50 protein-coding genes, 1 tRNA gene and 2 pseudogenes (2 of these 53 only partly in view) are annotated in these 57,671 nt (G+C 49.5%); 15 read left to right on the top strand and 38 right to left on the bottom strand.

Going from position 1 to position 57,671, the window contains the following annotated elements:
• Positions 1 to 643, top strand: the 3' portion of a protein-coding gene (locus tag A3193_RS06475) for a hypothetical protein (RefSeq protein ID WP_141694766.1). Its footprint begins 32 nt before the window's first position; the window shows 643 of its 675 coding nt (coding positions 33-675); the start codon falls outside the window, past its left edge; its stop codon occupies positions 641 to 643.
• A gap of 312 nt (positions 644 to 955) precedes the next feature.
• Here the strand turns inward: A3193_RS06475 and A3193_RS06470 are convergent, their stop codons facing one another.
• Both A3193_RS06470 and A3193_RS20010 read right to left on the bottom strand, forming a co-directional pair.
• Entirely contained in the window at positions 956 to 1,987 is a 1,032-nt protein-coding gene (locus A3193_RS06470; protein ID WP_069005682.1) for a GGDEF domain-containing protein, read from the bottom strand.
• A gap of 784 nt (positions 1,988 to 2,771) precedes the next feature.
• Positions 2,772 to 3,449 (bottom strand): PEP-CTERM sorting domain-containing protein, encoded by a 678-nt coding sequence (locus A3193_RS20010; protein WP_071938088.1) that lies wholly within the window; start codon positions 3,447 to 3,449, stop codon positions 2,772 to 2,774.
• A gap of 472 nt (positions 3,450 to 3,921) precedes the next feature.
• Here A3193_RS20010 and A3193_RS06460 point away from each other — a divergent pair, with 472 nt between their 5' ends.
• Positions 3,922 to 4,869, top strand: coding sequence for an IS110 family RNA-guided transposase (locus A3193_RS06460; RefSeq protein WP_069014357.1), 948 nt, complete (start codon positions 3,922 to 3,924; stop codon positions 4,867 to 4,869).
• 36 nt (positions 4,870 to 4,905) lie between these two features.
• On the opposite strand, the gene A3193_RS06455 is transcribed toward A3193_RS06460, so the two are convergent.
• The 3 genes from A3193_RS06455 to A3193_RS06445 are packed head-to-tail and all read right to left on the bottom strand — an operon-like array spanning position 4,906 to position 6,215.
• Positions 4,906 to 5,400, bottom strand: coding sequence for a hypothetical protein (locus A3193_RS06455; RefSeq protein ID WP_069014356.1), 495 nt, complete (start codon positions 5,398 to 5,400; stop codon positions 4,906 to 4,908).
• A gap of 21 nt (positions 5,401 to 5,421) precedes the next feature.
• Positions 5,422 to 5,916, bottom strand: a complete 495-nt coding sequence (locus tag A3193_RS06450) for a toxin-antitoxin system HicB family antitoxin (RefSeq protein WP_069014355.1) — start codon at positions 5,914 to 5,916, stop codon at positions 5,422 to 5,424.
• Entirely contained in the window at positions 5,913 to 6,215 is a 303-nt protein-coding gene (locus A3193_RS06445; RefSeq protein ID WP_083218595.1) for a hypothetical protein, read from the bottom strand. Before A3193_RS06445 ends, A3193_RS06450 begins: the two co-directional genes overlap by 4 nt.
• A 923-nt stretch (positions 6,216 to 7,138) precedes the next feature.
• Between A3193_RS06445 and A3193_RS06440 the strand changes: the two genes are divergently transcribed.
• Entirely contained in the window at positions 7,139 to 7,642 is a 504-nt protein-coding gene (locus A3193_RS06440; protein ID WP_069014354.1) for a hypothetical protein, read from the top strand.
• Positions 7,635 to 8,258 (top strand): hypothetical protein, encoded by a 624-nt coding sequence (locus tag A3193_RS06435; RefSeq protein ID WP_069014353.1) that lies wholly within the window; start codon positions 7,635 to 7,637, stop codon positions 8,256 to 8,258. Before A3193_RS06440 ends, A3193_RS06435 begins: the two co-directional genes overlap by 8 nt.
• A 19-nt stretch (positions 8,259 to 8,277) precedes the next feature.
• On the opposite strand, the gene A3193_RS06430 is transcribed toward A3193_RS06435, so the two are convergent.
• On the bottom strand, positions 8,278 to 9,057 hold the full coding sequence (locus tag A3193_RS06430; protein WP_069014352.1) for a hypothetical protein: 780 nt from the start codon (positions 9,055 to 9,057) through the stop codon (positions 8,278 to 8,280).
• 307 nt (positions 9,058 to 9,364) lie between these two features.
• Here A3193_RS06430 and A3193_RS20365 point away from each other — a divergent pair, with 307 nt between their 5' ends.
• Positions 9,365 to 10,327 (top strand): hypothetical protein, encoded by a 963-nt coding sequence (locus A3193_RS20365; RefSeq protein ID WP_141694595.1) that lies wholly within the window; start codon positions 9,365 to 9,367, stop codon positions 10,325 to 10,327.
• 539 nt (positions 10,328 to 10,866) lie between these two features.
• Here the strand turns inward: A3193_RS20365 and A3193_RS06420 are convergent.
• The 3 genes from A3193_RS06420 to A3193_RS06410 are packed head-to-tail and all read right to left on the bottom strand — an operon-like array spanning position 10,867 to position 11,752.
• Positions 10,867 to 11,121, bottom strand: coding sequence for a hypothetical protein (locus tag A3193_RS06420; RefSeq protein WP_069014350.1), 255 nt, complete (start codon positions 11,119 to 11,121; stop codon positions 10,867 to 10,869).
• Positions 11,118 to 11,438 (bottom strand): hypothetical protein, encoded by a 321-nt coding sequence (locus A3193_RS06415; protein WP_069014349.1) that lies wholly within the window; start codon positions 11,436 to 11,438, stop codon positions 11,118 to 11,120. The genes A3193_RS06420 and A3193_RS06415 overlap by 4 nt, the downstream gene beginning before the upstream one ends.
• Complete coding sequence (locus A3193_RS06410; protein ID WP_069014348.1) at positions 11,435 to 11,752, bottom strand: hypothetical protein; 318 nt, start codon at positions 11,750 to 11,752, stop codon at positions 11,435 to 11,437. The genes A3193_RS06415 and A3193_RS06410 overlap by 4 nt, the downstream gene beginning before the upstream one ends.
• Before the next feature lie 82 nt (positions 11,753 to 11,834).
• Here A3193_RS06410 and A3193_RS21070 point away from each other — a divergent pair, with 82 nt between their 5' ends.
• Both A3193_RS21070 and A3193_RS06400 read left to right on the top strand, forming a co-directional pair.
• Positions 11,835 to 11,984: a YlcI/YnfO family protein gene (locus A3193_RS21070; protein WP_414630415.1), complete on the top strand. Its 150-nt coding sequence runs from the start codon at positions 11,835 to 11,837 to the stop codon at positions 11,982 to 11,984.
• Between the two features lie 768 nt (positions 11,985 to 12,752).
• Entirely contained in the window at positions 12,753 to 13,523 is a 771-nt protein-coding gene (locus tag A3193_RS06400) for an AAA family ATPase (RefSeq protein ID WP_305782007.1), read from the top strand.
• Here A3193_RS06400 and A3193_RS06395 read toward each other — a convergent pair.
• The 13 genes from A3193_RS06395 to A3193_RS06340 all read right to left on the bottom strand — a co-directional run bounded on the left by A3193_RS06395 (position 13,516) and on the right by A3193_RS06340 (position 29,779).
• A complete protein-coding gene (locus A3193_RS06395; RefSeq protein ID WP_069014346.1) occupies positions 13,516 to 13,752 on the bottom strand; it encodes a hypothetical protein in 237 nt (78 codons plus the stop codon). The genes A3193_RS06400 and A3193_RS06395 overlap by 8 nt on opposite strands.
• Positions 13,753 to 13,776: 24 nt before the next feature.
• Entirely contained in the window at positions 13,777 to 16,386 is a 2,610-nt protein-coding gene (locus tag A3193_RS06390; RefSeq protein WP_162272472.1) for an RHS repeat protein, read from the bottom strand.
• A 47-nt stretch (positions 16,387 to 16,433) separates the two neighbouring features.
• The gene (locus tag A3193_RS20255) at positions 16,434 to 18,620 is read right to left on the bottom strand and encodes a DUF6531 domain-containing protein (protein WP_083218594.1); all 2,187 of its coding nucleotides are present in this window, start codon (positions 18,618 to 18,620) and stop codon (positions 16,434 to 16,436) included.
• 363 nt (positions 18,621 to 18,983) lie between these two features.
• Complete coding sequence (locus tag A3193_RS06380) at positions 18,984 to 22,841, bottom strand: hypothetical protein (RefSeq protein WP_069014343.1); 3,858 nt, start codon at positions 22,839 to 22,841, stop codon at positions 18,984 to 18,986.
• 50 nt (positions 22,842 to 22,891) lie between these two features.
• A complete protein-coding gene (locus A3193_RS06375) occupies positions 22,892 to 23,482 on the bottom strand; it encodes a terminase small subunit (protein ID WP_069014342.1) in 591 nt (196 codons plus the stop codon).
• A gap of 24 nt (positions 23,483 to 23,506) precedes the next feature.
• Positions 23,507 to 23,842: a TubC N-terminal docking domain-related protein gene (locus A3193_RS06370; protein ID WP_069014341.1), complete on the bottom strand. Its 336-nt coding sequence runs from the start codon at positions 23,840 to 23,842 to the stop codon at positions 23,507 to 23,509.
• A 2-nt stretch (positions 23,843 to 23,844) separates the two neighbouring features.
• Entirely contained in the window at positions 23,845 to 25,896 is a 2,052-nt protein-coding gene (locus A3193_RS20625) for an AAA family ATPase (RefSeq protein WP_069014340.1), read from the bottom strand.
• Positions 25,893 to 26,057 (bottom strand): hypothetical protein, encoded by a 165-nt coding sequence (locus tag A3193_RS20530; RefSeq protein ID WP_155523029.1) that lies wholly within the window; start codon positions 26,055 to 26,057, stop codon positions 25,893 to 25,895. The genes A3193_RS20625 and A3193_RS20530 overlap by 4 nt, the downstream gene beginning before the upstream one ends.
• A gap of 275 nt (positions 26,058 to 26,332) precedes the next feature.
• On the bottom strand, positions 26,333 to 26,608 hold the full coding sequence (locus tag A3193_RS06360) for a helix-turn-helix transcriptional regulator (RefSeq protein ID WP_069014339.1): 276 nt from the start codon (positions 26,606 to 26,608) through the stop codon (positions 26,333 to 26,335).
• 87 nt (positions 26,609 to 26,695) lie between these two features.
• On the bottom strand, positions 26,696 to 27,196 hold the full coding sequence (locus A3193_RS06355) for a hypothetical protein (RefSeq protein ID WP_069014338.1): 501 nt from the start codon (positions 27,194 to 27,196) through the stop codon (positions 26,696 to 26,698).
• A complete protein-coding gene (locus tag A3193_RS06350; RefSeq protein ID WP_069014337.1) occupies positions 27,193 to 28,404 on the bottom strand; it encodes a tyrosine-type recombinase/integrase in 1,212 nt (403 codons plus the stop codon). The genes A3193_RS06355 and A3193_RS06350 overlap by 4 nt, the downstream gene beginning before the upstream one ends.
• Positions 28,405 to 28,579: 175 nt before the next feature.
• Positions 28,580 to 28,655, bottom strand: a tRNA-Lys gene (locus tag A3193_RS06345).
• 86 nt (positions 28,656 to 28,741) lie between these two features.
• The gene (locus A3193_RS06340) at positions 28,742 to 29,779 is read right to left on the bottom strand and encodes a thioredoxin family protein (RefSeq protein WP_069014336.1); all 1,038 of its coding nucleotides are present in this window, start codon (positions 29,777 to 29,779) and stop codon (positions 28,742 to 28,744) included.
• A 310-nt stretch (positions 29,780 to 30,089) separates the two neighbouring features.
• Here A3193_RS06340 and A3193_RS06335 point away from each other — a divergent pair, with 310 nt between their 5' ends.
• Positions 30,090 to 31,019, top strand: a complete 930-nt coding sequence (locus A3193_RS06335; RefSeq protein ID WP_235614912.1) for a GGDEF domain-containing protein — start codon at positions 30,090 to 30,092, stop codon at positions 31,017 to 31,019.
• Between the two features lie 5 nt (positions 31,020 to 31,024).
• Here A3193_RS06335 and A3193_RS06330 read toward each other — a convergent pair whose 3' ends face one another.
• From A3193_RS06330 to A3193_RS06295, 8 genes and pseudogenes are all read right to left on the bottom strand, one after another.
• Positions 31,025 to 31,681 (bottom strand): endonuclease III domain-containing protein, encoded by a 657-nt coding sequence (locus A3193_RS06330; RefSeq protein WP_069005685.1) that lies wholly within the window; start codon positions 31,679 to 31,681, stop codon positions 31,025 to 31,027.
• Positions 31,678 to 32,610, bottom strand: coding sequence for a 23S rRNA pseudouridine(2605) synthase RluB (gene rluB / locus A3193_RS06325; RefSeq protein ID WP_069005686.1), 933 nt, complete (start codon positions 32,608 to 32,610; stop codon positions 31,678 to 31,680). The genes A3193_RS06330 and rluB overlap by 4 nt, the downstream gene beginning before the upstream one ends.
• A 396-nt stretch (positions 32,611 to 33,006) precedes the next feature.
• Positions 33,007 to 33,565, bottom strand: a pseudogene (gene scpB / locus A3193_RS21150) (SMC-Scp complex subunit ScpB); the annotation flags it as partial.
• Position 33,566: 1 nt separating this feature from the next.
• Positions 33,567 to 34,385, bottom strand: coding sequence for a segregation and condensation protein A (locus A3193_RS06315; RefSeq protein ID WP_069005688.1), 819 nt, complete (start codon positions 34,383 to 34,385; stop codon positions 33,567 to 33,569).
• 43 nt (positions 34,386 to 34,428) lie between these two features.
• Positions 34,429 to 35,646, bottom strand: coding sequence for a tryptophan--tRNA ligase (locus tag A3193_RS06310; protein WP_071932422.1), 1,218 nt, complete (start codon positions 35,644 to 35,646; stop codon positions 34,429 to 34,431).
• 2 nt (positions 35,647 to 35,648) lie between these two features.
• Positions 35,649 to 36,341, bottom strand: a complete 693-nt coding sequence (locus A3193_RS06305) for a site-2 protease family protein (RefSeq protein ID WP_069005689.1) — start codon at positions 36,339 to 36,341, stop codon at positions 35,649 to 35,651.
• Positions 36,342 to 36,348: 7 nt separating this feature from the next.
• A complete protein-coding gene (locus tag A3193_RS06300) occupies positions 36,349 to 36,972 on the bottom strand; it encodes an L-threonylcarbamoyladenylate synthase (protein WP_069005690.1) in 624 nt (207 codons plus the stop codon).
• A 12-nt stretch (positions 36,973 to 36,984) separates the two neighbouring features.
• Positions 36,985 to 37,854 (bottom strand): PHP domain-containing protein, encoded by an 870-nt coding sequence (locus A3193_RS06295; RefSeq protein WP_069005691.1) that lies wholly within the window; start codon positions 37,852 to 37,854, stop codon positions 36,985 to 36,987.
• A gap of 148 nt (positions 37,855 to 38,002) precedes the next feature.
• On the opposite strand from A3193_RS06295, the gene A3193_RS06290 reads away from it, so the two are divergent.
• Genes A3193_RS06290 through A3193_RS06275 form a run of 4 tightly spaced genes read left to right on the top strand, consistent with a single transcriptional unit; the run spans position 38,003 to position 40,846 of the window.
• Positions 38,003 to 38,755 (top strand): hypothetical protein, encoded by a 753-nt coding sequence (locus A3193_RS06290; protein WP_141694594.1) that lies wholly within the window; start codon positions 38,003 to 38,005, stop codon positions 38,753 to 38,755.
• Positions 38,756 to 38,813: 58 nt separating this feature from the next.
• The gene (locus A3193_RS06285; RefSeq protein ID WP_069005693.1) at positions 38,814 to 39,479 is read left to right on the top strand and encodes a septation protein A; all 666 of its coding nucleotides are present in this window, start codon (positions 38,814 to 38,816) and stop codon (positions 39,477 to 39,479) included.
• Positions 39,480 to 39,782 (top strand): YciI family protein, encoded by a 303-nt coding sequence (locus A3193_RS06280; protein ID WP_069005694.1) that lies wholly within the window; start codon positions 39,480 to 39,482, stop codon positions 39,780 to 39,782.
• A 47-nt stretch (positions 39,783 to 39,829) separates the two neighbouring features.
• Entirely contained in the window at positions 39,830 to 40,846 is a 1,017-nt protein-coding gene (locus A3193_RS06275) for a peptidylprolyl isomerase (protein WP_069005695.1), read from the top strand.
• A gap of 58 nt (positions 40,847 to 40,904) precedes the next feature.
• Here A3193_RS06275 and A3193_RS06270 read toward each other — a convergent pair whose 3' ends face one another.
• The 4 genes from A3193_RS06270 to smc all read right to left on the bottom strand — a co-directional run bounded on the left by A3193_RS06270 (position 40,905) and on the right by smc (position 47,741).
• Positions 40,905 to 41,201 carry a segregation and condensation protein A gene (locus A3193_RS06270; protein WP_069005696.1) on the bottom strand — a complete coding sequence of 99 codons (297 nt, stop codon included), beginning with the start codon at positions 41,199 to 41,201 and terminating at the stop codon, positions 40,905 to 40,907.
• A gap of 162 nt (positions 41,202 to 41,363) precedes the next feature.
• A complete protein-coding gene (gene ligA / locus A3193_RS06265) occupies positions 41,364 to 43,391 on the bottom strand; it encodes an NAD-dependent DNA ligase LigA (RefSeq protein WP_069014335.1) in 2,028 nt (675 codons plus the stop codon).
• Entirely contained in the window at positions 43,388 to 44,233 is an 846-nt protein-coding gene (zipA, locus tag A3193_RS06260) for a cell division protein ZipA (protein WP_069014334.1), read from the bottom strand. The genes ligA and zipA overlap by 4 nt, the downstream gene beginning before the upstream one ends.
• Positions 44,234 to 44,237: 4 nt before the next feature.
• On the bottom strand, positions 44,238 to 47,741 hold the full coding sequence (gene smc / locus A3193_RS06255) for a chromosome segregation protein SMC (RefSeq protein WP_069014333.1): 3,504 nt from the start codon (positions 47,739 to 47,741) through the stop codon (positions 44,238 to 44,240).
• A 174-nt stretch (positions 47,742 to 47,915) separates the two neighbouring features.
• Here smc and queF point away from each other — a divergent pair, with 174 nt between their 5' ends.
• On the top strand, positions 47,916 to 48,305 hold the full coding sequence (gene queF, locus A3193_RS06250) for a preQ(1) synthase (protein ID WP_069005700.1): 390 nt from the start codon (positions 47,916 to 47,918) through the stop codon (positions 48,303 to 48,305).
• A gap of 27 nt (positions 48,306 to 48,332) precedes the next feature.
• On the top strand, positions 48,333 to 49,616 hold the full coding sequence (locus A3193_RS06245) for an FGGY-family carbohydrate kinase (RefSeq protein WP_069005701.1): 1,284 nt from the start codon (positions 48,333 to 48,335) through the stop codon (positions 49,614 to 49,616).
• A 189-nt stretch (positions 49,617 to 49,805) separates the two neighbouring features.
• Here the strand turns inward: A3193_RS06245 and A3193_RS06240 are convergent, their stop codons facing one another.
• From A3193_RS06240 to A3193_RS06225, 4 genes are all read right to left on the bottom strand, one after another.
• Positions 49,806 to 52,496, bottom strand: coding sequence for an MGH1-like glycoside hydrolase domain-containing protein (locus A3193_RS06240; protein ID WP_069005702.1), 2,691 nt, complete (start codon positions 52,494 to 52,496; stop codon positions 49,806 to 49,808).
• A 28-nt stretch (positions 52,497 to 52,524) separates the two neighbouring features.
• Positions 52,525 to 54,516: an amylo-alpha-1,6-glucosidase gene (locus A3193_RS06235; RefSeq protein WP_069014332.1), complete on the bottom strand. Its 1,992-nt coding sequence runs from the start codon at positions 54,514 to 54,516 to the stop codon at positions 52,525 to 52,527.
• Between the two features lies 1 nt (position 54,517).
• Positions 54,518 to 55,333, bottom strand: a complete 816-nt coding sequence (locus A3193_RS06230) for an SDR family oxidoreductase (RefSeq protein WP_069005704.1) — start codon at positions 55,331 to 55,333, stop codon at positions 54,518 to 54,520.
• A 330-nt stretch (positions 55,334 to 55,663) separates the two neighbouring features.
• A complete protein-coding gene (locus A3193_RS06225; RefSeq protein WP_069005705.1) occupies positions 55,664 to 55,999 on the bottom strand; it encodes a nitrous oxide-stimulated promoter family protein in 336 nt (111 codons plus the stop codon).
• A 928-nt stretch (positions 56,000 to 56,927) separates the two neighbouring features.
• On the opposite strand from A3193_RS06225, the pseudogene A3193_RS20765 reads away from it, so the two are divergent.
• A pseudogene (locus A3193_RS20765) lies at positions 56,928 to 57,671 on the top strand (S8 family serine peptidase); its annotated part runs 543 nt beyond the window's last position; the annotation flags it as partial.

Genomic DNA, 57,671 nt, shown 5'->3' with positions numbered 1-57,671 from the left:
AGGATTGTTTTTTTTAGGTCTGATCACTATCAGTGGTTATTCAACCGCAGCTTCAGTTTACACATTCACTGGCGAAATCATCGCAAACAATTTCTCCGATAACACAGGAGCAATAAGCGATTCCGGCCTCGCTATCGGTAGCACAATCTCCTACTCGTTTTTAGTCGATACCACGAGACAGGGAATCAGGACAACGAATAATGGAACTATCACAACATATGATGATTCCACAACGGCTAACCATACAATCGACTATTTCTATGTGGATCTGATCAGCGGTGGACTCGGTGAAGTGGATGGCGGTTACTACAACGGGCCTGGCTATGTAGACGAGTACAATCGTGGTCTTGATATCACATCTTCAACCAATCCATCTGATGACTGGGTATCCTTTCTTGGTGGATCTGCAAATAATCTTGTTCAGATCTATTCAGGTGGAATGTCCTTTGTTGACTGGATAATCGGCACCTCCCCGATCAGCGCACTGGAGTCGACCTATGACTCAACCGGGGCCTCTTCGGTGTTTAGCTCACTTCTTACACTCGAATCCGTTGCGCCTGTACCGATTCCCCCTGCACTCCTGCTGTTTGGATCGGGTCTATTGGGACTGCTTGGTTTCAGTTACCGGAAAAGAATCGATTGAAGATGGGGCTTCGGCCCCATTTTTTAGTCCACAAAAAACACTTATCCCATCAAACATGTAAAGTGAAAACGGGAAGGAGATCTATGCAGGTTCAGAGCGACGGACTGGAAATCAGCGGCTCCTGAAAGGTCACAAACTGATCTGCGGCATGAGTTCTGAAGATACATTGAGTAAAACGTGTGCGCTATGAAGTGGCTTTATACAACCTTACAAATCTATTCAATACGCCTGATTGATCAGTCCTATTAGAGCCTGTTAACACTAATCCAATAGGCCCTAGCAAAATCTCACTATACTGTTAAAAACAACTGATCATGCCGCTTTCTCAACCCGGTTCCTGCCCTGACCTTTGGCACGATAGAGTGCCTCATCAACCCGTTGAATCAGCTGGTCCGAGCGTTCATTCATGTCACACTGGGCGATACCGATAGAGACCGTCACATTGCCATAATTCTCACTATTGACCCTGTCTTTCAGTTCAATAGAGGCGATAGATTGTCGAATCTGTTCTGCTATGGCATCCGCGTCACTCAGTCTAGTCTGTGGCAGTATCACAGCGAACTCCTCACCGCCGAATCGGGATGCAATTCCCTTCTCTTTAAGACAGTGTTTGAGGGTTGCGGACAAGAAACGAAGCACTTTATCCCCCACCAGATGGCCATAGGTGTCATTGAAGATTTTAAAATGGTCGATATCGATCAACATGATCGATAACGGTATTTTCTGTTCCTGAGCTAAAACCATATGATGTTCGATCTCTGCATCGAATGCTCTCCGGTTGGAGAGACCAGTCAATGGATCCGTCAGAGACTCTTCTTTCACTTGTTGTAACTCTTTACGCAGTGACTCCACTTCAGACAGGACATTGGACATCTGAGCTTCCATCTTTTGCTGGGACTGCTCCATAGTGCGGGTATCGTCTATCACCTTTTGAACTTCGATCGACATTGCCTCAGGGGAGATCGGGCTGTTCAGAATTGTTGAAAAGTGACTGAGCTTATTGACATAACTGGTAAGATTCCCGCCGGAGTTTTCAAATTCACTCTGAATATTGACAATAATATTTTGCAGTTCCTGCCGTATATTCTCCAATGCTGCATCATCCTGAATGAAGAACTCTCGATAGGCTTCCCAAAGCAACTCGGTTGATAGTACCGGTTCTGCTTCCAACAAAGCATCGATCGATGCCTTCAACTTCTGGTTTCTGCCCGTGACATAGTCATATCCAATCCGAAAATTAAGGGGTGATGGGGGGACGGTTTGTTTGGAGAGGAAGGCAATCACCAAACGTAAATATTCTGATGCCTTGGTATAGTCATCTTCTCTATAGGGAATTGTATTCATTATTATCTACACCTTGCTATGACGGATAACCTCCATATTGACAGTTGCAATAAATCCCAGTTATTGCCGTGATATTCGACGTTATCTTGATAGCGGATGATAGGCGATTTTCTTGATACCTAATGTGTGTTTGCAGTCGTAATCTGATATCAAGCAGTTAACTCTGTGACTTCATACTGATGAGCAAGAATGGCCCAATGAGAACATCAGACTGAAATGATGGCTAAATGGGTAATCCCATGCCAGAACATCGATGCAAAGCAGTTTGATTTGTACGTTATACAATCAAGGTACCCATGGGCAGATGGGAAGTTTCCTGACAGCAAAGCACAAGAAGTAGTGGGTTATTACACCCGTCATGTCGAGTTGAATGCAGTTGTTGTTCTGGGCTTCCTCTAAAGCAGCATCAGGTTAGCCCAGCTAAGTTTTTGATAAGATGGTGGGTCGTGCAGGAATCGAATTTACTTGTATCCATTTGTTTTTATTATATTTATTATCAACATAATTATATTATACCCCCAAATATACCCCCTCACGCCCATTCTCAGTCATCTAAACACAACTCAAAATACTGTGTCCCAATTAGCGTAAGTACCTCATTCGTCATAGAAGAGCCTAGCTGTATTAGTTTTACATGACAACTAGCTCTCTTCTGAATACGATTGCGTTAAGCTAGTGTAGGTCGTCACTAATTATGTAACAGTAGAATCTCCCTATTTTACTGGGTTTCGGCAATATAATAGTCAAAAACACTGCGTTTATAAGTTACATACTGTTAGGCGACCTACACTAGTTGTTTGTTCCTTCTAATGACATTGAATACCAATAATCCTAGTCCAAACAATAAATAGGTTTCAGGCTCTGGTACAGAAGTAGGTGATTTTTCAGAAATTGATGTAAGAACAATAGGTTGCCCAGTAACTTGGTAATCATCTCTACCTTGTACACTATCTGGATTCTCGATACTGAGGCGATGATCGTATGCATATAGATTAGTAACCGCCCATTCTGTAAAGGCCTCGTAAGAAGTCAAAATTTCACTTGGTATAGAAGAATTAAAGATATGCGGATGAAGAGTAAGTACAGCATTTGCTCCATATGCATATAAACCTAAAGAAAGCTCAAAATAGCCTCTTCCAGGATTGTAAGAAGCATACCCACCGAAAGTAGTATCACGCTGGTCTTTACTGATTTCTAAGCCTGTACCACTTAATAAGGTCGCATCAAAGTCCATTCTATAAGTCTGATAGCCAGTCTCACTAACTCTAGATAAAGTGGAATTGTGAGTACCATCTACCCGAAAAATATACTGGACTGGTTCATTTATGGGATTACCATTTCCTAGACTATCGAACGTTCCAGTGCTTTCGAATGTGTAATATAGAGCTGTTGCCTGAGCTAAGTTGAAGAAAGAGGAAACTAGAAGTAAGGATAATATGTTGAGGATATACTGTGTTTTCATTACAACTCCATGTTTGCACTTTTATTAATTCCATTTAGCCTCTAGCAAAAAAGACGCCAGATTATATTTTCTTTATATTTCAGTTTGATATCATTTACTACGAATTCGATGTGTTAATTATTTCGACACTGCTTCATTCGCACAATGTTTTGTTATGGGAGTATTTTAATATGATCACCAACAGTGCTATTCGCACCGTCAAGTTTAAATAATAATCATTCAGAATAATAATCGCCGAAGAGAACTTGATTACACTTGTATGGTTGAATTTGAGTACTGATAGCCGATCCCTGCCTCTAAATGGAGAGTTGATAAAATGAAGCCCGTAACTTGTAGCAGCAAGTTACCGGTTCAGTAGCCCGATGATGCACAGGTCTATAAGACCGTTAACAAGCGGGGGCACTGAACCGACCCGATTTATCTCGAACAGTCGAATGGGCTTCAAGCCCGAATTTAGCAAGGGTGAGTACAAATGACAAACCTTAGAAAGAGAAAATCCCGTGTGAATGTCGGTGTCGATGTAGGCAAATGGATGCTAGATATTCATATATACGAAAAAGATCTCCACTGGCAGGAAGAGAATTCGCCTGAAGGTATCAAACAAATCCTAAAGCGCCTGGCCCACTACCGGGTACAACGCCTGGTTATGGAGGCCACAGGCCGCTACCAACTGGCCCTGGCAACTGCCGCCTACCAAAAGTCTCTACCCGTCTGTATCGTCAAGCCCATGTCGGTTCGTCGCTATGCCGGTGCCATTGAGCAACTGGCCAAAACCGACAAGATTGATGCCCGGGTGATTGCCGAATTCGCTGCTGTCATCCAGCCTGATCCAACCCCAAAGGTCAGCCGTAACCTTCAGATAATAAAAGACTTAATAACCCGCCGTAGACAAGTTATGGAAATACGTACCCAAGAGCTCAACCGGCTGCAGATTATGGGCAAGACCTTTGAAGCCTCCTGCCGCCGAATACTACGGACACTGGATGCTGAAATTCAGCGAATCGAGAAGAAGCTTACAGGGGTCATCGAAAAACAGGCTGAATGGTCCGAACGGAAATCGATCTTAATGTCAGCCCCAGGTGTCGGTGAAACGCTGGCCTATACTCTGCTAGCCGATTTACCAGAGATGGGATCAATGAGCAACAAGCAGGTAGCCGCCCTAGTTGGCGTGGCACCGATCAATCGAGATAGTGGTAAATCACGAGGCAAGCGGCGAATCAAAGGTGGTCGAGCGGGTGTTCGCACAACACTTTATATGGCCACCTTGAGCGCTACCCAATGCAATCCAATAATCCGCGCTTTCTACAGACAGCTGGTGGCGCAGGGTAAACATAAAAAAGTTGCATTAACGGCCTGCATGCGAAAGTTTATTACTATGTTGAATGCCATGGTAAGAGATCAAGTTACTTGGGCTTATTGATCTTTTTATTAGTCGGGTTGACGCCACAGTCGCTTGTTATATTTGTAATGTTGGCATAACGACCCTAGGAAGTCTGGAACGCTGCATCATGTCCATGACAAATTCCCTCCAAAACGGCCAAATATGGTAAGTCACATTACGATCAGCAAATAATTTAAGCGCTTCAGATTCAATATCATCTATATCAATAATATACTCTGCAATAAAATTCCCTGTCAGTTCTGCCTTTATACAGTCTAGTGCTTTTTCTGAGTCTTGATCTTCAATAGAGGAAATTTGTGGGTCGACTATCCGTACACCTAGTTCCATTTCTGCCCTAAATAGCCGAATACTTACTTCTTTTTCACCCTGCTTTTCAGTGATTGTAGCTGTCTGAGTGCCTTTAGATTGGAACTTAAGTTGGGAAGCTAGTTGACCAATATAATACTTGGGTTCAAAGTTCTTATTAAAATGCAGTTTAGAGTCTCTTAAGTAAATATCTCTTGGGATCAAATGATCCTTAGCTTTTTGGAAATACTCTTCTTCTGACATATCATTTCTTTGTAAAGAGACTTAGTTATAGGTACCACTTAGCCTAGTGCAAACATCAATAGGAACCACGTTAGTCATTCCAGAACTTGCACTAGGCACCTCACTTTCAACAGGAAAGACTTTTTCTCCATAGCCACTGCCTGGCCGTTCACCAAGTCGACGTCCAGTATGGTAGGCGAGCACAGTGCAAATATAGGAGTTAATACTAACTCCTTCATATTCTGCAGATTTTGCAACCCTAGCATGTAGACTTTTGCCCATGCGAAGAGTCACTCTTCCACTAAAATCCCAGAAATCATTTGATTTCTGTGGTTGAGGGAAAGCCCTACCCTCTTCTCTATACATCTCATATGCTGTCGCAATAGAATCAATAGCGAGTTCATATGCACCATCAGAACTATCACTATAATCTCTCAAATCTGGGAGTTCACGCACTGTTGCTTCGTAGAAATTATCCCCATCAATCTCAATGTTCTGAATGGTGATTGCATATTGGCGCGGATCAAAAACGCTCATTTTTTACTCTCCAAGTAATTACGAATCTCTTCTTCGTAGCGTTTTACTATATGATTTAAAATCTTAGTAATATACGGCTTTTTCACAGGCTTGTTTGTTCCATGTCCACAATCGAAGCTACCTGTTGTAAAACCATCAATCTGCGGGTGAGTTATGACAAAATGATTACCTTTTCCTTGCTTTAAATTGAATCCAGCATCTTCAAGCCAAGCTTTTAGGTCGTTACATCTTGTGTTATTGCCTGATTGCTCCAATCGCGCAACAAGTTCATCATAGTCCATAAACACACCACGCACCATATATGGTGTCATAATTCATAATTTACAATCTCTTTCGAGCGAGGTCCATCATTTTCTTACTTAAAATACTTATCCTATTGTTTTTTATTGTTTTTTTATTTTTCTGATTTTCACAAAAATATAACTATAACATTTTGTGGGGTAAGGATAAAAAATAGACACATAGTTCTATGTTATTGTTTTTCTGCTTTTTTTTATGAATTCTAACAAAATAACCACTTTAATTACTATTAAACCAACCTAGCAGTTTTAACTACTCTAACTCTCTTGGAAGCCTGCCTCCCTCCATATCGCTCAAACTGACTATGACTCTAAAAACTTAGTTCTCGAATCAGATGTATATGCAAAGGCATATTATTACTCTATTTCTACTTTGCTGAGTTGTCATCTTATTTTGTATCGTTTAGATCATAAAACGCCTCTTGTTAATCTCCATAGAAATTCGAGGGCTAACTATGGTCAAAAATCGAAACATGCCCATTGGAAGTTACACTATTTGTGGAGTAGCGACCTTTAATTCTTGCAAAATCAATGAAAGATGTAGTGCCACATATAATGGGATACGCTGTAAAGGCGTTTACGTTAGTGCTCTTATGGAACGGGACTGGGCGTCGAGCGATCAGACGTTGCAGTCAATTTGATGAAGCTGGGCGGGTTTTCGTAAGGAGACGGTTCTATTGAAATTCAGTATAAAGCCATCTCAGTACAATGATCAGGATTACCACAATCAATTATAATTCTGCTATTCTATCTTCCCAAAGAGAGTAAGCCTCTACCCGAGGGACTAGCTTCTCTCATAGTTCATCTCTACTATTCTAAAATCAATATCAATTTTCAAGTAATGGAATTTGTTATAAGCATCATCAATATAACGCCATAATGTAAAGAAGAATAAAAAAGCCAAGTTATAATGGAGAACAAAAATGGAGGTAATAAGTAGTGTCGTTTTAGTAGTATCAGTGATTTTGTTATTTGGATATCTAATCCAATCAATCGCAGCCTTCGTTCAAGCAGCTAATCATAGACTTGTACAGAAAGTATTTTCGCCACAACACTTCCTAGATACTTGGGGTGTAGTTGCAATGATATTTTTTATTCCTTTCGTTGTTTCAATTACGGCAAGTTTAATAGAACTCATCAATTCTCCTCTTGCTGGCCTGAGCGCTACTCTTGTCGTATCGATGTTACTTATTTTTATAACTTTAGAATTCTCTCAACTTGGATCACTAAATGATTCTAATCGTATATGGAACAAACTGCTACTTGTAGCTATTTCCCTAGATGTATCGTCCATAATTCTAATTACTGCAGTTAAAGTAAAGGGTGTTGAGGCCTTAGCATTTGTTTTTTCGATTGCGATATTTGCTTTCCTTTCAAGTTTTATGATCATACTCTTTTCATATGTCTCTGGAAAATCTTATGAATAGCCCAGAAGAAAAACTAAAATTTTACAAGTTGTCATTGTTTTCTACAATCGCTTTCCTTTTCATTATGACTATTGCGTTCTCTTATACAATTTATGACTTTCAGGTAGGAATAAAGCGTACAGTTGAGAAAGACCTAAATCTACTAAGAAGCGAAGTAACAAAAGCTATCGAACTTAGCTCACCGGATAATAATACAGGGTTGTCTGATTTCCTCACACAACAGTTTATAGGTGCGATTATTGCGTTCAATGGAACAAGATGTCCATCTGGATGGCAAGAATATAAGCCAGCTTATGGCCGGTTTATCAGAGGCATAGACAATGGGATCAAGAAAGTAGACCCTGACGGGATTAGAAAACCTGGTAGCATCCAAGATTCAGCAACGGCTTTGCCACAAAAAGGTTTCTCTGGATTTACAACTACGAATGGCCGTCATATACATAATAATGCTGGGCAGACGGGGATTAGAACCAAATATGGGAACAACGATAATCGTGAGTCTCGCGGCCCCACAGAGCCAGCTGGCGAACATAATCACAGTGTTACTATAGATGGTGGTGGTGATATTGAAACTCGCCCTACGAATGTTGCACTCCTGTACTGTGAGAAGCTTTAATTGTATGGCCGTAACAATGTTACTGCGTTAATTCTAACCAATGATCGTTAATAAACTTACACAATCTAAGTAATAGTGCTAAAGATGTATAAGCCTCATTATCTTGGACACTGGATTGTGTTCCATGGGCTGATTCATCTCGCCAGTAACGAAGTAATACAGAATACCCTGCATATTCATCTTTAAGTTGCGTCCTCGCCTTGCCGACTAAAAGATTTTCAATTCTTTTACGCCCACTAGCTGCTTTATACTGTGATAACACCCTGTCTTCATCAGTTTTATGAATAGCAGCAGCCAAAATAACCGATTCGGCAGCAGCTCCACACATAGCCGCACATGCAACATATGCATGAGCACCATAACATTTAATGGCTTCCTGGCTTCTCTGATGAAACCCAACACCAAAAAGATCTCGATATTCGGCCAACATCTCAGCGAAGCGACCGGGCTCTGTTGGAACCCAATTATCATGGTCAGCCTCTTCTAACCATTGCGCTCCGAATGGAGTTATTGAATAACCAGCGCCAGCACTCCCTTCTTCTGTAGCTTGTGCCTGGTGCTTGTTTACACCAGGCCGTAGAATTCCTCGGCGACACAATTCCCACCCTACGGCATAGAATACTGGAATGAGTTCGCGTATCCTCATTTCCAATGCTTGCTGATCATTTCTATACTCTTGAATTAGAAATCCGCGCAGAAGGTTAGGAATATATATGTCATATCCATAAGAACCGTAACCACCATGATTCGGATCTCGGAGCCATTGAATCAATAGATTCATTGCATCTTCTTGGTTCATTGTTATTTCACAAACTCATATTAATTAATAGATTGTTTTAGTTAAACTAATAATATTATCTCATCTCTATATACATAGAGGTACTTAACCGGCCTTTTAAAGTACTTAATAAAAAAACTAAAAACTTATATGACGACAGATAGATTGTTAATCAAACCTCCTCTCAGTCTCCATACTCTTTCCTCATGCGCGTGCTATACATAACTTGTACATAGCGAAACTGACAAGCATACACTAGTCTTATAGAGGCATTACTTAAAAATCCTAAAATTTTATAGCAGTTTATAATGGAAGGGAGTTAGGTGTTATGAATATTAAGAAATATAGTAGTATGACTCTATTACTTTGTACATTTTTTATACAGGATGTAGTTGCTGAAAATAATAAGGAAGAAGCTGATACAGAAGTTAACAACAAGTCAGATGCAAACTCATCTTCATCAGACCTAATGCTCACAGGTGATGAACCTATAGATGACCTTACTGATCTTTCTAATCGTCCGTATAAAATTGTACATGGAAAAACTTTTTCAAACGATCCGACCAAACCACTTAATCAGTTACTATTAGAAAGAAGTCATGATGGTTGGATTAAATGGCAAAGTACATCTGGACATATCTATTCTTTAGATCCCTCTTCAGTTAGACCCGGACGATGGGGCATTGTTCGAGATATTACAAGTATGCCTATCATGGGATATTATCAGGACTCACGTAATAGATTTGATAGTATTATAGTGATTTCTGTTGATGGTTTAAATTCGAGAAATGTATCACTATTTAACTTGTCAAAGATTCCCAACAAATTGCACTATTTAGGAGTGGACGATGGGACCGCTTTTTATAACCCATTAAAACGGCCTGCTGTATATGTTCGAGCAGTCGGATATAGTAATAAGCCTCCTTTAGATTTTGGTGAAAGTCTTTCAATAGTATCAGTATCCGCTAATTTACAAGATCAATATGTTGACACCCAAATATCTATCGTAAAAAATGAAATAACAAACGCTATCGCATTAACAAATTCACTTGCAAATAGAGCACAATCTTTTGTTAACAACTTACGCGTCCAAACATTTAAAGTAATGAGAGGAGAGCATGCACAATTTGCACATCCTAATTGGTTATTTGTAGGGTGTGGTGACCCAGATGCTTATGCACGAAGTCAATGCCCAAATGGTTTTCTAACTAGAACTGATGTATATGGAAGAAGAGGTAATCAATGTGGTTATGGTTATTATGTTTACACCTGCACATACAAACCATACTAACATATAGAAACATGATAAATAGATAGATCATTTCTGGGTCTATCTATTCATACTTAGAGGAATATACCGGATTGCTCTATATTCTTGGTCAATTTGATACTGAGCCTTCCTTGGCCAATACTTCTGGATTTAAAGTTACTCAACAACCCGATCTATAAACCGGTCGATATCAAAGTCACAATCGATGAAAACAGTTTCGAGATTGCTGTCGTTCTAGGAGGATAAGACATAGCGCAAGCGGGCAAACACATAAGCCTTCTACTCTTTGCTATCCAGCTCTTCTATATAGCTGGTCATTTGACTTGGCGTTATGTGGTAATATCTACCCACACCGCAGCTCTTCCTAATGTCACGGGTAATATGTTGTTTAGCCAATTCCGGGTGCCTAAACCGGCGAGTGATTGCCTTCATACGTTCGTCGAGTTCTGCTTTGTCAGCTTTTGATATCGCATTCTGAGGTCGAGAAGTTTTCTTTTTAGCCGGTTTACTCCTTTGCCTGGTGGACCCACACCTAAAGTCAGATATTTGGATTACATCTGTCATGACTCATCTCCTTCCATGAGGTTCTCGACATTGATATTTATGGCCTCACTACACGCCAACGTTGACAATGTGGAAAGTGCATCACGAAGACAGAGGTTAATACTGTCTACATGGATGTAAACCGCTACACCAGGGTTTCGCTCTCTTAACGCTCTATCCTTTTGATAAAGTGCCATGAAATCCATAACCTCGCTAATACCGTTAATGCCATTTAGGGAGCGTTGCATCATTTCGAGTTCTTTTAGTGTCATGTCTCACCCCCAATCGCCCCATGATGGCTATCCACTACAGAGCTGACTTTTGACTCTATATTACGCAATCCGTCCACTGTACCAGCTAAGACTGCCAGCAACTGACCAATATTAATCGTTTCTTCATCCTGGATCTGATGAGCTACGTCACTATATATGTTACCAATGGCAGCAATCCCAAGTGTGATGCTGTATATCTCACTATTACATATGGTGCTCAGCTTTCTTAGGCGTTCGTATTCTAACGAACTCAGTGGAGTGGTCTGAGAATCAGGGATTGTAGGTAGACTACTGATTAGCTCTGATATTTGACTCATGACAGCAACTCCCCATGTTTTCCCGAAAGCTCGGTCAATTGAATCTGTTTAGCTTTCTCAGCCAGTTTCAAGAAACGCTCTCCCCCTTGTTCTTCTAAATAGGAACTTATCTCATCACATTCGTCGAAAATACCAGACATGGCATCTGTTAACGCTTCTGATACTAGCGTCGTAAAAGTAACATGAGTTACCTGGAGATCCTCTATATCCCCACACTCAATCTGCTGTAAAAGGGTTGTAGCGGCCTCAATGTGATAAAGCCTCTGATAGATATTTTCCAGTGCTAGAGCAACACTGTGAATAGGTGTGTCCATAATGATATCCCTAGTTATAATGTAATGACAATGTGCTACAATTACATACTAGCTTAACAACAGAGAATGTCAATACATCGTCATGACACCATCAAAAACAGAATTTATCCAGATAAGGATCGAACCGGAACTAAAGGAAGAGGCCAAGAAACTAGCTGACAAGGAAGGTAGAACACTAAGTAACTGGGTTGTATGGCTGATCCAAAATGAAATTTCTAAGGAATCTCAATAGGTTATTTATGCATATTGGATATATATCAGTAATTACCTAGACTTAGAGGAAGGATCAGAGTTATCCTGATTCCTACAAGGCTTGCCAGCCCCTCGGGCTTCTAACCCGAGTTCATGTTGGTAGGCCTTTTCTTTTTGGTTTATGCTGTCCTTAGGCTTAGCGCCCTGTTCTGAGGGAGGCTCAGAGCCAACAGGACCATCGACGCCGATACTCCCGGTGGTCTGCGCTGAGTCTACTTCGAACTCGGTAATCAGCCATGGACCCGTTGACATGTTCTTAGCCTGTAGCTAATCTGTCATTAAGACCCCTTGTGAACTGAACCACCTATGGCAATTGGAGCCGGACGGTCGTAGATCATGAGGGGTGTTGTCGTTTTACAATCTGATAACGCCATAATCTTGATCCATATACATTCATTCCTCCCTCTTTATACTGAGGTCTTATCAAACTAGCTCATAAACTGCAGGTGCTGCACCCAAATGACCACCATTCTGGCAAGAACTGACCACCCAAACCGGTAAGGGCTGACCAGCCTGCTGCTATTGACCACTAAGAGCAGGCTGACCAGTTAGCAAAATCAAAAAAACTACCGTACGTGCAAGACCTAAATTTTATGGAAGTCCCAGTATTTGCTTTTCGTATTTTACAGTTATCCTGACCTGAAGAACCTTGCTCACTTTCAAGCAGGGTTTTCTTGTACGACTACCATATAGTACCATGCGGATATGGCAGTCAAATTTCTGATCAAGCAAATGATAAACGGACCAAGTGAGTAAAAAAGAAGTGAAAGCTATCAATGCTTCACATTATCTACTAGAGATGCACTTATTACGGGAGAAAATTCATTCTTTCGACGAGTATCCCTTTTCTTTACCAGTCATCCGCAACCTAGACAAACTGACCTTTCATCCGGCGGTAACCTTTATAATCGGGGAAAACGGAACAGGCAAATCCACTTTACTCGAAGCTATCGCTGCAGCTTGGGGATTTAATCCAGAAGGAGGAACTAAAAACTTCAGATTTTCAACAAGAAAATCACACTCCAACCTGAATGAATATATCCGGCTATCTAAAAGTTTCCGAAGGGCTCAGGATGGATTTTTTCTGAGAGCAGAGAGCTTTTACAATGTCGCAAGCAACATTGACGAACTAGATGAGGAACCAGATTTCGGACCACCCATAAAAAACTCATATGGCGGCTTGTCTCTTCATAATCAATCGCATGGAGAATCTTTCTTTTCTTTATTTATGCACCGTTTTGGCGGGAATGGCTTATATATACTTGACGAACCAGAAGCCGCTTTATCACCAACACGTCAATTAGCAACACTTCGAAGAATCCATGAACTCGCAGAAAATAACTCGCAGTTTATAATCGCCACACATTCCCCCATCATCCTTGCCTATCCAAACTCAAAAATATACGAAATATCGGATGGAAAAATACAGCATGTAGAATACATGAAAACGGATAACTATTTAGTGACTAAAGGCTTCATCAACAAACCTGAAACTATATTAAAAGAATTACTCAGCTAGAATCCGAGTCAGGGTCTAAACTAGGATGCTGCCGAACAACAAGCCCCACAAGCTCATAAGACACAAACATCACTTCACCTATTTCTCTCTTTAATTCCCTCTTGATCTCTGATTTAGATAGCCCATCAAGTTTAGTATACAAATCATCTAATCCACCTACACACACATCAAGCTTATTGAGCGTAGTCAAGATTTTTTTTGCATATTCTATAGATAGCTCCTCACTCATCGTTCAGCACCAGATAATATATAATTAATAATTCTCGGCGCAGTGCCCCGGAAGACATGTTCGCACACAGCGCCGATAACATGCATTTGCACTGCTACCATAACCCATACCCGTGCAGTTATCTGCACATTTCCTATGGCAAACTTTCATTTCTTTCTCACAGTCATCATCGTCATTTTCAGGGGGACAATCGGGGCGATCATCGGCTGCAGAATCAGGAAAGGTTCCATCTGGTAATATACCGTCCCAATCAGAACTATCTTGCCAAGCATTTGATGCGCCCCAACCAACTACTACTGTTGCAATACCACTCGCTCCCCACCAAACTAAAGGAACAGCTTCGCCAGTAGGATCAGCCCATCGTAAAGGGTTATTTAAAACGTAAGAGTAGGTATTCAGTCCGCCTTCAAGGCCAATAGGATCAGATTGCAGATATCTACCTGTCGTCGGATCATAATCCCTAAAGTAGTTGTAATAGCTCCCTGTCTCTTCATCAAAGTACTGCCCGGGGAACCCCAACTGCATTTCAACCTGAGCAACCGTCACAGCCCGCTCTCCAAACGGCCTACGATCACTATCCCAAACCACACTCCCTGCACCATCCGTCGCCTTAACCACCGCACCCAGATGATCGGTATGCAGATAAGCGACCTGAACAGGCGCTATTCCTTGCAATTGCGCCACTGGCTGCCCTTCTAAATAGACATACTCCTGGATCGCCTGACCACTCTGGTCATACTCACCCAACAGCGCCCCACTCGGCCCGAACCGGAACCGGGTGATGGTACCATTGACGGTTTTGCGTACCCGCTCTCCCTTGCCATTATAGCCGTAGCTGGCCGTGGTCCCGGTCTTGGTAAAACCCACCAACCGATTATGATCATCGTAAGTATAGCTACCAAGCAAACTGCTGATGGTGTTACCGGCGGCATCATACTGCCGTGTATCGGTGGTCACCCCAAGGATCTCCTCCAAGCGGTGACTGTCAGAGGCGTAGTTGTAACTTTCTGAGACGCCATCTTCGGTCAGGTTCAACCGGTTACCGATCGCATCGTAGCTGTAATCCAGATCCCCATAGGCACCAATGGCATCGGTCAGTCGATCGAGTTCATCATAGTCGAAGCTCTGGTCTCGGCTGGTCTGAATCAGATCCTGCCAACTGGTGATGTTGCCGACCGGGTCATGGCCATAGCTGTCATTCAGGACACCGCTCAGGGTCTGGGCAATGAGTTGGTAATCCTGATCGAAGGTGCGGCTGAGCTGCAGGCCGTTACCAAACGCCATGGCGTTGATCGGTCCAAAGGGCAGTCGCTGGATCTGATTGACCAGGGACTGGGTCGTGCCATCGGGTCGCTCCAGACTGAGGCCAGTGAGCTGGCCCTGGGCATAGCTGTAGAGAACACTATGTCCGGAGGGGTAGCTCTGGCTGATGAGTTGACCCTGGGGGTTGTAGCCGTAGGTGAAGCTTGTTGTTACCCCGTCCTGGCTGATACGGGTGACTTGGGTCAGTTCACCGAAGGCGTTGTATTGGTAGTCGGTAGTCCCTTCTGCATCGCTCATCTGGGTGAGCAGGCCGATACCGTGGGTACCCTGATCGTAGGTATAGCTGATGTTAAGACTGGTATCCGGGTAGATGATGTTGGTCAGGCGGTTGAGGGCATCGTAGCTGTAGCTGGTGGTGACGTTGCGGGCATCGATCTGGGTGAGTCGATTACCTGCTTCGTCGTAGGTGTAGGTGGTCACCCCAGTGTCAGGACTGGTCAGGCTGATCAAGTTACCCAGGGCATCATATTCGTAGCTGGTGACCAGACCGGTGGGGTCGGTTACCTGGGTGAGGTTGTCCTGGGTATCGTAGCTGTACTGGGTAATGCCATTCTTGGCATCGGTTGTCTGGCTGAGCCGGTTGAGCGGGTCGTAGGTCTGAGCGGTGGGATTGAGGTTGGCGTCCAGGGTCCGGGTGAGGTTACCGCTGGGGTCGTAGTCGAAATCCGTGGTGTGGTTTTCACTGTCGATCGACTGGTCGAGCTGGCTCAGTTGGTCGTAGACCTGCTGTTTGGTGCGGTTCAGGGTGCCGGTGGGATCACTGACCTGTTCACTCAGTCGATTGCCCATGTCGTCCAGGGTGTAGTCGATACGATTACCCAGCTGGTCTTCCAGGCCGGTGAGGCGGTGGGCGGCATCGTAGTCGTAGCTGATGCTGTTGCCATCCGGCAGGGTGACCTGGATGAGGTTGCCCACGGCATCGTAGTCATAGTCGGTGGTGCGGCTGGTGGTGCCGTCGCTGACAGTCTGCTGGATCATCCGCCCGCGCAGGTCGTAGCTTCGGGTGGTGGTCAGACCATTGGGGCTGACGATGGTGAGCGGGCGTCCTGAGGCATCGTGTGCGGTGATCTGGGTGGTCTGATTCAGCGCATTGGTGATGCTGTTGCGATTGCCATTTTCATCATAGCCGTAGCTGGTGACGTCGGTGACATCCACCCTGGGCCCGTCGATGGTCTCTACCTGACCGTGCACCGTATAGGTGTAACTGACCGTACGGTCGGCCAGTGCCGTGAGAGGCAGCATCAGGCCCAGACTCAGGCCGGCCCAGAGGGTGAGGTTTTTAGGGGTGAATGTCATGGTGGATTTGCTCATGTCCATGTCCTTGCTTCAATCAGGTCCTGTCGGTCCGGTTGTCTGGTTTACTGGATGGGGCTTTGCTGTCTGCTCATCAGGCGGCCTTCAGTGTCATAATTGTATTCGGTGCGTTGTTCAGGCTCAGTCACCGTCAACGGTTTGTTGAGGGCGGTATCCCAGGTTGTAGTGATGGTTCTGGCCTGGGGGGTGCCTGAGGCCTCGGTGCGGCTCAGTTCTCTACCCTGATCATCTCGGATATAGGTTGTCGTGTTGCCGTTCCAGTCGGTCTTACTGGCAATGAACCCATCACTGTCGTAGGTATAAGCCTGAATGTCACCACCAGAGCAGGTCGTGCAGCGGTCACCTTCGATATGATCCACTTTCATTTGGCCTTGCTTGACCACAAAATGATATATGCGTTCAGCACCTGTGGCATCGGTCACCGTGGTGGTGCCATCGGCGTTATAGGTAAACTCAAATCGCTCTGCACTATTCGCGTGTTCTGACAAAACGGCTTTGCCGTCATCATTGTAAGCCCAGGTCGCATACCGATCATTATTCTCGTCTGTAATACCTGTTAGATGATATGGAAAGTCTGGATCTTCGTAGTGATATTGACGTGTGTTGTTATCCGGATAGGTAACACTGGCCAGTCGTCCTTCTGTATCATAGTCATACTCCAGATCACCATCCGGGGTAGTGATTGTAGTCAGAAAACCAGCGTTATCATAAGCGTAGGTCAAGGTATCACCATAGTGACCGGTGACTGTTTGCAGACGCCCTTCACCATCGTAACTGAACTGAGTGTTCTGACCGCTTTGGTTGGTACTGATGACCAGTCTGCCGTCATCATCGTAGTTTTCGACGGTGTTGTCTTTGAGGGTAATAGACCAACCACTGTCAGTCTCCGAAATAGCCGTTCTGCCTGGGTAGAGGGGCCGCCATTGATAATACTGATAGCGATACACATCAGTTTTACCGTTCCCCCGAGATACATAATTAATCTTAGTATAGGTGCCAGCATCCAGCGTATGGTTCAAGCTGTTGATTATTGGCAGTTTAAGTACATACTTACTACCAAGGCGTATCTCACACATACCGGATCGGTAATAAGGGATGCCACTCTCGAGTAATCCACCATACACGCTTGACTTGATTTCATGCCATCCCTGAGTGCAAGCTTGGTACCGAGTATCATAATAAGATGTACGGTTTGTAGCCGGATAGGGATGAATTTTAACACTCTCTTCATCCATCAGTTGTTCGTAACCATTGAGGCGTTGAGTGTAATTATGACGCCATCGAGGTCCCATGTTGATATACCCATCCTCAAGACCCTGAGTATTATAAGTTCGCTGTACCTTTAGGGTGCCATTAGCCAGGGAATAGTCAGTTTCAGTTTGAGTCTTTGCGCCGGTTGCTGGACTGCAAGGATTTGCTACATATGGCGGACATTGCAATGGCACGCCAAGACCGAACCTCCCATATTGCTTCACATTTGCCTGACTGTTATTCACACATTTCTCAATTGTGGAGTTGTAAATCTGTAGAGTGGGTTCTGGGCACTGGACAGCGCGCCCTCTCGTAATATACCGACTGCCAGGACCGTATCCAGTACATGGCTCATATACACCATTAGCTGTTACGTAATAATCACCTCGGTAATACAAGTGTCTATGCACTTTATACTCACTAATGCTGTGACCTAATGTCATTTTTGGTGGATTATGTGAATTCACCCAGTCCCCATCAGGCCATACTTCAGAGTATGGCGAACAAGAATATGCTGCAGCTTGTTGTTCCTCTAACAAAAATGATCTTAAAGTAATAAACGCATCTTGTTCATTATCAAATGTCGGAAGTGGATTCTGATTTACACCTTCTACCCTATACGTCCATGGCCCAACATAAACATCCTCGTAAGGCATTTTGTAGTTATAACGCACATGGTCATTATTGATATCTATCGAAGATTGCCAATCCATCATTGAATAAGGTAAGCCTTTGCTCTCAAAATCATCTCTGGCATCTGTTTTTTCATCATGACATTGACCACCGGATGTATTCGGATATGCTTTCCAGCAAAATGGAGCATCATTGGCTATTGAATTCAATGGGATGCTAAAAAAGCTGAGTAATACAAGTAGACTAAAGATGTTCGTGCAGTATAAATACCCCGCACTGTAACTACTCTTTGAACCTTGAATCAGCTGCAATAAGCTATAGATTGATCGACTACTTAGTTCCTTCATCTATCAGTTCCTTAAGCGTAATAATTTCCTAGTGATTGCTTTTGGTCACATCGGTACGTCTCAAGCAATCCATTAAAAAACAAGAAAATTAAAAAGTAGATGTGGAGTAATCTAGAAAGGAGGATCGAATTTTACTAGACATCCCTGTTCATTGTCTTGTTTGTTATTCCTGTAAAAGTTGATTTATTGAAGAAACTATAATTTGTCAGATCATCCCCTTCACTGACGTAGATCAAACAAAAGAATAAAACACAGCTGAAGAGGACCGCTCTTTTGTAACAAGTAATGTACCCATTGGCCTTAAAACATCGAACATGCATTTGAAAATTCAGTGCTTAAGACCAATTCTGCACTTAGACATACTCAATCTTTCTCCCGATACATGAGGTAATCAATCAACTCTACATCTTCTCCCTCGATATCTTTCACCAGTGAGTCGAACGCTCTGTTGGTGGCACTCGATGGATACTTAAAGGCTATTCCTCCAAGCTTATTGATAGATTTTATCAATGCAACATCTAACTCACCCTGCCCGATCAGTGTGGCTGCACTACCAATTGCCTCATAAAACGAAGCGGCTGTCGATCCCCCTCTAAATCCATTAATTTCACTACCTATCTCCCGGATTAAAGGGAAGGCACCAAGTACTGAGAGACCTACCTCTTTACCCACATAGGCAGCCGGTGATTCGTCGTCATCCCCATCGGGCCATGCACCACGCATGAGACCTACCAAGATCGCTTCTACAGCAAAGAGCAGCATCATGTCAGTAACATACCGGGCTATTTCAGTAGGATTCCTGAAATCCGTTTTCCCAAACAACTCCATGGCCACATTACCCTTTGCAAAGAAATAGGAGCCTAGTGCTGTCCAGATCTTCACAAATTCAGCCTGTCGTATGGTTGGACTGAGACTACCCCGCTCGATCGGGGTTCGATCGGACCACACCCCAGAGGCCTGAGATCGAGCCACAGCTCGGTCGGCTGCGTTTATCAAATCCGCTTGATTATCCGTATCCTGTTTCGCAGCTTCATATGCCCCCAACCAGGTAATGGTATCGACATACCGCTGAACATAGACAATACCCGCAAAGTAGGACTTTCTGACCACAGGCGGGATAAAGGAGGGCTTGTTGGGATCTCCGTGCAGTGTCCTGAGGGTATCGTGAATATCCTTATTGAAGGTCTTCCCTCGATTCTGCATGAATGGGGATAGTGCCTGTACTTCCTTAATCACCTTCACTGGATGACCAGATAGTGCCATCAATCCCTTAAGGGTGTTTCGGTACCCGATTACTGGCATGGTCTGCAGCAGGCCTAGTGGCTGCATCAATATAGTGCCGACGTTCCAGGCGATAACTGATACTGAGAAACCAGAACGGATGCCACGCAAAACCCTGGAAAGGATATCACCAGGCATCAACTCACCGGCTGCCGTGTCCTTGATCCAGACATCCAGAGCCGTAATCAGCTCTTGATTGCCGGTCTCTACAGCTGCATTTCTTACAGCACTACTGGCAATGATGGATTGGGCCTGATTGACCGCCTCAGTGAGGTGAATTCTCCTCAGAACATCATGAACATGCTGATGCCAGACCATCATATCCAGGCGGACAGGATTACCTCCAGAGCCCACACGCTCCTTTGTCATGCCATCCTTGGTATGAGCATGCGCTGACCGCCCGCTAGTCATAGCCTTGGACATCTCATTGTATTCGCTTTCCTGTATCTTCAGCGAGGCCTTGCGATCGTACATCAAGGGGTAGTAGCCACCCTTATAGATTCCGTGCTTGGTCAGTAAGGGCATAGGCTCTACTGAAGGAGGAGCTACACCATTTTGCCTCCGTTCTAGAGCAAATAGCGCAGGCTTATATTGCTCAATGTTGTCCCAGACGGCCTGGATGAAATCCATATCCTTTTTATCCAGTGAGTCGATGACCTTAGCCATCAGGGCTTCTGAGTAGGGTTTTGCACCATCGATGAGGCTGTCGTGAACGGCCTCTCGGCTGGATTCATTGCCGTAATTCAACACCAGTGAGATCCGCTCCCACTTTGAAAGAGGAATCCCTTCAAGATCATCTTTCTTGTTCATTTTCCGCATTTCACTGTCCTTGTAGTAGCGGTGATAGATCTCATCCATTTCTTCACCGGCCTTTTCCTCAGCAGGCATGAGATTCTGTGTGATAGCGTCGTCTATGGGGCGCTTAATCAACTGATACATCAGCCCATCTTTGTACCCATCCAGCCTCCTTAAGACAGAATCTGCATGAAGCAAGACATTCGCGCCATACTCGTAGGCCGCCTTTTTGGCCTTTCCTTTTATGGTGCCACTCTCCCCCTGTTTCGGCCCTTTGACGGCGTTTTGTCGTATTGATTCACCTGCAGCATCCGCTTTCAGCGAAAACTCACCTCTCGCTTCCTCAGCCATTTTTCGACCAACATAGCGCAAGTGCCTGGCCATGGTGTCGATACCCTCCAGTTCCTCGATGGTCATTTCAGACCACTCCCGGAGGCTGACACTCCCCAGTATGCCTTTACTGTCCGCATCCAGGATCTTGATCAGGTTCTGATCGTAGAGAGAAACGCTAATACCCTGTTCCTGATCGAATTGGTTTTTAGCCCAATTCGCCAGCTCCCTAAGCTTTCTGATGGCATCCTGCTCTTCCCCGTGTGATCTTTGAAAATCATAGGCTGATACCAGTAGTTTCAAATAATGGATGTAATCCTTGTGGACCTGTTTGGGATCATATTTCTTGGTCTGGATGGTCCGTAGGTGTTTTCTGATCCGCTCAGCTTTAGCCTTCGTCTCAGACACTTCCTTATACAGATAGTGATTAATGATCTGCTGGACTTTGGCATCCAGTTGATCCTGAGGATCTGTAGCGGTCACAGCCTTCTTAGCAGCTCGAATCTCAGCGTAGTAGTATTTCCCTGGTTTTAATTCCTGTACGGTCATCTGAGAAACGATTTGACGAACGTGGGCTTTCAGATAATCCCGATCAATCTGGCGTTTTGCAGGTGATTTCTTGTTTAAGGCCTTGATCTCATCTAGTAGAAGCTTGGCCTGCTCCTCATTATGGACCGCCTGGCGGATCTCCTCCTCGATTGAGCCATCATTCAGAATATCGCCATATTTACCAATCATCCGCAATTCTGCTGCTGTGTCGGCGGCCTGATGCAGCGAGGGTGTGGACAGGATCGTTTCCAGCATTGCCTTTGTCGTGGCGAATCCATAGGCCTGGGCGTACTCATCCGGATTGACACCACCCTTTTTTGATTTCTTGAGGAGCCCTGCAGGAACTCCGTTCATGATATCTTTCACAAGATCGTAGTCCATCGGTGATTTCTTCAGGTTCTCCATGAGTTGATAGATAGGCTCTTTTGAAAGTCTCTCTTTCTCCTCTTCAATGATCGGGGCCTTTTCCGTTGCCCACTCCTTCGATCTTCGCTTTGTAAGCTCAGTTAGAAGCTTCTCATCGAGGGTTTGAGTCGCTTTATCCCTGGCCTTGGCCTGACGTTTTTGATAGGCCTCCCATTCCTTATCACTCATTCCAGCCTGTTCTTTCGAACGGAAGAACTGGTCATAGGCGGGATTGGCATAGGCCCGTTCTATTTCCTCCTCAGTGGCCAATAGTCGATCCATGTACTGACGTATGTCGTCATTGAGTTCGACATCAATGGATTTGATACTCTGGTAAATACTGATTAACCACCGACGGAAAGTAGCAAAAGCCTCACTGAGCTTAATCGAGGGAGCCTTACCTTCTCTCAGATAGGCCTCAAAACCCCTGGCAAATTTCTCGTGATGCTGTTTTTCAATCTGATCGAAAGATTCAATCTCTAACCAGTTGAATAGAGCCTGTTGGTCATCTGGTGCCCCATAGATTTTGGACATTTTCGCTTCAGTTTCCAAAAACAGATGCCCGGCTTCGTGAAGAAAGGTTGAAAGATTGGAATGCTCAGTGAGTTTTATGATGCTTTGCACATCAGTGAAAGCGATTGTTCCACCCTCCAAGGCATTATTCTTCAGACCTCCATCTTCTCCAGACTGCTTAAATGCCTTATCTACCTGACCTAGGCCCTGACCTTCTTTCAAGCTATTCAGGTGGGTCACAACAGCCTCTTTCTCACCCATTCCAGAGTCAATCAGCGCCTGAATAGCAGTTATGTCCTGCTCATCAACACCAATATCAGAATTACGAATACAGTCAGCAAAACTCATGGATACCATCTCCTATGTGATTCTATAAACGGTATAAAAGGGAAATATGATCAGAGAAGTGCATCCTTGCCCTCGATATGAATGTGAATCTCATTACCATCCTTCTCCTTATCAAATGCCTGGACAGCCCTGTGTTTTCCTAGAAGTTCTTTCAGCTTGGTTCGATCAGCGAGCCTGACCTCTTTTACCTGTACGATTTCGCTTTGTTCGTTATTGTCTCGAACTTGAATCGCCTCTACCTTCAGGCTTGCGACTAATCCACGGCGGAAAACAGGTGGCCATTCCTTCACGGGTTTCAGGTTGCCGTTTTCCTTAAAAAGATCGGCTAAATCTGCTTCAACATCATCTCTGAGCACCTCCAGGAGGTAATCTGCATCAACCATGATCCGTTCCTGCTGTGCCTTGACCTGCTCTGAGATTGCCGCCTGAATGTTTAGTTTTGTTAATAGCTGAGATGCTTGTGATCTGGCTGATTTCTCACTGTACCCGGCCTCAATCGCTGCTTTTGTGGCGTTGAAATTGTGTTTCAGAAGCTCAAGAACAAACTGCTGCTGTTGCGGTTTAAGCTGATCGAATGCGCTAGGTTGCTGAACCAGACCTCTACTTTCATCTACTTGAGATACATACTCTTTTTGTGTCATTTCAATAACTCCAAATATTCGATATCAATGTATATGGGAATTGCTCTGCATGACCGCCAGATAGTAAGCATCCTTCAGTCGTTGGCCTTCTGTGCAATACCGCCCTGCTCTCGCGTAGCAACAATTGGTTCGTTTGGCTTCACCAGATAAGTGGTTGTAGAAGGCATTGGCTAAAATCCGGATTTCATTCCCTGCTCTCAGCACACCGATTAGAGCAGATTTGTGGTGACGGATAAGCTGACGGGCATCGTCTGTGATTGCAGATTTCGGGGTCGCCCAGATCGATTCACCGTCGATTTCCAGGGTGATTCCTAGTCCGGCGAGCTGCGTAATAACCTCATTTACTTGCCTATCACTCATCACTAAAAACTCTCCGAATTCTCCCGAAGGGGCTCATTTTTCTCGAAGGCTCTCATACTATTTGTGTGAGACCCTTCAGGGTTTTTGAGCCCCTTCGGAGGTAATGACCATGACCACTTACCATTCATCCCATCCTTGTTGGCCTCAATTCCGAGTAGTTTTTTTGCCCTTTTGACGGTTGCCCATGAGTGTCCCGCCTGGTCAACATCTTTTCGAATCTGCTTCGATTGAACTGGCCCGTCCTTGAGTAAGGTGGTCAAGAATTCGATGGCATCATTCATGGCTGATTTATGTTCTGAATCGTCAGTCGTTTCTGTTTCGGCAAGCATCTCCCTTGCAGTGCCATCAATGGCTTCACCCCAAAGCAACTGGCTGGTACTGACACCGGGGAAATTGGGTAACTCCACTTGCTCCAGGTCATAATAGAATCCTCCATGATCTGCCCCGATATTGGATTTCGCTCGCATAAATACCCGCTTTTCATCTTCCGGGTTCTTTGCAGCCACCATGACCAATCGAGCTAATGCCCCAAAGGCCAGTGAACCCGTAACCCGATCGAGCGGATCTCTACCTGCAGTTCCTTTTGTGAAATGTGTGATTCCGATAAGAGCACACCGGATTGATTGAGCCAGATCGACTAATGGCTGGAGAGATCGCCGAGTCTCCGCGTTCTTGTGGCTGTCACCTGAGGTAGCCGATACGATGGGGTCAACAATCATCAACTTGATCGGAACTCTCATCGCCTCAAGCTGCTTTCTGAGATGCGGTACGTCGTGAGCAGGGTCAAATGGACGGCTGTCGCCTTCCTTATGAACAGAGGTTACGAAATGAATCCGGCTAAGATCAGCACCACATGCGTGTAATCGTGGAATCAGGGTATCTTGCGGGTCGTCTTCCCCAGACCAGATCAAGACATGCCCCTTTTCTGCTTTGGTGCCATCTGGCCATCTACCGCCTATGGTGATCGATGCCGCAAGAGCGAGGCATAGGGTTGTCTTTCCTGTTCCAGGCACTCCCGCTACGATGTGCATTTTCCCTGCAGCCAACCACCCATCCCAAAGCCACTGAATGGGCTCAGGTGTAAGGCTGTCGCCCTGAATCAGCTTCACAGAGAGGCTATTCTCAGTATCCTTTACCTTTACATCATCAATCGATCTCGTGGTCTTAAACGAGGCCTTAACCGCCTCTAAGCCTCTATGCTGGTGAAGATCGTTGAAGTCTGTCGCACACTCAGGCCGGTTCTCACCGAAATCAGGTACAACGACAACACCGCCAACCGCTTTGGCGGCTTCAGTTGCTTTTGTGATCCCGGGATTCCCTTCGGTGTTTACATCATCATCAGCGCATAGAATCAATTTAATGTTGGGCAGTTTCTTTCTGAGAGCCTCTGCCACAGGTTTCAAATTGCCGCTGTTGAAGGCGACTGCTACCGCTTTCCCTGTCGTCTCATGAATGCTTGCCCCAGTAGCGAAACCCTCGGCTATACACAATGCACCGTTTGGTTTTCCGATCGGGTAGTAACAACCTTTTACTCGACCACCAGATAGGAATTTCTTGCTGCCATTGGGATCGATAGTCTGAATTGAATGGAGAGTACCTTTTGCATCACGCATTGGTACCAGCAAATTATATCCATCCGACCTCAGACCGTGACCAGATACACCTTTATTTAACAGGTACTTATGAGCCCCGGTTTCGGGCTTTGCATTCGTCCATTTCTCTTCAGCATTCTGCCTAGCTTGGGCCTTACGTTTTTGATCTTCAGCCGCTCTCTTCTCTCGAATTCTCTCCATCCGTTGGGCATACTCCCGCTTTTCCTCAGGGCTAAACGCTTGTCCGGTATCAGCTCGCCAATCTTGGGAAATGCCTGTTCGCCAACAACCAAAGTGACCGGCAGGAATACCATCACCGTGTAATATGTAGTATCCAGCCGAATCAGAAGGTCTGCCATTAGACGAAAATCGATGAAGTTCACCATCAGCAATGAGATTCTCTGGCGGTTCAATACCAGTTTCTCTCATAGCTGATTCAAATTGATTGAGATAGTCACTCATCGAGATCCACCATTGAATTCTTGTTTCAAACCAATGGCGGCCAGTTTTAAATCATGATTCTCAGCCTTGAGTCGTTCGTTTTCTAAAACGAGCCGATCTATCTCTAGTGATGCACAAAAATCAAAAGAACCTGATTCACTGTTAATAAGTACAAAAAACATGCTGTACATCATGACACCTCACGCATGAGGTACCGGATCGATTCGATTGCCCGACCAACCTGGTGATATGACCAGCATTGTCTACAAAGAGAATGATTAACTCTGGTAGGGGTGAACCTGCTACCGCAAACAATGCAATGACAAAAGGTAGTTTTGGCTTCTGGGATGGGAGTTGTGCTATATTTCTCTTTGAGATTAATGCGCTCACTTGCCCCAGATACCCCGGCGCTGCCCACGCCGGGAGGGGTATTCCTCTTACTCATTAGAATTACCCCTTAAGCTGCTTGATCTGTGCTGGTATTTTGATCCTTTATAGTTCGCTTTCCCTGATTATTATTCTCTTTTTCTCCAGAAATGTTGCGAACAAGATTCAGGATATCGCCAACGCGCCAAGCACTGACTCTTCCTCCTAGCTTTATAGGTTTGGGGTATTTGCCGTCTTGAATGCCTTTGAACCAACCGGATTTACTGATTGGATACAGTCTCAGTACATCCTTGATTCTGATTAGGGCGTCTTCTGGAAGGGTGGCCAGATCTTTAGATTGCTGCATTTGTCGTTCTCCACTGAAAACTCATATGGTCCAGTGGAGAACATAACAATGGAATATTGGCTATGTCAGTCCCATTAATTCACTATTTTATGGGACTCTTGATAGTGCTTCTTCAATTTTTTTCTTGCTAATTCTTTTCCTAGCTAGCGTAATCCGTCTTTCTATTTCCTTTGTATTTTCAATAGCTTTATCACCATCATAAAGATACACCCCTTCCATTTTTGCTAATTTTTTAAGCAAATCATCACGATCCATTTCTTGTTTCGTGCAAATACTATAAACCATTAAAAGGTGATAGTATCTACTGTAATTCCACTTCTCACGCCTACCCCTTTTGCCTTTCCTAAGACCTTGAATCTTCTTAAGCATCTGGAATGTTAGATCATCATCAGTTGAAAAATGATCTATTACACTGCTATACAGTTTTTCTTTAAATCCAGGGATTATTAATGAGTAACCCAATAGCTCATTTAAAGTTCTATCTGCCCATTCACTTAAAAGCTTATTACGCTCCTCTGTAGTAAGTGGCCTCGGATTTTTCATTGTTTCACTAAGCGCTGTGACTACTGGTGCTTTTTTTTCGTTCATTTAACATCCCTCGTTAATGAATTGGCTTTAGCACCACTACGCAGCCCATCTAAATAGTCCGCCCATGCCTGCATCATTTTGACTCGCTCGGGTAAATGTTGGGCGTAATTGTAAGAGGCTCGCACTAAATCTCTTTCTGTGTGGGCCAATTGCCTTTCAATAGCGTCCATATGCCACCCTTGCTCATTCAGAATTGTTGACGCCATGGATCGGAAGCCATGGCCGGTCATTTCGTTTTTTGTATAACCCAAGCGGCGAAGGGCTGCATTCACTGTATTCTCTGACATTGGTCGTTTCGGGCTTCTAATACCAGGAAAGACATACTGACCGTTACCTGTTAGAGGCTTGATATCATTCAAGACGGCAATTGCCTGGGTGGAAAGCGGCACAATGTGAACCGTCTTCATCTTCATTTTCTCTGCTGGGATGCGCCACTCCTCTTTATCTAGGTCAATTTCCGTCCATTCCGCATGCCGGAGTTCACCTGGCCGAACAAATGTCAGCGGAGCCAACTGGAGAGCACACCGGGTCACAAATGAGCCCTGATATCCATCGATCGCTCTGAGCAGTCCGCCTATCTGTTTAGGATCAGTGATACTGGGATGGTGTTTCTTCTTTACAGGAGGGAGAGCGCCTTTTAAGTCTGCTGCAGAATCGCGCTCCGCTCGATGGGTAGCAATTGCATATCTGAAAATCTGGCTGCAACTCTGGTGTATGCGGTGAGCAGTCTCGATTGCACCCCGGCTTTTAACTCGATTCAAGACTGTGAGTAATATAGGAGGGGTAATATCGCCGATAGGTTTTGAGCCGATCCAGGGGAAAACATCATTCTCAAGCCGGAGCATAATCCGGGAAGAATGGGACTCAGACCAATTGGGAGTACGTTCAGTCCACCATTCTCGGGCTACCGCTTCAAAACTGTTATCTGAATTACGTGTCGCCTTCTCTGCCTTTCGCGCTTCACTGGGATCAATTCCAGACGCGAGGAGCTTTCTGGCCCCATCTCGTTTATCCCTGGCGGATTTCAGTGTCGTATCAGGATAAACGCCCAAAGCAAGCAGCTTTTCCTTGCCGTGAAACCGGTACTTGAGACGCCAATATTTGGACCCATTTGGATTGACCAATAAGAACAACCCACCACCATCAAATAGCTTGTGAGACTTGTCTTTTGGCTTGGTATTTCTGACCGCTGTATCCGTTAGTGTCATACCCACTCCTGCTGGGGGTACCGCGATCATGACATTTACCGAGTACCCCTAGAAATACCCCCTGGAAGCTCTGGATGTGGGGGTACGATATTGGACCATATAGGACTAAGTATACAATGAAACTCAGTAACTATAAGGGGTTATGGACTATATTGGACTTAGCGGGAGTGTTATATGGTGGGTCGTGCAGGAATCGAACCTGCGACCACCTGATTAAAAGTCAGATGCTCTACCGACTGAGCTAACGACCCGAAATTTGGAACGCGCAATACTACCCTAGAATCAGCTCCGAGTGAAGCCCCATTTCAAAACAATTTCAGCTTTATGGCTGTGTGCCCTATTCCATCAAATCCACAGACTCTCCGCGGGCCCGCATATCAGCAGCCCTGGCCTGCACATAGCGTTGAAAATTGGCCTGTTTCAGGTAGCTGCCACTCAATACATAATCCAGTATGGCGTGGGTGTGGAAAGACCTTAGATAGGCCTCTGATCGGAAGATCTCTTCACCCTTTGAGTCGAACAGCACCATACTGGGGGTATATTGAATCCCCAACTGCTCTGCCCATTTGGTGGATTCCACTGTTTTTCCTGCCGGGGTAATCAGCTGTTCGGATGACCAGACATCCACCACAGCGACATCAAACTCCTGCAGGGTTTTGCTCAACTCCGGTCTTTTCAGGATATCCTGGTGGAGTTCGTCACAGGGTGGACACTGTTTCATCTCCATCAACACCAACAGGGGCCTCTCCCCACGGCGGGCCGATGCCCTCAGATCAAGTGGTGGTTGCAGATAGTCCGCCTGTCGGTGCAATTTGCCACTGGCAGCCACCGGTTGATGCGCTTTCAGATAGTCTCTGTAGGACTGCCTCTTCTCTTGATGCCTGGCCACATAGTCGAGGGCCTGCTCAAATTTATGGGGAGGATAGTAGCCATTGAGTCTCAATACCGGCCTACCCTGCTCATCGAGGAACAAAAGGGTTGGGGTATATTTGACATTCAGGGATTCAGCCAAAGCCTTTTCAGTCGTCTCGCTGCCATCGATTCCAGTGACGCTGCGATCACCCCACATATTGATACCAATCAGCTGAAAACCTGCCCTGGTCTTGTCCACAATCTTTTTAATGGTGAAATTCTCATTCAGCAGCTTGGCGCAGTAGGGACATCCATCCTGGTGAAAGTAGAGTATGATCCGTTTTCCCTCTTCGGCTGCCTCCTCAACGTCATCCCCCAGATCGAGGAATGAGTTTTTGAACCAGGACGGCTTCTCATGAAACCCCGGATTGACCATACCCGCTTCCAATCCGGACCCATTGTCTGCCGCCTGGGATGGGCTCAGTGAAAACAGCATCATTGTGATAACAAATGTTCTTAACATTGATAGCCACTCAATCAATTGTAAACTAACCTATTCAAACTCAGACAATCCCGGACTGAATTCCTCTCATCGATTCAGCCACTCCAACTGCATTTACCTCGAATTATTTGAGGCGATTTTGCACCCTGGGATTGCACTTTTGTGGTGACATTTTTTTGTCTCTTCTCAAATTCAAGCAAAATTCCAGACGATCGAAATGCGTCGCCATTTTGACGCCACTCCATATTAAGATATTTATCTTATTGTTTTTATTGCATTTATTTATTTTGGCACGTTATTCGCAGAATAAAACTCGAATTTCAGAAGTTTTGTGAGCAATACAATGACCGGTATCCACAGCATACATCATGACCGCTTCACTCCCACTGACGGCCCCATCCTCGGTCGTTTAGCCGACGTCGTCAATGATGACGGTACCCTCGGCCTGATCATGGAGCTGAGCGGGAAACTGCAGACCACCCTCGAAGTGGATACCCTGATTGAACTGTTCGCACAGGTGATGGGTAACCAGGCACTCTACGACAGCCTCGACTACCGCGCACCAACCAGCGGAATGGCGTTGCACTTTGGCCAGGATGAGCAGAGAAACAAACTCGGCTACAACCTGAAAGTGCTGGATACCGATCTCGGTCAGATCGTCGTGAGTCGTAACAAGCGCTACAACAAATCTGAAATCGCAAAGGTTGAGAATTTTCTCGCCGCCCTACTCTATCCCCTGCGTAATGCGCTGCTCTATCAAACTGCAATCGAAAGTGCGTTTCTCGACTCCCTCACAGGCATTAAGAACCGCACCGCCTTCGACTCCAACTTCAATCGGGAAATCGAACTCAATCGACGTAAAAACAGCGAACTCTCCTTAGTCGTCATGGATATCGATTTCTTCAAGCGAATTAATGATCAATATGGTCATGCGGTGGGTGATCTGGTGTTGAAGCAGGTTGCGAAGGGGGTAGAAGAAACCATCCGCAGCAGTGACGCACTCTATCGCTATGGGGGCGAAGAGTTCGTGGTGGTGCTTAACGGTACTGATCAACTTGGCGCCAGACTGTTGGCTGAAAGAATCCGGGAAAACATCGAAAGCCTGCGTATTGAATCCTTGAAGAATCTGCAGGTCACCCTGAGTCTGGGTGTCAGCATGATGAATGAAGGTGACACCGCTGAAACACTCTTCAAGCGTGCCGACGAGGCGCTCTATGTTGCCAAAAACCAGGGTCGCAATCAGGTCGTGATGAGCGAATAAGAGCGCTAGGGCCTGCTATCAGCCGCGTAGTTGCAGAGTCCGCTCAGATGACAAGCGTTGCAACGGGGCTGTTTACAACAGACTGATTTGGCATGTATCACGATCAGGGCATGAAACTCGTTATAGTAAGACGCTTCTCCGACCAGCGCCTGTTCAATGGTCTGGCGTAACGCCTCATAGGGCACATAACCATCTACCCAACCAATCCGGCCAAGCAGTCTGCGGGTATAAGCATCGATAACAAATACCGGCCGATGAAAGGCATAGAGCAGGATGTCATCCGCTGTTTCCGGACCAATGCCGGTCACACCAAGCAACTGTTCACGCAGCTGAGGATCATCCAGTCTGTGTAATGCCGGGTTGTCCAGCAGCAAACCGCAGAGATTCTGCACACGCTCAGCCTTCAGATTGTAGTAACCGGATGGCCGGATGGCTTGGGCAAGTGATTCGCGAGGCATGGTGATCAACGCTTGGGGATTGAGCTCACTCAGGCTTTTTAAATTATGGATCGCCTTTTCGACATTGGTCCAGGCCGTGTTCTGAGTCAGTACCGCACCGAGCATAACTTCAAAAGGGCTGTCTGCCGGCCACCAGTTCTGTGCACCGTAGTGTGCGAAGAGTTTCTCAAACAGCTCTTCCAGACGAGCCTTGAGTGATCTCAACGAGAGCGTCCACCAGAGGATTTTTTACCCTTCCATGGACTGTTCTTGGGGACAGGTTTTGTCTGTCGGGAAGCTTGACGAGTATTGCTTCGTTTAGTGCTTTGGCGGGGCTTTGAACCTTTTGGCGGGTAGTCCTTGCCTTTTGCTTTGGGTCTGCTTTTCGAACGTTCGGTTTTTACCCCGGATACATTGGCCAGTTCTTCGATCTCTTTCTCTTTGAGGAAGCGCCAGCGACCGACCTTGAGTGCGCTTTCGAGTATCACACTGCCATAGCGTACCCGCTTGAGCCGACTGACCTGACAGCCAACCGCCTCCCACATGCGCCGAACCTCCCGTTGTCGTCCCTCCATGATGACAACGTGAAACCAGCGGTTGAATCCCTCACCACCAGACTCAACAATCTCTTCAAAACGGGCCGGACCATCATCCAGCTCGACACCATGGGTCAGTTGGTGGAGTTGCTCTTCGGTGACTTCACCCATCACCCGTACGGCATACTCACGTTCCACCTGCTGACTCGGGTGCATCAGTTGATTGGCCAGCTCGCCATCCGTGGTCAGTAACAGCAGGCCAGAGGTATTGATATCCAGCCGACCTACCGGAATCCATCGCCCACGCTCCAGCCTGGGCAAGCGTTGAAAAACCGTACGACGGTTCTCCGGATCATTACGGGTGACCAGCTCCCCCTCCGGTTTGTTGTAGACCAGCACTTCACGCTCCGGTGCTTCAAGCTTGCGCTTGGAAACCGGTCGACCATCCACCCGGATGCTGTCCTCCGGCAGGACCCGGAGCCCCAGTTCAGCCAACTTGCCGTTGACTTCCACCCGGCCTGCAGCGATCCAGCCTTCGATTTCGCGCCGTGAACCCAGACCGGCGTTGGCCAGTACTTTCTGCAGGCGGTCTCCGACAGGCTGTTTGTCCCTACTCATCGATCTCGGTCTTCAATGGGGTTTGCTCCTCATCGGACAGTGCCACACTGGGTGATTCTGCCTCAGGGTTTGCAGTAGTCAGTCGCTTCTCAGAGCGCTCCAATGATTCCGGTTCTGCTTCATCCTGATGATCTGAGATATCATCATCTGTAGCCGGCACTTCAGCTGTATCGAGCTCAGCAGTCGAATCTGTTTCAGCTTCGAATGATTGGCTGTCAGCTTCACCATCTGTCTCTGCCTCAGCTTCCGATTCACTGACAGATTCCACCGCTGGTTCTGCTGAGGCAGATTCTGTCTCAAACTCATCATCCGCATCTTGTCGGGTCTGGGTATTCTCAACAGAATCGACCGACTGTTGCGTCGCTTCGCTCTGCTCGCCATCCACCTTATCCGGGTCCTGTAACTCCAGCTCCCGATTGATCGAGTCGAGATCGCGGATCTCCGCCAGGGTCGGCAGCTCATTCAGACTCTTCAGATTAAAATAGTCTAGAAACTCTTTGGTGGTGGCGTACAGTGCCGGCTTACCCGGCACATCCCGGTGCCCCACCACCCGTACCCACTCCCGTTCCGTCAGGGTCTTGATGATGTTGGTACTCACGGAGACACCACGGATATCTTCGATCTCACCACGGGTAATCGGTTGGCGGTAGGCAATCAGCGCCAGGGTTTCCAACAGGGCTCTGGAGTATTTTGGTGGACGCTCGGCCCAGAGCTTGGAAACCCAGGGGGAAAACTCTGCACGCACCTGGATACGAAAACCGTTGCCAACCTCGGTAACCTCGATGCCTCGCCCCTGGTAGTCCTCGGTAATTTCGGCCAGAACCTCTCTGAGGCTCTTTTTCTCCGGCTGCTCAGATTCAGTGAAGAGTCCGATCAGTTCGTCCAGGCTCAAAGGTTTGCCGGCAGCCAGCAGTGCGGCCTCTACGATCTGTTTCAGTCTGTTCTGTTCAGTCATCTTATGAAATCTTCGCTTTGACATGAATCGGAGCAAAGGCTTCTGCCTGCACCAACTCGATCAGCGATCCTTTTATCAGTTCCAACACCGCCAGGAAAGTCACCACCACGCCCAATCGGCCCTCGGTGATATTAAACAGTTCGGTGAAGCTGACAAACTGCTGACCATCAATACTCTGCAGTACGTGCGACATCTTCTCACGCACCGACAACGGCTCTTTCTCAACCCGATGGCTGCTGAACATATCAGCGCGATGCATGACATCGGCAAGCGCCAGCATGATCTCGCGCAACGCCACATCGGGCTCAGTGACTTCAACATGACGTTCAACCAGCTCCGCATGCCCCTGGAAGGTATCCCGGGTCATGTGCTCGAGACCATCCAGATCCTCGGCGGCCTGCTTATAGCGCTCATACTCCTGCAGACGGCGGATCAGCTCGGCTCTGGGATCATCCACATCCTCATCCTCGCTGACAGGTCGTGGCAGTAACATGCGGGATTTGATCTCCGCCAGCATGGCAGCCATGACCAGATACTCAGCCGCCAGTTCAAGCCGCATCTCGTTCATCATATCGATGTAGCTGACATACTGGTCGGTGATCTCGGAAATCGGGATGTCGAGGATATCCAGATTCTGACGTCTGATCAGATAGAGCAATAGATCCAACGGCCCCTCGAAGGCATCCAGAAACACCTCCAGAGCATCCGGCGGAATATAGAGGTCGGTGGGCGGAGTGGCCAAAGGCTCGCCCATCACCATGGCAAATGGCATCTCCTCCTGCTCCGGATGGTGGTGGGGATGATTTTCAGTTGGTTCCATGGCTGACTATTATCTACAGTTGAATGGTTGGATTCCGGGGGTATTATCCCAGAATCTGCAATGACATGGCCTCACGGACTTCCCGCATGGTCTCCCGGGCCACCGCTCTGGCCTTCTCGGAGCCCGCTTCGATGATACGCTTAACCTGCTCAGGTTGCGCCTCCAATTCGGCTGCCCTGGCCTGTATCGGCTTGAGTTCATCCAATACCGCTTCAATCACCGGGGCTTTGCACTCGAGACAACCGATTCCGGCGCTTGTACAGCCCGCTTGCACCCACTCCCGGGTCTTCAAATCCGAGTAGACCTCATGAAACTGCCAGACAGGACACTTCTGTGGATCGCCCGGATCGGTTCTGCGCACCCGATTGGTATCGGTAGGCATCCGTTTCAGCTTATTTTCCACCTGCTCGGGGGTCTCCCGCAGGGAGATGGTATTGGCGTAGGACTTGGACATCTTCTGTCCATCGAGCCCCGGCATTTTCGAGGCCTTGGTCAGCAACGGCTGAGGTTCAGCCAGAATCACCCGACCGCTACCCTCCAGATAGCCCAGCAGGCGCTCTCGCTCCTCCATGCTGATATTCTGTTGTGCACCCAGCAGTTCCTGCCCTTTTAGCAGTGCTTCTGCATCGCCCTGTTCCTGGTAGGCCTTTCTCAGTTGGGCATACTGTTTGGCGGCCTTTTTACCCATCTTCTTACGCGCGGCTTCCGCCTCCTCTTCGTAGTTGGCACCACGTCCATAGATGTGGTTGAAACGGCGCGCCACTTCACGGGTCAGCTCCACATGGGCAACCTGATCCTCTCCCACCGGCACCTGGGCCGCCCGATAGATCAGAATATCCGCCGATTGCAACAGCGGGTAGCCGAGAAAACCGTAGGTCGCCAGATCCTTCTCTTTCAGCTTCTCCTGCTGATCCTTATAACTGGGGACCCGTTCCAGCCACCCCAGAGGGGTAATCATGGAGAGCAGCAGATGCAACTCGGCATGTTCCGGCACCAGGGATTGTACGAACAGGGTTGCGGAGTCACTGTCCACACCCGCCGCAAGCCAGTCGATCACCATGTCCCAGATGCTGTTTGGAATCACACTCGGATCATCGTAATGGGTTGTCAGCGCATGCCAGTCAGCCACAAAAAAGTAGCAGTCGTACGCTTCTTGCAGGGTAACCCAGTTCTTTAACACCCCATGATAGTGACCAAGATGCAACTGTCCTGTGGGACGCATGCCGGAGAGCACCCGGTTTGCACTTAACGGCTGATTCAAATCTAACTCCTTGCGGGACTGAGAATGACAGGAATAAGTTGTGTGACCAGATCCGATGCCGGCAGGATCTTGATCGTCAGGCCGACCAGCGGCCAGAGCAGAAAACCGAGGATACCGGTAACCAGCATTATCAATACGATGAACAGACCATAGGCCTCAAGCCGGGAGAAGATCTGAGCCTGTTTGGGGGGCAACAGGGAGTAGACAACCCGCCCCCCATCCAGCGGGGGAATCGGCATCAGATTCAGGGCCATCAGTACGGCATTGATCAACACACCTGCCACTCCCATCAGCATCAACGGCACACCCAGCCATTCAAAATGCTGTAGCGAGAGGGCCCCGGCGTAGACCATCATGGCCCAGATCAGCGCCATCAATAGATTGGCGCCCGGACCGGCCAGCGCCACCAGACCCATATCCCGTTTCGGTTGACGCAGATTGTTCCAGTTGACCGGCACCGGCTTTGCCCAACCGAACATGAAGCCGGTCAGCAGATAGGCTCCCAATGGAACCAGAATGGTACCCACCGGATCGATATGCTTGATAGGATTGAGGGTTACCCGCCCCAGCATCTCCGCGGTCTTGTCACCCAGCCGCTTGGCCATCCAGCCGTGTGCCGCTTCGTGCACCGTGATGGCAAATATCATCGGCAACACAAAGATTGCCAGTTTTTGAATCAGACTTAAGCCTTCCATCGAAAAATTATACCTCGAACAGGGATGTGTCGCCTTTCCCGGCGCGCACAACCTCAGGTTGATGGTCGGTCATCACCACCACCGTGGTGGCTTCATAGCCGCAATAGCCACCATCGATGATCAGATCCACCTGGTGATCCAGCAGATCGCGCATTTCATAGGGATCGGTCAACGGCATCTCCTCACCGGGCAGGATCAGGGTGGTGCTCATGATCGGTTCACCCAGCTCCTGCAGCAGTGCCCGAACAATCTCATTGTCAGGCACCCGAATACCGATGGTTTTACGCTTTGGGTGCATCAGCCGCCGGGGAACCTGTTTGGTCGCCTTATGGATGAAGGTATAGGGCCCAGGGGTCAGATTTTTCAGCAAACGGTAGTCCTGGTTATCGATTTTGGCGTAGTGTGAGATCTCAGTCAGATCCTGGCAGACCAGGGTGAAGTTGTGGGCGTCATCCACCTTACGGATACGCCGGATGCGTTCCATCGCCCCCTTGTCGCCGATATGACAACCCAGCGCATAGCTGGAATCGGTTGGGTAGATCACCAGGCCGCCTTCCTGAATGATGCTGACCGCCTGCCGGATCAGTCGGACCTGGGGGTTTTCCGGATGGATCTGAAAAAACTGCGCCATGATAGTTCCCGATCAGCCCAGCTGGCTCCGCACTTCGGTCTGCCCAGTCAGATTCCAATTCTGCCACACCGGCTTACAACCCTCCGGCAACCTGGGCAATCGACCCAGCTCGATCCAGGGATTCTCCGGGCAGTGAAAATCGGATCCGGCAGAGGCCATCAGATCAAAATCCTTGGCATGCTTTGCCATGTTGATGTAGTCATCGCGGCTATGGCTGCCGGATACCACTTCCAGGGCATCACCCTGTAAAGCGACAAAAGTCTTCAACAGCTGGCGCAATTTGCTGCGGGTCATCCTGTAGCGGGCCGGATGGGCGATCACAGCCTGCCCGCCAGCTCCATGAATCCAACCTACCGCCTCTTCCAGGCTGGCCCACTCACCTGGCACATGCCCAGGCTTGCCGCTAACCAGAAAGCGCTTGAAGACCTTGCGTTCGTCCTCAACGCGGCCGGATCGGACCAGAAACCGTGCAAAATGGGTGCGACTCACCAGACTCCCTTCCGCCAGGGCCCGCGCACCCTCATAGGCGCCGGAAATCCCCGCCTTATGGAGTCTACTGCCGATCTCAACAGCTCGCCACTCACGGAATTCCCGAAGCCGTTGCAGTCCATCATTGAGCTTGGGATCGTGGGGATCGACATTCAGGCCGACCAGATGCACGGTCTGCCGATTCCAGCTGACCGACACCTCAACCCCGGGAATCAGAACCAAACCACAACTCTGTGCGGCCTCACTGGCCTCATCAATTCCTGCTGTGGTGTCGTGATCGGTCAGGGCCAGTACTTCGACCCCTGCCTCAGCGGCACGCTGCACCAAAGCCCGGGGTGAAAGGGTTCCATCGGAGGCGGTTGAGTGGCTGTGTAGGTCGTATACGCAAAACATGGGGGCGGATTGTACCCATTGTCCTGCGCTACGGATACAAAAATCGCCAGTTCAGGAATTTCCATCAATTTGCCTCGACCCGGCGCAGATAAAACATCCTGCAGAGTTACGCCACATCTCACAGACGATACTCCAGCAGCCTGATACAATGACGTCCATGTTATTCGATAACCTCTCCATCAACACGATCAGCAGCCGCTTTGATGAACTCGCCAATGAGCTCATCAAATCGGAGCGCATGCGGGAATCGGTCGATCCTGAGCGCTCTCCCAGCGCACTGCGCGAAACCATGTTCCGACTGATCGATATCCTGCAGCTGGTTGACCAGCCGAAAGAGAACGAATCGGACAATACCCTGTCTGAAGACGAACTGAATGAACTGGGAGACTATGGGATCAATCTGTTGATGGATTTCTCCGCACTGGCGACGGAGCTGGAACTCAATAAAGAGAGCCGGGAGTTTGAGGATCTCGCCCTGCCCCTGGCGCTGTGGCTGGGCAGACATCTGGGTCACATCAAAACCCTGGAGCCGATCGTCAATGCACTGGCCAGGCTTGCCAACACCTATCAGGATAACGCCGAATTGGAACAACTTTATGAGGTTGTCCAGGAGTTGTTGAATACGGTTTCACCTGAACTGAAAACCAGAAAAAAACAGGAATCAACTTCAGAACCATGGCGTATCCTGCTGATTAATCAAGCCATTATTGCAACCCGAAGCCACCGCCCAGGACTTATCGAACGGGCCTATGAGATACTCGTTGAGTACATACCGGATGAGGCCCCGGCATTTTTCAAGGAGGGCATGAGCCAGATGGACGCCCTGAATTACCCACAACAGGTACGCGAAGTCGTTGAAAAGTATTACAATCTCTGGAGTTCACCCAGAACCTTACATTAAATCGATATACAATCCCTGACCGAACCTTTGCCATCCTGAATTTACCCACTGATTCCTTATGAAACTGCTTGCCGACTTTTTCCCAGTCATCCTGTTCTTTGTCGCCTACAAACTCTACGGCATCTATATCGCCACCGGGGTTGCGATTGCCGCCTCTGTGATTCAGGTCGGCTACGGCTGGCTGCGCAAAGGGCATGTGGAACGGATGCATCTGATCACCCTGGCGATCCTGGTGGTGTTTGGCGGGCTGACCATCCTGCTGCAGGACCGGACCTTCATCATGTGGAAGCCATCCGTCATCAACTGGCTGTTCGGCCTGGTGTTTATCGGCAGCATGTTGATCGGTAAAAAGCCCCTGGTACAGCGCATGATGGAGAGTGCCATCGATGTTCCGGATCCCATTTGGAAACGGCTCAACCTGGCCTGGGGGGTGTTCTTCATCATATTGGGTTTCCTGAACCTCTATGTGGCGAACGACTTTTTCGTCGCTGAGCGTCAATTGATGGAACTGAGTGGATTGCAACAAATCGACTTCGATAGCTGTCACACACAGTTTCAAGGCATTGAATTACAGATGTGTCATGATGCCCACTCCCTGGAAGAGAGCTGGGTGAACTTCAAACTGTTTGGCATGATGGGGCTGACCCTGGGCTTTGTGATTCTACAAGCCTTCTATCTGGCACGCCATTTGCGCGAACCTGAACCTGAAACCGAGGAGAATTGAGTGCTCTACGCGATCATCGCTGAAGACCGGGAAGACAGTCTGGAACAGCGTCTGAAAATTCGTCCGGATCATGTACAAAGACTGCAACAGTTACAGAACGAGGGAAGACTCGTGCTGGCAGGCCCCCACCCTTCGGTGGATGCGGAAGATCCAGGCCCGGCCGGATTTACCGGCAGCCTGATCGTTGCTGAATTCGACAGCCTGGAGAGCGCCAAGTCCTGGGCGGATGAGGACCCCTATATAAAATCTGGAGTCTATGCACGGGTAACCGTAAAACCCTTTAAGAAAGTGTTACCAAACTAGACTCCTACAACTCGCTAAAAAAACTTAATCACCACAAGGTAAGATCAATGATGAACAAACAGATCATTCTGGCTGCACTGTGCAGCGCTGGACTTATGAGCGGCTGTAATCAGTCCACGGAGCAGACAACAGCGGTTGCCACCAACGACAGCCAGCGCTCAGCCACTCTGCCAGCTAAGACAGAAACCGATGCTGCGGATATGGACGTCAACACCCTGTTGACGGTGAATGGCAAGCCGGTCACCCGGGCCATGTACAGCCTCTACTTCCAGGATCGGATGCGTGGTGTGCCCGATGCCAAGACCTCGGCGGAAATGCAGATGGGCGTACTCAATGAGCTGGCCAACATTCTGATCGTCTCTCAGGCAGCGGAAAAGGCCGGCCTGGCTGAACGCGAGGATGTTTCGGCTTCTCTTGAATTGCTGAAAGCCAAGTTGCTGACCCAGGTTGCAATCCAGGAGCACGCCACCAAACATCAGCCTTCAGACGAAGAGATTCAGCAGATCTATGACGCCGAGTATGCCAGTCAGTCGAATACCGAGTATAAGGCGAGACACATCCTGGTGAAGCAGGAAGAGGAAGCCAAGAACCTGATCACCGAGCTGGATGGTGGCAGTGATTTCGCCGAACTGGCCAAGCAGCACTCAACCGGACCTACCGGCAAAGATGGCGGTGACCTGGGCTGGTTCGATGCCGCACAGATGGTCGAACCTTTCGCTCAGGCGCTAACTGAAATGGAAAAGGGCAAATACTCCTCAGCACCGGTACAGACCCAATTCGGCTGGCATGTCATCCTATTGGAGGAGAGCCGCCAGAGCCCGGCGCCCACCCTGGAGAGTGTCAAGGGTAAAATCCAAACCGCCCTGCAGCAGAAGGCCCTTACCGACTATATGCAGGGACTGCGTGATTCCAGCAAACTGGTATTCAATGAGAAGAATGCCAAGCAGGCACCTGATGCCCAACAGGATGCTTCAATGGCTTCATCAAAGCAGTCTGAGGGCGCCGCTGAGGCGACCGCTGAAAAAGAGAGTGGTGATGCCGCTGCTCCGGCAGAACAGAAGTAGATCCCTCTGAACCATCATCCCCGACCTGACGGCCGGGGATGAGGTTTCCCACAACAGACTACTCCTCCTCAGGCTCCTTGCCGGTCTTACCGATGTTGGAAATTGGGACTACCTTGGTCTGTGGGGGTTCATCGACAAAATAGGGGCGCTCCTGAGCGGTGCGGCCACCTTCATCGGCAAGCTCTTTCTCCCGTGCGGTGATCAACCCTAGACAGTAACGAATATCCTGGATCGTCTTCTCAGACAACGGGTGTTTGAGGCTCTTCGACTCCGGGGTGACTTCACGCACAATGGTGGTGAGCAGTTTCCGCATCACCATCATGATCTCCCGTTCCTGATTCGATTGTTCATTCATAAGACATACCACTAAAACTTTTGATTCTTGAGAAACCTCTGATCAATTCCCTTCCTGTCAAGCCTACGAATACCGGATTGGAGGAAAATCGAGCAGATGGATTCAATACATTTCGTAAAACTAACACGTGGGAGCAGCCAATAAAACGCCCGAGCAGAGACGTTATTCGGCCTGATTCAATAAGGCTTCCAAGGCCGCTTCATTGAGTACGGTGACCCCCAGCTTTTCTGCCTTGGTCAGTTTGGAGCCTGCCGCTTCACCGGCCAACAGATAATCGGTCTTGCTCGAGACACTGCCGGTGACTTTCGCCCCATGGGCCAGCAGGGTCTGTTTGAACTCATCCCTGGGCCGGCTCAGGGTACCGGTGATAACGACTGTTTTGCCCACCAGGGATGAAGCCGCAGTCTCGACCCGGGCAACCTCCGGCCACTCGATTCCCGCCTGCAACAGCTCATCGATGACGACCCGGTTATGCGATTGACGAAAGAAGGAGACGATGTGTGCGGCCACGATCGGCCCCACATCGGGGGTCTCCTGCAGTGACTCCTCATCAGCCTCCTCGATTGCTTTGAGGGTCAGAAACTGTTGCGCCAGGGCTTGTGCTGTAGCCTCCCCCACTTCTCTGATACCCAGTCCATAGAGAAACCGGTTGAGGGTGGTCTGCTTGCTTTTGCTCAGGGCATCGAGCAGATTTTGCGCCGATTTCTCCGCCATCCGCTCAAGTCCACTGAGCTGTTCCAGGGTAAGCGCATAGAGATCCGCCGGGGTAGAGATCATCTCCAGCTCCACCAGCTGTTCGACCAGTTTATCGCCCAGCCCTTCGATATCCATCGCTTTGCGTGAGGCAAAATGTTTGATTGCCTCCTTGCGCTGCGCCGGGCAGAACAGACCGCCGGAACAGCGGGCCACCGCCTCACCTTCCGCGATAACCACCTCGGAATCGCAAACCGGACAACGCTCCGGCAGATCCACTGACTGACTGGAGGCCGAACGCTTTTCCAGTATCACACTGACCACTTCAGGGATCACGTCACCGGCCCTGCGCACCACCACCGTATCCCCTACCCTCACATCCTTGCGCCGTACCTCGTCCATATTGTGCAGGGTGGCATTGCTAACCGTGACACCGCCGACAAACACAGGCTGCAGCCGGGCTACCGGTGTGACGGCTCCGGTTCTGCCCACTTGAAACTCTATCGCCTCCACCTGGGTCAGCTCTTCCTGGGCCGGAAACTTGTAAGCCACGGCCCAACGGGGGGCACGGGAGACAAAACCCAACTGCGCTTGCAGCGCCAGATCATCGACTTTGAATACCACCCCGTCGATGTCATAAGGGAGATCATCACGCTCAGTTTCAAGTTGCCGGTAATAATCGATACAACCCTGGATGCCATCCGTCACCGCCATCAGCGGAGAGGTTGGAATGCCAAAGGATCTCAATGCGTTGATCCGATCACTGAGATTCAGTTCGGTATGCTCCGGTGAGACTTCACCAAAGCCGTAGGCGAGAAAGGTCAATGGCCTCTGAGCCGTAATTCGGGGATCAAGTTGTCGCAGCGATCCGGCGGCCGCATTGCGTGGATTCACGAAGCTTCTCTCATCGGCCTTGCGAGCCCGCTCATTGAGGCTTTCAAAACCGGCTTTCGGCATAAACACTTCGCCCCGCACCTCAAGCACATCGGGCCACTGCTCACCCAGGAGCTTCAGCGGAATTGCTTTGATGGTGCGCACATTACTGGTGACATCCTCACCCCGATTGCCATCCCCCCGGGTTGCTCCCATGACCAGACTTCCCTGTTCATAGCGCAGACTTACGGCCAGGCCATCAAGCTTGGGTTCTGCCAGATAGTTGATCTGTTCGGACTCAGCCAGTTTCAAACGATCCTTGATGCGACGCTCAAAATCCCTCATCTCTTTATCATCAAACGCATTGTCGAGGGAGAGCATTGGCACTTGATGTACCACCTCATCAAATCCCGACAAGGGCTTGTCACCAACTCTCTGGGTGGGTGAGTTTGGACTGATCAGCTCCGGATACTCCGCCTCAAGAGACTGCAGTTCCCGCATCAGCCGGTCGTACTCCGCATCGGGAATCAGGGGGTCGTCGTAGACGTAGTAGCGTCGGTTGTGATCGTTGATCTGCTGACGCAATGCCTCGATCCGGGAGAGGATCTCCTGGCTGGGATTCAACCTTTACTCCTGGCCAGCTGAACCAGTCGACGATGCTCGATGATCTGGCCGCGCAGGTGTTCGATGGTCTGCTTGCTCAGGGCGCTGTGAGTATCATCCTGCAGCTCACCGTCCAGAAGGGCCGCCAGGCGTTCGGCGGTAAACAGCAGGTCGGAGAAGACCGCCATACTGTCGCCCGGCACCGGAAGCTGGGTAAACAGGGTCAGCCCGGGGGTGGTGAACTGCTCCACATCCTCGCTAGGAAAAGTACCGGGCTCGACCATGCTCGCCAGATTGAATTGGGGGGTCTGCCGGCTGTCACCACTGAGCCGGTGATAGATCGAGAGACTGCCTAAAACCATGCCGGTCTCGCTCATTGCTTTCTGAATATCCAGACCGTTGAAGGGGGCATTTCTGGCTTTCAGATTGATCTGGATGATCAGCTTCGGCACGTCCACCGGCGACTCTTCCTGAGCACTGAATCCGAACAGCTCCTGCTGCTCCGGAGTCTCAAAGCTGTCGTCGGTGCGCATCTCGAGATCCGAGCTGATCTCATCATCGGCACGCATGGGTTCAGAATCGGGAAACTCTTCATTGAGCTGTTCCGTATCCTCTTCCTCCCACTGGGCCCAGGTATCCTCTTCCTGATGATGGAGATTCTCCGAGTGCTCCATCGTCACCTCGTCAGCGATGGCATTCTCTTCTGTGGGCGATGCGATTTCAGGCTCTTTGAACTCTGGCACAACCCGACGTCGTGCCTGGGACATTTCCCGCTTTCGACGTCCGGTCTCATAGAAGTAGATTGCGGCCAGAAATACCAGCCCAAGCAGTAGCAGAACGATGCGCAGGGTTGTGGCATCCATGATTCTACAGAGCGGCCAGTTGAGCCGCCTCCTCCACATCGACAGTTACCAAACGCGATACACCCGGTTCATGCATGGTGACACCAGAGAGTTGGTTAGCGATTTCCATGGTGATCTTATTATGGGTAATAAAAATGAATTGTACCTGATCGGACATCGATTTCACCATCTCGCAAAAGCGTCCCACATTGGCATCGTCCAATGGCGCATCCACCTCATCGAGCATACAGAAAGGCGCTGGATTGAGCTGGAATATGGAGAACACCAGAGCCACCGCCGTCAGTGCCTTCTCACCTCCGGAGAGCAGGTGGATGCTGGCGTTGCGTTTGCCCGGTGGGCGCGCCATCACGGTGACGCCGGTATCCAGCAGATCTTCACCGGTCAACTCCAGATAGGCATGACCGCCACCGAATAGCCTTGGGAACAGATCCTTGATACCGGAGTTGACCTTATCGAAGGTCTCCTTGAACCGGGTTCGGGTCTCCCGATCGATTTTGCGAATGGCGTTTTCCAGGGTTTCCAGAGAGCTGGTGATATCCGCATGCTGCTCTTCAAGATATTTCAGGCGCTCGGACTGCTCCTGAAACTCGTCGATGGCCGCCAGATTGATCGGCCCAAGTCGTTGGATCCGGTTCGCCAATGTCTCCACCTTCTGTTGCCAGACAGATTCGCCGGCATCTTCAGGCATGGTCTTGAACAGCTCTTCAGCAACCAGTCCACCTTCGTCCAGCTGCTCCTGTAGTGTGTTACGTCGCACTGATACTTCCTGGTTCTGCAGTTGGGCCTGGTTCAACTTGTCCCGACGCTGTTGCACCTGCTGCTCAGCCTGATGCCGCTGCTGCTCCTTCTCACGCAGATGGCCATCCACATCCTCAAGTCCCTGCCGGACCTGGTTCAGCTCCTGCTCGACGGAACTGCGGGCTTCCAGTTTGACATTCAGATCCTGCAGCTGCTGCTGCATCGGCGCCTCGGCACTCTCCAGACTTTGCTTTAACTCATTGCGGCGCTGGGTCAACTGCTCCAGCTGACTGCGGGCACGCTGCAGGTTCTGGGTCAGTGAGGTGTGCACCGTGCGCATCGATTCGACCTGCAGTTCCCGCTGGTGGGTGGCCGTTCTCTGCTGGTTTAGCTTCTCTCTCGCCTCGGTGACCTGGGTCCTCAGTTCATCGCGACGCTGAACCAGAGACTCCCGTCGGCTGCCCAGGGTCTCGATCGCTTCCAGAGCCAGATGCAGACGCTGGCGGGTCTCTTCCATCAGCAGATGATCGTTTTCGATCTGCTCGGCGATCTCCTGCTGCTCCTGCTGCAACTGCTCGCGGCGCTGGCGCAGATGATCGGCCCGGGTGCGTTTACTGCTCAGATTGGAGCGAACCTCGGACAGGGCCCGGTTGAGTTGGTTGTAGTTGGCCTGGGACTGCTCACGCTCCTGTTCCAGATGCTTGAGTCGCTCACGCCCCTGCTCCAGCTGTTCGGTCAGTTCATCCACCTGCAGCTGTTGCTCTTCCAGAGTCTGCTTCAGGATGCGCAGCTCTTCCTCGCGACCGAGTACACCGGCACGCTCATCCGACTCACGGGTGATTCTCAGCCAGTTGCGTCCCAGCCAGATCCCTTCGGGAGTAATCAGTGACTCGCCTGGATTCAGGCTGTGGCGACGATGCAGTGCGGTCTGCAGATCATCCACCATCCGTACTCCGGCCAGCAGATTCTGCAGACTCCAGGGAGCCTCGATCTGAGTGGCGAGCTCTTCCGCATGGGATTCTGTTGTGCTGGCCGCACTCCCTTCCCACAGGGTCAATGTGCCTTTCTCTAAATGGGGCAACGCATCATTCAGCTGATCGAGGTTGTCGATACAGACCGCCTGCAGATGAAAACCGAGCACTACCTCAACCGCCTGCTGCCAGCGTGGGGTGACCTTGATCTGTTGCGCCAGCCGTTGCGCCGACTGCAACTGGGTTGTCTCCAGCCACTCGGCGATATCGCTTTCCGCCTCACCCAGGGCCGCCTGTTGCAGTGCTTCCAATGAGGCCTGTCGGCCTTTATTCGATTGCAGTTCCGCCCGTGCCTGGTCGAGTTGATTTGCCTGCTGGTTGTTGAGCTCCCGCTGCTGATTGATCTGTTCAACCATCTCGCTCAACTGATTGTGCAGGATATCCACCGACTCTTTCTGGCCCGACTCCTCCGCTTCCAGTTCGCCGATCTCACCCAGCAGACGGCTGTCATCCAGGCGCGACAGCTCTTCATCGAATCGCTGCAGACGGCGCTCCAGATTGCCCCCCTGCTGCTCAAGATGGTTGATCCTGGTACGCTCCACCTGAGCGGTCTGGGCCGGTTCCGCGGCCTGCTGATTGAACTGTTCCCACTCCGCCTGCCAGCTCTGCATCGCCTGCTCCGACTGGTTCAGCGCTTCAGAGAGTTTATGTTCATCCTCACGGGCCTCCATCAGCAGTGGCTCTTCGGTCTGCAGATTTTTATTCAGCTCATTCAGCCTGGTCTCATCCTGCGCCCGATGGGCCTCCGACTCTTGAAAGGCCTGTTCGACCTGCTCCAGATCCTGTTGCTGCTGTTTCTGGGTATCCCGGGCAAACTGGATCGCCTGCTCCAGGCCGCTGATCTCGGCACCCAGACTGTAAAACCGTCCCTGAACTTCGTTGAACAGGTCATTGGCTTCGGTGTGCTTCTCCCGATCCTCTTCGATCACCGACTCCAGCTTACGCTGCTCCGCCAGTGCCGCTTCCAGATGGTTCTGCAGCTCGGCAATGTTACGCTGCCGCTGTTGCAGATCCTGGTCCAGGGTACGCCAACGCAGTGCCAGCAACTCCGCCTTGGTCTGACGCTCTTCCTGCTTCAGGGTTTGATACTTTTCTGCGGTTGCCGCCTGGCGCTGCAGATGTTGCAGCTGTTTCGCCACTTCATCCCGCAGATCGGTGAGTCGTTCCAGATTCTCCCGGGTATGGCGGATGCGGTTCTCGGTCTCCCGACGACGCTCCTTATATTTGGAGATACCGGCCGCCTCTTCGAGGAAGGTACGCAGATCTTCCGGTCGCGCTTCGATCAGACGGGAGATCATGCCCTGTTCGATGATCGAGTAGCTGCGTGGTCCCAGACCGGTACCTAAAAACAGGTCGGTGATATCACGACGACGGCAACGCACCCCATTGAGATAGTAGAGGGATTGTCCGTCACGGGAGACCTGACGTTTGACCGATATCTGATTGTACTGGGCATACTGACCACCGGCCCGCCCTTCCGCATTGTCGAAAAGCAGTTCGATGGTTGCCGCACCGACAGGTTTGCGTGCAGATGAGCCATTGAAGATGACATCCGCCATCGATTCGCCGCGCAGCATTTTTGCTGAGCTTTCACCCATCACCCAGCGGACCGCATCGATAACATTGGATTTGCCGCAACCATTCGGCCCAACGACACCAACCAGATTACTGGGAATCGGCACAGTGGTTGGATCGACGAATGATTTAAACCCGGCGAGCTTGATTTTCTCCAGACGCATGGGCCGCTAAGATACACCAAAGAGGGGCAATGTTACAGGGGACAAAAGCAAAAATTTGTACCTGAACTCTTTTTTATAACTTACTGTTTTTATTAACTTATAAATGAGATGTTTCAGACTGGGCACTGGCTCACGTATAATTCATCGCCATTTTACTGATGAGACTGCAAAACCATGCCGAGCGAACCAAGCAAAGATCTGGAAACTTTCCAAAATCCTCAACCGGAAAGGGACTATACAATCCGCATCAACATTCCGGAATTCACCTGCCTCTGCCCGAAAACCGGCCAGCCCGATTTTGCTGAAATGACTCTGGAGTATGTTCCCGAGAAGCTGTGCGTCGAACTCAAAGCCCTGAAGATGTACATCTGGTCATTCCGCGATCAGGGGGCTTTCCACGAAGCAGTGACCAATGAGATTCTGGCGGACCTGGTGGCCGCCACCCAACCCCGCTATATGCGACTGACAGCGGAATTCAATGTTCGCGGCGGCATCTACACCACCGTTGTTGCAGACCACAGAGCGGAAGACTGGCAACCACCGGTACCGGTCACCCTGCCCTGATAGAAAGCTGACGACCGGGATAAGCACTTGGGATTCTGCATAGGTATCGATCTCGGCACATCGGGCTGCCGGGTGATCACGATCGATGAGCAGGCCGATGTGGTATCCACCAAATCCCGGTCACTGCCCGCGTCGGTCTCTCCGGCACAAGGTGAGCAACAACAGGACCCACAGGATTGGTGGCAGACGGTCAGCGAACTGTTGCAGGAGACCGTTGCAGAGATAGGCAACAAGCCGGTGGATGCGATAGCCGTGGATGGCACCTCCTCAACCCTGCTGCTGACCGATCAGCAGGGCACACCGATCACCCCAGCGTTGATGTATAACGACAGTCGCAGTCGTGACAGTCTGGAAATATTGAACTCTGTAGCGCCAGTGGGAAGCCCGGTATTGAGCGCCAGCTCCAGTCTGGCAAAGCTGCTGCATCTCAGTCGTAAGCAGACAACTGAAAGCTACTACGCCCTGCACCAGGCAGACTGGATTGTGGGACGCCTGACTGGAAACTATCGGATCAGTGATGAGAACAACGCCCTGAAGCTGGGATACGACCCGATCACCCGGCAATGGCCCGAATGGATCAATCGTCTTGATTTCAATACCAACTCTCTGCCACAGGTTCATCCCTGTGGTAGAGCGATTGGGAAATTAAGCAGGGAAGCAGCCCAAGCAAGCGGATTGAGTAGCGGAACGATCGTTGTTACCGGCACAACCGATAGCAACGCGGCCTGCCTGGCATCCGGAGCCAACGAGATCGGTGATGCGGTCACATCTCTCGGCAGCACCCTGGTGTTGAAGATTCTCTCGGATAAACCGGTATACGACTCACGATATGGTATTTACAGCCATCGTCTTGGGGATCGATGGTTGGTGGGTGGTGCATCGAACAGCGGTGGCTCGGTGTTGCGACACTATTTTAAACCGAATCAACTCCCCGGATTAACCGCCGCAATGAAGATTGATCAACCCACCGGCCTGGACTACTACCCACTGGTATCGGCTGGAGAGCGGTTTCCGATCAACGATCCAGACCTGGCACCCAGATTAAGCCCCAGACCAGAAAGTGACAGTATATTCTTCCAGGCAATTCTCGAAGGTATCGCCAAGATCGAGCAGCAAGGGTATCAGCGACTACAAGAGCTTGGAGCACCCAGTCCTAAACGGGTTTTCTCGATTGGTGGTGGCGCTGTTAATGAGCCTTGGCGGCGGATGCGGGAACAATACTTAGAGGCGACGGTAATCCGGGCTGCTCAACAAGAAGCGGCTTATGGAGCAGCACTGTTTGCCTTGAATAGAGTTAAAGCAGATAGATAGCAATATTGTTCGATAACAAACCATGTCAATTCAAGTTTAAGGAGCAATCGAAATCCGTAGTTTTCAATTTAATTTTTTATTGATAAAGAATGTTGAAAAACTATTCAGCGTACTTAGTATTTGATGGATTAGATGAGTCAGCAAAAGATAATACGCAATTTATTTGACACCAGCCACAGATGCAATTCTCTACCCCACTGACTCATCCTCACCCAAAAACACCGGAATATCTTTACGATAACGGCGCATCACCAGATTAGCCAACAACCCTGTCCAGCCGGTCTGGTGAGCGGCACCAAGTCCCTGCCCTGTCTCTGCGTGAAAATATTCATAGAAAAGACTCAGATCACGCCAGGCCTCTTCAGTTTGAAATGGGCTGTCCCGTCTTAAAGCCGGTACCCGCTCTTCTCCATCCCGTCGGTAGAGATTGACCAGGCGTTCGGAAATCAGCGTGGCGATGTCACGCAGTGTCAGGGATTCATCCGAGAGGGCTGGGACTTCATACTTGAACCCATCACCGAGAAATCGGTGAAATTTCTCAATTGCTTGTATCAAAGCATAATTGGTCGGTATCCAGACCGGACCACGCCAGTTGGAGTTACCACCAAACAGATGGCTCTCCGACTCTCCCGGTGCATAGTGGATGCCGATGTGGCCTATTCCCGGCAGTTCACCCAGATCCCGATAGTGTTCATGCAGTTTACTCAGGCTGCGTATACCGTAGGTTGAGAGAAACTCATCCTCATTCAACAAGCGGCTGAGTATCCTTGGCAGCATGGAGTGATCGACCAGTGCCAGCAGGTGTTCTCCCTGATCGTTTTCCCAGTCGGGACAGGCGCAGACATAACTGCCTTGAAACAATCCCTTTTTATGGACCTTCAACATCTCTCTGAATCTGGGGACGTTCTCAAGCAAGCGCTTGTCCACCACTTCCGTGGCGAACATAGGAATCAGTCCAACCCAGGAGTAGACATCGACCCGGTGGTAGTTGCCGTAGGGGGTGATCAGCAGATCCTTGAAGAAACCCGCCTCCATGTCCCATAGGGAGGGGCCATGTTCATCGCCGCCACTGATCGCTTTGGCGATCGCCAGAAACTGTTCGTAACACTGGATTGCGATATTCTCATAATCAGGATCATCGATGGCCAGTTCCAATGCCATCACGGTCATGTTCAGGGCAAACATGGCCATCCAGCCGGTGGCATCTGCCTGTTTCAGGGTATATCCGGGTGGCAGTGGCCTGGAGCGGTCGTAAACGGAGATGTTATCGAGCCCCAGAAAGCCCCCTTCGAACAGATTCTGGCCATGCTTGTCCTTGCGATTGATCCACCAGGCGTAGTTGAGCAGCAGTTTGTGGAAGACCCGCTGCAGATAGTTTTTGTCTCCCCTGCCCAGTTGGATCCGTTCCGCCCGGTAGACCTTCAATGCCCCCCAGGCATGGACAGGCGGATTGACGTCGCTGAAGGACCACTCGTAGGCCGGTATCTGACCATTGGGATGCAGATAGTTCTCTCCCAGCAACACCTCGATCTGCTGCTTGGCGAACTCCACATCCACCAGTGCCAATGCCACACAGTGAAAAGCCAGATCCCAGGCGGCAAACCAGGGGTACTCCCAGGTATCCGGCATGGAGAGAATATCCGCCGCCCTGAGATGCCGCCATTGATTGTTACGACCCAGCTTGCGTGAATCTGGTGGTTGATGCTGATCCCCGTGCAACCAGCGATAGACATCGAAATGGAAAAACTGTTTGCCCCAGATCATCCCAGCCAGCGCCTGTCGCATGATGCGGTGATCCTCTGGGCCACCCTCCGGCAGCATCTCGTCGTAAAAGACATCCGCCTCACCGCGACGCATGGCGATGATGCGTTCTGTTTCTGCGAAGGGTTCTGCAAGCGGCTGCCTGCTCAATACCAGATCGATATTTCTCGACTCTCCAGCGGGGAGTTCGAGTCGATACCAGGCGGCGAACTTTGTCCCCTGTTGCTGCGGATTGACTGCGCTCTGCTCCCCATCGACGACCACTCGGTGAAAGGCATCCTTCACATAGGGTGTCCGTGGCGCAACACCCCAGTGCTTCTGGGTGTTGGTTTCGTTTTCAGTGAACAGCAGTTCTGCCTGCTGTTCCCCATAAAGGTGGTATTCACCCAGCTCCTGGTGCGTTGCCTGAACACTCCAGTTGGCCGTCGCTGTGGTGTCGTGCTTTTTGATTTCTGGTCTGGCCGCCTCTTCCCCCCAGGACCAGTCGTTACGAAACCAGAGCTGGGGAAGCAGATGCAGCAATGTGCTCTGTTCTGCATGATTGTGAATGGTGATCCGGATATGGATTTGATCAGCCTCGGCCTTGGCATAGATGACCGAGACATCCCAATAACGATTGTTTTCAAACACACCACTGTCGAGCAGATTGAACGGGGGATCGAGTCTGTCCCGGTGACGGTTCTCCTCCACCAGTCTCGAGTAGGGATAGGCAGCTTGGGGATATTTGTAGAGATATCGCAACCAGCTGTGGCTCGGAGTCGCATCGGTATAGAAGTAGTACTCCTTAACATCCTCGCCCCGGTTGCCCTGATTGCCGGTCAGGCCGAAGGCGCGCTCTTTCAGTATGGGGTCTTCTCCATTCCACAACCCCAGGGCAAAACAGAGATGCTGCTTCTCATCGCTGATACCACCCAGTCCATCCTCATTCCAGCGATAGGCCCTGGACCTGGCCTGATCGTGATCGAAATACTCCCAGGCTGTGCCGCCGGGGCTGTAGTCTTCCCGTACTGTTCCCCAGGCCCGTTCGGAGAGATAGGGTCCCCACAGATTCCAGTCCACTTCCCCATTGCGCTGCTGGTGCAGGCGCAGTTGCTCTTGATTGAGTTGTCGGTCGTTCATCACTACTCCTGCCAATCACAAAGGGCGCTCACTGCCCATCGATGATTCGCTGTAATCGTTGCCAGGCATCCAGAGTGGTTGCCACGGACCAGGCCTGTGCAGGCGCCCCTCTTGGTTGATGGGGTGGGTCTGCATCGAAGATCTCACTGACATGACCAAGGCCCGCATCCTTCAGATGATCTCCCAGCGGTTGCAGTCGCTGCTGTGCCGCCAGGGCATCGCCACTCATCAGATACTCCGCCCAGGCGTAGTGGCCCAGCAACCAGGCCCACACCGTCCCCTGATGGTAGGCCCCGTCACGATCCGCCACCCCACCCCGATAGTGATGGGCATAATCTTTGTGGCGGGGACTCAGCGAACGTAAGCCATGTGAAGTGAGTAACTCGCGGGAACAGATCTCCACCACCTGTTTCTGTTGCTCCGCTTCCAGTGGCGAATGAGGCAGAGAGACGGCCAGAATCTGATTGGGACGGATGCTGGAATCATCTCCATCCGGGCCATCCAGCAGATCGTAGAGCCCTTCCCCGTCAGGTTGGTTAAAGCGCTTGAAGCTGGCTTTCACCGCTTCCGCCAATTCAGCATACTCTGTGGCCGACTGATCCAGGCGCTTGGCGAAACCCGCCATGATCATCAGCCCGTTGTACCAAAGCGCATTGATCTCCACGGCTTTGCCGGTACGTGGTGTGACCACCCAGTTACCGACCTTGGCATCCATCCAGGTCAACTGAACTCCGGCTTCCCCGGCCCGCAGCAGATTGTCCTGGGGATCCATACCGATCCCATATCGGGTACCCTTGATATGCCAGTCGATGATGCTCTGCAGAACCGGGTAGATCTGTTGCAGGCTTTCCATATCATCGCTGGCATCGAGATAGGCACGCCAGGCATCGAAGTACCAGAGCGCCGCATCCACGGTATTGTATTCCGCTGTTTCACCCCGATCAGTGAAACGATTGGGCAGCTGTCCCTGATCCACCAGTTTGGCATAACTCATCAGTATGGAACGGGCACTCTCAAGACGACCGACAGCCAGGGTCAGTCCAGTCAATGAGATCATCGTGTCTCTGCCCCAATCACCAAACCAGGGATAACCGGCGATGATCGAATCCCCCAGCTCCCCGGAGGGCAGCACTCTTTTGATCAGGAAACTGTCGGCTGAGAGACGCATCTGTGCTACCCAGTCGGGCAGTTCGCTCAAACTCGCGGTTTGAGGCTGTCGCAAACGCTCGTCCCGATCCATAAAGCGTTGCATCGAGGCTGGCAGATCGAACTGCAACTGGTCATTCAGAGTGACGGCAAAACCGACCCACTCCCCATCCCGCAAGGTAAAGATCAGTTGCCCCAGGGAGAGATTGTTGTCGATGGCGGCAAGGCCACGCTCCGCCTCCCGGTTCAACTGAAAGCCTTCGTGCCAATCCTGTCTCGGTTCCATCTCCGCTGGGGTGGAGTGGAGGTAGAGTCGGCCCCCTTGTGGCCATTCGATCTCCAGTCGGTCATCTCTCTGTTTGATCGCGGCGGTGGTGCCTCTTACCGGCATGTTGCCATGGTGATCACGATGGTTGACCAGCAGCTTCAACCGGAGCCTGGCCGGCTCATCGCCACCGCCACTGCAGCGGTAGGCCACATAGGTCGTATGCTCACCATCCACCATCCAGATCCGCATCTCCACAATGCGCTCGGCACAGGCAAAACGCCATACAGGCATCCGCCCATGCAGTCGGAAATGTTCGATGTTCCGATAACCGGACGGTTGCACCACATCCCCATACCAGCGATTGGTGAACAGAGGCCACTCCCGGCCCGCCGCATCCAGGGTTGCATCCGCCTTGGTCATCAGCAGCTGTCGGTCCATCGCCCCTTGCAAGGGAGCAATCAACAGCCCGTGGTAGCGTCGGGTCAACGTGCCGGCGATGGTGCCCCCGGCATAACCGCCAAGCCCGTTGGTGAGCCACCATTCACGACGCTCCGCCTGGGCCAGATCCCCACAGATATCACGCCCGAAGCGAATCAGGTCGGACATCTCAACCGCCCTCTCTGAACCCCGGATAGAGGGTCATGCCACCATCGACAAACAGGGTTGTGCCGGTCACATAGTCCGATTGATCCGACGCCAGCCAGACGGTTGCCTTGGCGATATCATCCGGTTCTCCAATACGCTCGTAGGGGATCAGCTCCAACAGTGAAGCGGCCGCCTCCGGAGTCTCCCATGCGGAGCGGTTGATCGGGGTTTTGATCGCCCCCGGTGCAATGCCGTTGACCCGGATCTTCTGGTGGGCCAGCTCCTGGGCCACACTCTGCATGAACATCATCACGCCCCCTTTGGAAGCGGCGTAGTTGACGTGACCGGCCCAGGGAATCACCTCATGCACGGAAGACATACAGATCACCTTGCCGGCCGCACAGGAGAGGCTTGAATCCACACCGCGACGCAGGAACTCCCGGGCGGCGGCACGGGTACAGAGAAACTGTCCGGTCAGATTGACATCCATTACCTTGTTCCACTGATCAAGGCTCATATCGACAAAGGCGGCATCCCGTTGGATGCCCGCATTGTTGACCAGGATATCCACGCTCTGCCAGGCCCCGATGACCTGCTCGAACATCTTCTCCACATCCGCTTCGTTGCTGACATCGGCATAGACCGCCATGGCCTCACCACCAAGCGCTTCGATCTCTGCGACCACCCGTTGGGCTTCCGCCTCGTTGACCACATAGTTGACCGCCACCTTCGCACCGGCCCCGGCCAAACCCTTGGCCACCGCTTCACCGATACCGGAGTTGGCTCCGGTGACGATGGCCCGCTGTCCGCTCAGCAGATCTGCCTGTTGCCCGCTCATGCCTCTCTCCTCTTTTATTATTGATCGATTCTCTGATTGATTATTGTCGTCTTGCCTTCAATTCGTCATCCTGTCGAATGCCGGAATCCAGAAGAATCAAGGACCGGACTGCACCATCTTCAGCAATAATCAATCTATAAATCCATACCCCGATAACTCATCCTAACCGGTTTTAAAACCCATTCTAGCCCGGTAATTGTTACGGAAACATGATGGAGGGAGAATTGTAGTATGGTGGGCGGAGCCGATTCATGAAAATTTGTGTCGGTTTCTGCTGGATTGGATGGATCCAGCAATGGATGGACCGAGTCGAATCGGAAAGATCCCGCTCTACTTCTTACCCTTCGGCAGTTGAGGGACTGCGCGAAATTTATCCAGCAGATGGTAGAGACTCAGCAGAGGATGGCGCAGCAGCATTCTGGGACCGGCATAGCGCATCACATCCTGCACCCGGGTCCGCATCTGTTTCGAATAACAGTGTACCGTACAGTGATTGCAGGCCGGTTTCTGATCCTCGAATGGACAGGACTCCAAGCGCCGCTCCGCGTAATCCAGGAGTTTTTCACACCCCTCGCAGAGGGATCCATCGGAACCGTGCTTATCCCGGCAATAGATCACCATCATGGCACCAATGGTTTTTTGCTCACGCTTGATTCGGCGACTCATTGATTCGACTGATCTCTGACAGAGGTTCTCGGAGTTGAAGTTTAAAGTTCATATCCAAATGGAAACTGTTTTATACCTGAGAGCGTTGAGGAATGGCTTAACCGAAATCAAGGCAACAGGCCTTTTTTTCTGAACAGCATTACTATCATTTTGCATAACTAAAAGTAAACATAATTCAAAACCTGCCATCTAGGCAATAAATGGTTGTAACAACCTATCCTGCTAAAAATGAATTGGTTGGTAAGAAGTGGGAAATTGCGGCAGACGTCAGGTTCAGATTGTAACCCGTGTTGACTGGATTCACTCCTTCGCCGGAATAACGAACGTTTGGATAACCAATGTCTTGCTGTTGATCTCCATGTCTATGGTCATATTCAACCGAATAGTGTCAGTAAGCGAAATCGGTCAACACCATTCAGACTTAAGTAAACAGGTGAACTGTGACTGGTAAGCTAAAAAAACGGATTGCCGTCAAGTCATAAACTGTGATCATTTACAGTTCGGTTAGCTGAATTCCAAAAAAACTAAAATAGTGCTCACACTTTTACTACCTCTCAAATAGAGAGTTCAGTATACTGTAACCGCCTTCTCGCTATTCAGTTGAACCCCTTCAAATAAAACAGTTTGCAATTGAGTACAGGAAAGGTGTTCGTTCACTTTTACAACGATCTATCCAATATCAAGGAAGCTCTGAACAAGTCATGGATGCTTGGCTTACCGATCAAAATAGTTTCATATACCGTTGCCTCAATCAGCGATTGAAGGTCAGCGTCACAGTGGTGTGTGAACTATCGTTTTCTGTTTGCAACCTGTACACCCATAACTTCTCCGTGCTTCGTTAAACCATCGAGAACTGTCACTCGTTTACGGCCAAAACGAATGAGTGGCTTTTGAATAACGCTATGGAACCCGAAAACATGGAGTAGCTATGAAAAGAAGAAGATTGTTTATCTTGATCCGTCAAGTCAGTCTGTTGACATTAACTCTGTTTGCCGCCTCCCAATCACAGTCAGGACAACTCTTTGATCCCGCACTTGACCCATCAACAAATAATCCAACCTCCAATAACACCACCGACAGGCTGATCATTAAATTCAAACCGACAGCTGGAGAGGAAGGCGATCCGGAGGATCTGAACACGCTGGTAGAGGCCTTTACAGGTGCTTCATCAACCGTCGTCAGAGAGACATTCAGTGGTGCTCATGTCATCCAACTCAATCGACGGATTGCACTCGAAGATATGCGGACATTGACTGGCGAGATCGCCAGACAACCACATATTGAATACGCCGAAGCGGATCTGATCATGACCCCGCAACTTACCCCGAATGATCCCAGATACGCTGAACAGTGGCACTACTTCCAACAGACCGGGGGCATCAATCTACCGCTTGCCTGGGATTTAGCCCAGGGCGAAACCACCGTGGTGGCGGTAATCGACAGCGGTTACCAGCCTCACACCGATCTGAATGCCAATCTATTACCAGGCTACGATATGGTGAGCGATGAGTTTGCCGCCAACGATGGTGATGGCCGTGACGGGGATGCCACCGATCCCGGCAACTATGCCCCAAGTTGCAACGAGTATATCAGCGACTGGCACGGCACCCATGTGGCCGGGACGGTCAGCGCCGTTACTGACAATGCGCTTGGGATTGCCGGAGTCGCCTAT

The sequence above is a fragment of the Candidatus Thiodiazotropha endoloripes genome, assembly GCF_001708965.1.
Classification (GTDB): domain Bacteria; phylum Pseudomonadota; class Gammaproteobacteria; order Chromatiales; family Chromatiaceae; genus Thiodiazotropha; species Thiodiazotropha endoloripes.
Note: the sequence above shows the minus strand (reverse complement) of the source record. Positions and strands in the feature narration are given on the sequence as shown.

Excerpts from the sequence above, each read along its gene's own strand:
- A3193_RS06470 (WP_069005682.1), bottom strand. The coding sequence starts at position 1,987 with ATGAATACAATTCCCTATAGAGAAGATGACTATACCAAGGCATCAGAA.
- A3193_RS20010 (WP_071938088.1), bottom strand. The coding sequence starts at position 3,449 with ATGAAAACACAGTATATCCTCAACATATTATCCTTACTTCTAGTTTCC.
- A3193_RS06460 (WP_069014357.1), top strand. The coding sequence starts at position 3,922 with ATGACAAACCTTAGAAAGAGAAAATCCCGTGTGAATGTCGGTGTCGAT.
- A3193_RS06455 (WP_069014356.1), bottom strand. The coding sequence starts at position 5,400 with ATGTCAGAAGAAGAGTATTTCCAAAAAGCTAAGGATCATTTGATCCCA.
- A3193_RS06450 (WP_069014355.1), bottom strand. The coding sequence starts at position 5,916 with ATGAGCGTTTTTGATCCGCGCCAATATGCAATCACCATTCAGAACATT.
- A3193_RS06445 (WP_083218595.1), bottom strand. The coding sequence starts at position 6,215 with ATGGTGCGTGGTGTGTTTATGGACTATGATGAACTTGTTGCGCGATTG.
- A3193_RS06440 (WP_069014354.1), top strand. The coding sequence starts at position 7,139 with ATGGAGGTAATAAGTAGTGTCGTTTTAGTAGTATCAGTGATTTTGTTA.
- A3193_RS06435 (WP_069014353.1), top strand. The coding sequence starts at position 7,635 with ATGAATAGCCCAGAAGAAAAACTAAAATTTTACAAGTTGTCATTGTTT.
- A3193_RS06430 (WP_069014352.1), bottom strand. The coding sequence starts at position 9,057 with ATGAACCAAGAAGATGCAATGAATCTATTGATTCAATGGCTCCGAGAT.
- A3193_RS20365 (WP_141694595.1), top strand. The coding sequence starts at position 9,365 with ATGAATATTAAGAAATATAGTAGTATGACTCTATTACTTTGTACATTT.
- A3193_RS06420 (WP_069014350.1), bottom strand. The coding sequence starts at position 11,121 with ATGACACTAAAAGAACTCGAAATGATGCAACGCTCCCTAAATGGCATT.
- A3193_RS06415 (WP_069014349.1), bottom strand. The coding sequence starts at position 11,438 with ATGAGTCAAATATCAGAGCTAATCAGTAGTCTACCTACAATCCCTGAT.
- A3193_RS06410 (WP_069014348.1), bottom strand. The coding sequence starts at position 11,752 with ATGGACACACCTATTCACAGTGTTGCTCTAGCACTGGAAAATATCTAT.
- A3193_RS21070 (WP_414630415.1), top strand. The coding sequence starts at position 11,835 with ATGACACCATCAAAAACAGAATTTATCCAGATAAGGATCGAACCGGAA.
- A3193_RS06395 (WP_069014346.1), bottom strand. The coding sequence starts at position 13,752 with ATGAGTGAGGAGCTATCTATAGAATATGCAAAAAAAATCTTGACTACG.
- A3193_RS06390 (WP_162272472.1), bottom strand. The coding sequence starts at position 16,386 with ATGAGCAAATCCACCATGACATTCACCCCTAAAAACCTCACCCTCTGG.
- A3193_RS20255 (WP_083218594.1), bottom strand. The coding sequence starts at position 18,620 with ATGAAGGAACTAAGTAGTCGATCAATCTATAGCTTATTGCAGCTGATT.
- A3193_RS06380 (WP_069014343.1), bottom strand. The coding sequence starts at position 22,841 with ATGAGTTTTGCTGACTGTATTCGTAATTCTGATATTGGTGTTGATGAG.
- A3193_RS06375 (WP_069014342.1), bottom strand. The coding sequence starts at position 23,482 with ATGACACAAAAAGAGTATGTATCTCAAGTAGATGAAAGTAGAGGTCTG.
- A3193_RS06370 (WP_069014341.1), bottom strand. The coding sequence starts at position 23,842 with ATGAGTGATAGGCAAGTAAATGAGGTTATTACGCAGCTCGCCGGACTA.
- A3193_RS20625 (WP_069014340.1), bottom strand. The coding sequence starts at position 25,896 with ATGAGTGACTATCTCAATCAATTTGAATCAGCTATGAGAGAAACTGGT.
- A3193_RS20530 (WP_155523029.1), bottom strand. The coding sequence starts at position 26,057 with ATGTTTTTTGTACTTATTAACAGTGAATCAGGTTCTTTTGATTTTTGT.
- A3193_RS06360 (WP_069014339.1), bottom strand. The coding sequence starts at position 26,608 with ATGCAGCAATCTAAAGATCTGGCCACCCTTCCAGAAGACGCCCTAATC.
- A3193_RS06355 (WP_069014338.1), bottom strand. The coding sequence starts at position 27,196 with ATGAACGAAAAAAAAGCACCAGTAGTCACAGCGCTTAGTGAAACAATG.
- A3193_RS06350 (WP_069014337.1), bottom strand. The coding sequence starts at position 28,404 with ATGACACTAACGGATACAGCGGTCAGAAATACCAAGCCAAAAGACAAG.
- A3193_RS06340 (WP_069014336.1), bottom strand. The coding sequence starts at position 29,779 with ATGTTAAGAACATTTGTTATCACAATGATGCTGTTTTCACTGAGCCCA.
- rluB (WP_069005686.1), bottom strand. The coding sequence starts at position 32,610 with ATGAGTAGGGACAAACAGCCTGTCGGAGACCGCCTGCAGAAAGTACTG.
- A3193_RS06315 (WP_069005688.1), bottom strand. The coding sequence starts at position 34,385 with ATGGAACCAACTGAAAATCATCCCCACCACCATCCGGAGCAGGAGGAG.
- A3193_RS06305 (WP_069005689.1), bottom strand. The coding sequence starts at position 36,341 with ATGGAAGGCTTAAGTCTGATTCAAAAACTGGCAATCTTTGTGTTGCCG.
- A3193_RS06300 (WP_069005690.1), bottom strand. The coding sequence starts at position 36,972 with ATGGCGCAGTTTTTTCAGATCCATCCGGAAAACCCCCAGGTCCGACTG.
- A3193_RS06295 (WP_069005691.1), bottom strand. The coding sequence starts at position 37,854 with ATGTTTTGCGTATACGACCTACACAGCCACTCAACCGCCTCCGATGGA.
- A3193_RS06290 (WP_141694594.1), top strand. The coding sequence starts at position 38,003 with ATGACGTCCATGTTATTCGATAACCTCTCCATCAACACGATCAGCAGC.
- A3193_RS06285 (WP_069005693.1), top strand. The coding sequence starts at position 38,814 with ATGAAACTGCTTGCCGACTTTTTCCCAGTCATCCTGTTCTTTGTCGCC.
- A3193_RS06275 (WP_069005695.1), top strand. The coding sequence starts at position 39,830 with ATGATGAACAAACAGATCATTCTGGCTGCACTGTGCAGCGCTGGACTT.
- A3193_RS06270 (WP_069005696.1), bottom strand. The coding sequence starts at position 41,201 with ATGAATGAACAATCGAATCAGGAACGGGAGATCATGATGGTGATGCGG.
- zipA (WP_069014334.1), bottom strand. The coding sequence starts at position 44,233 with ATGGATGCCACAACCCTGCGCATCGTTCTGCTACTGCTTGGGCTGGTA.
- smc (WP_069014333.1), bottom strand. The coding sequence starts at position 47,741 with ATGCGTCTGGAGAAAATCAAGCTCGCCGGGTTTAAATCATTCGTCGAT.
- queF (WP_069005700.1), top strand. The coding sequence starts at position 47,916 with ATGCCGAGCGAACCAAGCAAAGATCTGGAAACTTTCCAAAATCCTCAA.
- A3193_RS06240 (WP_069005702.1), bottom strand. The coding sequence starts at position 52,496 with ATGAACGACCGACAACTCAATCAAGAGCAACTGCGCCTGCACCAGCAG.
- A3193_RS06235 (WP_069014332.1), bottom strand. The coding sequence starts at position 54,516 with ATGTCCGACCTGATTCGCTTCGGGCGTGATATCTGTGGGGATCTGGCC.
- A3193_RS06230 (WP_069005704.1), bottom strand. The coding sequence starts at position 55,333 with ATGAGCGGGCAACAGGCAGATCTGCTGAGCGGACAGCGGGCCATCGTC.
- A3193_RS06225 (WP_069005705.1), bottom strand. The coding sequence starts at position 55,999 with ATGAGTCGCCGAATCAAGCGTGAGCAAAAAACCATTGGTGCCATGATG.